The sequence below is a fragment of the Candidatus Dormiibacterota bacterium genome (assembly GCA_036495095.1).
Classification (GTDB): Bacteria; Chloroflexota; Dormibacteria; order Aeolococcales; family Aeolococcaceae; genus CF-96.
The window spans coordinates 1-42,176 of sequence record DASXNK010000129.1 but is presented as its reverse complement, the minus strand read 5'-3'; the positions used below and the strand labels follow the sequence as shown (position 1 = coordinate 42,176).

At 73.6% G+C, this 42,176-nt stretch carries 39 protein-coding genes; 9 read left to right on the top strand and 30 right to left on the bottom strand.

What is annotated here, in order from left to right; genetic code table 11:
- The 3 genes from VGL20_13625 to VGL20_13615 all read right to left on the bottom strand — a co-directional run.
- Positions 1 to 349 (bottom strand): biotin/lipoyl-containing protein (locus VGL20_13625; protein ID HEY2704718.1); only part of this gene is annotated, 349 nt, incomplete at its 3' end.
- Positions 349 to 1,332, bottom strand: coding sequence for an alpha-ketoacid dehydrogenase subunit beta (locus VGL20_13620; protein HEY2704717.1), 984 nt, complete (start codon positions 1,330 to 1,332; stop codon positions 349 to 351). The genes VGL20_13625 and VGL20_13620, both read right to left, overlap by 1 nt.
- Positions 1,333 to 1,334: 2 nt before the next feature.
- Positions 1,335 to 2,330, bottom strand: a complete 996-nt coding sequence (locus tag VGL20_13615) for a thiamine pyrophosphate-dependent dehydrogenase E1 component subunit alpha (protein ID HEY2704716.1) — start codon at positions 2,328 to 2,330, stop codon at positions 1,335 to 1,337.
- A gap of 286 nt (positions 2,331 to 2,616) precedes the next feature.
- Between VGL20_13615 and VGL20_13610 the strand changes: the two genes are divergently transcribed.
- On the top strand, positions 2,617 to 3,636 hold the full coding sequence (locus tag VGL20_13610; GenBank protein HEY2704715.1) for a sigma-70 family RNA polymerase sigma factor: 1,020 nt from the start codon (positions 2,617 to 2,619) through the stop codon (positions 3,634 to 3,636).
- Positions 3,637 to 3,655: 19 nt separating this feature from the next.
- The gene (locus tag VGL20_13605) at positions 3,656 to 4,807 is read left to right on the top strand and encodes a hypothetical protein (GenBank protein HEY2704714.1); all 1,152 of its coding nucleotides are present in this window, start codon (positions 3,656 to 3,658) and stop codon (positions 4,805 to 4,807) included.
- Positions 4,808 to 4,810: 3 nt separating this feature from the next.
- Here the strand turns inward: VGL20_13605 and VGL20_13600 are convergent, their stop codons facing one another.
- From VGL20_13600 to VGL20_13515, 18 genes are all read right to left on the bottom strand, one after another.
- Complete coding sequence (locus VGL20_13600) at positions 4,811 to 5,644, bottom strand: rhomboid family intramembrane serine protease (GenBank protein ID HEY2704713.1); 834 nt, start codon at positions 5,642 to 5,644, stop codon at positions 4,811 to 4,813.
- Positions 5,645 to 5,721: 77 nt separating this feature from the next.
- Entirely contained in the window at positions 5,722 to 7,122 is a 1,401-nt protein-coding gene (lpdA, locus tag VGL20_13595; protein ID HEY2704712.1) for a dihydrolipoyl dehydrogenase, read from the bottom strand.
- A gap of 1 nt (position 7,123) precedes the next feature.
- Positions 7,124 to 8,509: a S41 family peptidase gene (locus tag VGL20_13590; protein ID HEY2704711.1), complete on the bottom strand. Its 1,386-nt coding sequence runs from the start codon at positions 8,507 to 8,509 to the stop codon at positions 7,124 to 7,126.
- A gap of 71 nt (positions 8,510 to 8,580) precedes the next feature.
- The gene (locus VGL20_13585) at positions 8,581 to 9,765 is read right to left on the bottom strand and encodes a peptidoglycan DD-metalloendopeptidase family protein (protein ID HEY2704710.1); all 1,185 of its coding nucleotides are present in this window, start codon (positions 9,763 to 9,765) and stop codon (positions 8,581 to 8,583) included.
- A 61-nt stretch (positions 9,766 to 9,826) separates the two neighbouring features.
- Positions 9,827 to 10,729: a permease-like cell division protein FtsX gene (locus VGL20_13580; protein ID HEY2704709.1), complete on the bottom strand. Its 903-nt coding sequence runs from the start codon at positions 10,727 to 10,729 to the stop codon at positions 9,827 to 9,829.
- Positions 10,726 to 11,427 carry a cell division ATP-binding protein FtsE gene (gene ftsE, locus VGL20_13575; protein ID HEY2704708.1) on the bottom strand — a complete coding sequence of 234 codons (702 nt, stop codon included), beginning with the start codon at positions 11,425 to 11,427 and terminating at the stop codon, positions 10,726 to 10,728. Before ftsE ends, VGL20_13580 begins: the two co-directional genes overlap by 4 nt.
- 327 nt (positions 11,428 to 11,754) lie before the next feature.
- Positions 11,755 to 12,880, bottom strand: a protein-coding gene (gene prfB, locus VGL20_13570) for a peptide chain release factor 2 (protein HEY2704707.1) whose coding sequence is annotated in 2 segments (ribosomal slippage) — positions 11,755 to 12,813 and positions 12,815 to 12,880 — 1,125 coding nt in all. Because the reading frame shifts where the segments join, the coding sequence is not laid out codon by codon here.
- Between the two features lie 3 nt (positions 12,881 to 12,883).
- On the bottom strand, positions 12,884 to 13,366 hold the full coding sequence (locus VGL20_13565) for a hypothetical protein (protein HEY2704706.1): 483 nt from the start codon (positions 13,364 to 13,366) through the stop codon (positions 12,884 to 12,886).
- Positions 13,363 to 13,707, bottom strand: a complete 345-nt coding sequence (locus tag VGL20_13560; GenBank protein HEY2704705.1) for a VOC family protein — start codon at positions 13,705 to 13,707, stop codon at positions 13,363 to 13,365. Before VGL20_13560 ends, VGL20_13565 begins: the two co-directional genes overlap by 4 nt.
- Positions 13,708 to 13,723: 16 nt before the next feature.
- On the bottom strand, positions 13,724 to 16,678 hold the full coding sequence (locus tag VGL20_13555; protein HEY2704704.1) for a preprotein translocase subunit SecA: 2,955 nt from the start codon (positions 16,676 to 16,678) through the stop codon (positions 13,724 to 13,726).
- Positions 16,679 to 16,701: 23 nt separating this feature from the next.
- On the bottom strand, positions 16,702 to 19,194 hold the full coding sequence (locus tag VGL20_13550) for an FtsX-like permease family protein (protein ID HEY2704703.1): 2,493 nt from the start codon (positions 19,192 to 19,194) through the stop codon (positions 16,702 to 16,704).
- A complete protein-coding gene (locus VGL20_13545; protein HEY2704702.1) occupies positions 19,191 to 20,024 on the bottom strand; it encodes an ABC transporter ATP-binding protein in 834 nt (277 codons plus the stop codon). The genes VGL20_13550 and VGL20_13545 overlap by 4 nt, the downstream gene beginning before the upstream one ends.
- On the bottom strand, positions 20,017 to 21,066 hold the full coding sequence (locus VGL20_13540) for a CAP domain-containing protein (GenBank protein ID HEY2704701.1): 1,050 nt from the start codon (positions 21,064 to 21,066) through the stop codon (positions 20,017 to 20,019). Before VGL20_13540 ends, VGL20_13545 begins: the two co-directional genes overlap by 8 nt.
- Positions 21,063 to 22,193 carry a CpaF family protein gene (locus tag VGL20_13535; protein HEY2704700.1) on the bottom strand — a complete coding sequence of 377 codons (1,131 nt, stop codon included), beginning with the start codon at positions 22,191 to 22,193 and terminating at the stop codon, positions 21,063 to 21,065. The genes VGL20_13540 and VGL20_13535 overlap by 4 nt, the downstream gene beginning before the upstream one ends.
- Before the next feature lie 148 nt (positions 22,194 to 22,341).
- Positions 22,342 to 23,022 carry a ComF family protein gene (locus tag VGL20_13530; GenBank protein HEY2704699.1) on the bottom strand — a complete coding sequence of 227 codons (681 nt, stop codon included), beginning with the start codon at positions 23,020 to 23,022 and terminating at the stop codon, positions 22,342 to 22,344.
- Positions 23,023 to 23,058: 36 nt separating this feature from the next.
- Entirely contained in the window at positions 23,059 to 23,391 is a 333-nt protein-coding gene (locus VGL20_13525) for a DUF192 domain-containing protein (protein ID HEY2704698.1), read from the bottom strand.
- A gap of 26 nt (positions 23,392 to 23,417) precedes the next feature.
- Entirely contained in the window at positions 23,418 to 24,056 is a 639-nt protein-coding gene (locus VGL20_13520) for a DsbA family protein (protein HEY2704697.1), read from the bottom strand.
- Between the two features lie 9 nt (positions 24,057 to 24,065).
- Positions 24,066 to 25,667 carry a S53 family peptidase gene (locus VGL20_13515; protein HEY2704696.1) on the bottom strand — a complete coding sequence of 534 codons (1,602 nt, stop codon included), beginning with the start codon at positions 25,665 to 25,667 and terminating at the stop codon, positions 24,066 to 24,068.
- Positions 25,668 to 25,771: 104 nt separating this feature from the next.
- Here VGL20_13515 and VGL20_13510 point away from each other — a divergent pair, with 104 nt between their 5' ends.
- A complete protein-coding gene (locus tag VGL20_13510) occupies positions 25,772 to 26,245 on the top strand; it encodes a pyridoxamine 5'-phosphate oxidase family protein (protein ID HEY2704695.1) in 474 nt (157 codons plus the stop codon).
- Between the two features lie 52 nt (positions 26,246 to 26,297).
- Here the strand turns inward: VGL20_13510 and VGL20_13505 are convergent, their stop codons facing one another.
- Positions 26,298 to 27,458, bottom strand: coding sequence for a hypothetical protein (locus tag VGL20_13505; protein HEY2704694.1), 1,161 nt, complete (start codon positions 27,456 to 27,458; stop codon positions 26,298 to 26,300).
- Between the two features lie 124 nt (positions 27,459 to 27,582).
- Between VGL20_13505 and VGL20_13500 the strand changes: the two genes are divergently transcribed.
- A complete protein-coding gene (locus VGL20_13500; GenBank protein HEY2704693.1) occupies positions 27,583 to 28,203 on the top strand; it encodes a class I SAM-dependent methyltransferase in 621 nt (206 codons plus the stop codon).
- 78 nt (positions 28,204 to 28,281) lie between these two features.
- Positions 28,282 to 28,701, top strand: a complete 420-nt coding sequence (locus tag VGL20_13495; protein ID HEY2704692.1) for a hypothetical protein — start codon at positions 28,282 to 28,284, stop codon at positions 28,699 to 28,701.
- Here VGL20_13495 and VGL20_13490 read toward each other — a convergent pair.
- The 6 genes from VGL20_13490 to VGL20_13465 all read right to left on the bottom strand — a co-directional run bounded on the left by VGL20_13490 (position 28,698) and on the right by VGL20_13465 (position 34,766).
- Entirely contained in the window at positions 28,698 to 29,630 is a 933-nt protein-coding gene (locus VGL20_13490) for a type II secretion system F family protein (GenBank protein HEY2704691.1), read from the bottom strand. The genes VGL20_13495 and VGL20_13490 overlap by 4 nt on opposite strands.
- Positions 29,631 to 29,634: 4 nt before the next feature.
- On the bottom strand, positions 29,635 to 30,654 hold the full coding sequence (locus VGL20_13485) for a type II secretion system F family protein (protein ID HEY2704690.1): 1,020 nt from the start codon (positions 30,652 to 30,654) through the stop codon (positions 29,635 to 29,637).
- Positions 30,651 to 32,159, bottom strand: coding sequence for a CpaF family protein (locus VGL20_13480; GenBank protein HEY2704689.1), 1,509 nt, complete (start codon positions 32,157 to 32,159; stop codon positions 30,651 to 30,653). Before VGL20_13480 ends, VGL20_13485 begins: the two co-directional genes overlap by 4 nt.
- 5 nt (positions 32,160 to 32,164) lie before the next feature.
- On the bottom strand, positions 32,165 to 33,415 hold the full coding sequence (locus VGL20_13475) for a response regulator (protein ID HEY2704688.1): 1,251 nt from the start codon (positions 33,413 to 33,415) through the stop codon (positions 32,165 to 32,167).
- A gap of 90 nt (positions 33,416 to 33,505) precedes the next feature.
- Positions 33,506 to 34,348: an SAF domain-containing protein gene (locus VGL20_13470; GenBank protein HEY2704687.1), complete on the bottom strand. Its 843-nt coding sequence runs from the start codon at positions 34,346 to 34,348 to the stop codon at positions 33,506 to 33,508.
- A gap of 214 nt (positions 34,349 to 34,562) precedes the next feature.
- Positions 34,563 to 34,766: a Flp family type IVb pilin gene (locus tag VGL20_13465; protein HEY2704686.1), complete on the bottom strand. Its 204-nt coding sequence runs from the start codon at positions 34,764 to 34,766 to the stop codon at positions 34,563 to 34,565.
- Positions 34,767 to 34,961: 195 nt separating this feature from the next.
- Between VGL20_13465 and VGL20_13460 the strand changes: the two genes are divergently transcribed.
- Positions 34,962 to 35,918 carry a cation diffusion facilitator family transporter gene (locus VGL20_13460; GenBank protein ID HEY2704685.1) on the top strand — a complete coding sequence of 319 codons (957 nt, stop codon included), beginning with the start codon at positions 34,962 to 34,964 and terminating at the stop codon, positions 35,916 to 35,918.
- A 7-nt stretch (positions 35,919 to 35,925) separates the two neighbouring features.
- Here the strand turns inward: VGL20_13460 and VGL20_13455 are convergent, their stop codons facing one another.
- Entirely contained in the window at positions 35,926 to 37,008 is a 1,083-nt protein-coding gene (locus VGL20_13455; protein ID HEY2704684.1) for a sensor histidine kinase, read from the bottom strand.
- 73 nt (positions 37,009 to 37,081) lie between these two features.
- Here VGL20_13455 and VGL20_13450 point away from each other — a divergent pair, with 73 nt between their 5' ends.
- The 3 genes from VGL20_13450 to VGL20_13440 are packed head-to-tail and all read left to right on the top strand — an operon-like array spanning position 37,082 to position 41,020.
- Positions 37,082 to 37,813, top strand: coding sequence for an isoprenylcysteine carboxylmethyltransferase family protein (locus tag VGL20_13450; GenBank protein ID HEY2704683.1), 732 nt, complete (start codon positions 37,082 to 37,084; stop codon positions 37,811 to 37,813).
- On the top strand, positions 37,803 to 39,428 hold the full coding sequence (locus VGL20_13445) for a hypothetical protein (GenBank protein ID HEY2704682.1): 1,626 nt from the start codon (positions 37,803 to 37,805) through the stop codon (positions 39,426 to 39,428). The genes VGL20_13450 and VGL20_13445 overlap by 11 nt, the downstream gene beginning before the upstream one ends.
- Positions 39,428 to 41,020, top strand: a complete 1,593-nt coding sequence (locus tag VGL20_13440) for a hypothetical protein (GenBank protein ID HEY2704681.1) — start codon at positions 39,428 to 39,430, stop codon at positions 41,018 to 41,020. Before VGL20_13445 ends, VGL20_13440 begins: the two co-directional genes overlap by 1 nt.
- Before the next feature lie 55 nt (positions 41,021 to 41,075).
- On the opposite strand, the gene VGL20_13435 is transcribed toward VGL20_13440, so the two are convergent.
- Positions 41,076 to 41,921 carry a hypothetical protein gene (locus VGL20_13435; protein HEY2704680.1) on the bottom strand — a complete coding sequence of 282 codons (846 nt, stop codon included), beginning with the start codon at positions 41,919 to 41,921 and terminating at the stop codon, positions 41,076 to 41,078.
- Between the last annotated feature and the right edge of the window lie 255 nt (positions 41,922 to 42,176).

Sequence of the window (42,176 nt, the reverse complement as noted above, 5' to 3'; positions counted from 1 at the left end):
GCGCGGCGGCCGCCGGAGCGGGGGCAGGTGGGGCCGGCTGCGGAGCCGGGGCAGCCGGTGCGGCGGCGGCCTCCGGTGCGGGCGCGGCCGCGGCCGGAGCGGCGCCCTCGTCGAGCCCGCGGATGGTGCAGATGACCCCGCCGACGGGGACGGTGGCCCCCTCCGGCGCGATCAGCTCACCCATCACCCCGTCGGAGGGGGCGGGCACCTCGGCGTTCACCTTGTCGGTGATCACCTCGGCGATCGGCTCGTAGCGCTCGATCCGCTCACCTGGCTGCTTCAGCCACCTCCCGATGGTGCCCTCGGTGACGCTCTCACCGAGCTGCGGCATCGTGACCGTGACCGCCATCAGTACGCCGCCAGGTCGCGCAGTGCCGCCTCGATCTTCGCAGTGTTGACCATGTAGGCCTCCTCCAGCGGCGGCGAGAAGGGCACCCCCGGCACCTCCGGCCCGCCCAGCCGCCGCACCGGAGCATCAAGGTACTCGAAACAGTCCTCGGCGACGATCGCCGCCACCTCGGACATCACGCTGACCGCCAGGTTGGCCTCCTGCACGCAGAGCACCTTGCCGCACCTCCGTGCGCTCGCCACGATCGTCGCCCGGTCGAGCGGGCGCAGGCTGCGCAGGTCGACGACCTCGCAGTCGAAGCCGTCGGCGGCCAGCGACTCCGCGGCCTCGAGGCAGAAGTGGGTCATCAGGCCGTAGGTGAAGATGGCGATGTCCCGGCCCTGCCGGCGCACCTCGGCGCGCCCCAGCGGCACCGTGTACTCACCGTCGGGCACCTCGCCGCGGATCAGCCGGTAGCAGCGCTTGTGCTCGAAGAAGAGCACCGGGTCGGGGTCGCGGATGGCGGCGCGCAGCAGCCCCTTGGCGTCCTGCGGGGTGCTCGGCACCACCACCTTGAGCCCGGGGATGTGGCAGAACATCGCCTCCAGCGACTGGGAGTGGTACAGGGCGCCGTGGACGCCGCCGCCGAAGGGGGCGCGCACCACCATCGGCACGCTGAAGCCGTTGTTGCTCCGGTAGCGGATCTTCGCCGCCTCGCTGATGATCTGGTCGACGGCGGGCAGGATGAAGTCCTGGAACTGGATCTCGGCGATCGGCCGCAGGCCGTTGATGGCGGCGCCGATCGCCACCCCGACGATCGCCGACTCGGCGAGCGGGGTGTCGATGACCCGCATCTCGCCGAACTCGGCGTGGAGCCCCTCGGTGGCCTTGAAGACCCCGCCCTTCACCCCGACGTCCTCGCCCAGGAGGATCACCCGGGGGTCGCGGCGCATCTCGTCGCGCATCCCCTCGCGGATCGCCTCGATGTAGGTCTTGATGGCCATCGTCACTGGTCTCCGTAGACGTGGAGGTGGAGCGAGTCGGGGGACGGCAGCGGCGAGTTCTCGGCCTCCTCCTGGGCGCGGTCGACCTCGCGCATGCACTCGGCGCGGACCTCCTCGGCGTCGCCCGGGGAGAGCACGCCGCGCTCCTCGAGCACCCGGCGGAAGCGGAGCACGCAGTCCTGGGCCTTCTCCTCGGCGACCGCCTCGCGGGTCTTGTAGGGGCGGTCGTCGTCGTCGGAGCTGTGGGGGGTGAGCCGGGCCACCTTCGCCTCGATGAGGGTGGGACCCTCACCGCGCCGGGCCCGCGCCACCGCCTCGGTCATCACGTGGTACGAGGCCACCGGGTCGAGGCCGTCGACGATGACGCCGGGCATGCCGTAGCCCAGGGCGCGGTCGGCGACGTCCTTGGTGTGTCCCTGCTTCGACCAGGGGACGCTGATCGCGAAGCCGTTGTTCTCGACCACGGTGATCATCGGCAGCTGGTGGACCGCGGCGAAGTTCAGCGCCTCGTGGAAGTCGCCCTCGCTGGTGCTGCCCTCGCCGAGCGAGGTGTAGGCGACCGCGTCCTCGCCGCGCACCCGGCTGGCCAGCGCCGCCCCGGCGGCGTGGAGCATCTGGGTGGCCACCGGCGAACCGCCGGTGATGATGTTCAGGGGGCGGTAGCCGTAGTGGGCGGGCATCTGCCGGCCGCCGCTGTTGGGGTCGGCGGCGCGGGCGAGCAGGGCGAGAAGGTGGTCGCGCGGCGTCATCCCCAGCACCAGGGTGAGGGCGAGGTCGCGGTAGTAGGGCGCGATCCAGTCGTGGCCCGGCCTCAGCGCCATCGCCATCCCCACCTGGGCGGCCTCGTGGCCCTGGCAGGAGATCACGAACGGCGCCCGTCCCTGGCGGTTCAGCACCCACATGCGCTCGTCGAGGACGCGCGCCCGGACCATGTGCCGGTACATCGTCAGAAGCAGCTCGGCGTCGAGGTCCGACCCCGGGGAGGTCTCCGGTCTCATCACAGCCACGTCGTCGTCTCCCAAGGGCGTGGAGGGCTCTGGCCCATGCACCGATCCCACCGGGACAGCATCATCCTCGGAATCCCCCATTGTCACCACGGTGACAGGATCTTGACCCCAAGAACGCGGTCGCGGGCCAAAACAGGCGCCGACCGGCGCGGCTGGACGGTTTCGACCGCCGGTGGGGCGGTTTACCGCCCTCGCACGCGGGGTATCTCATCCGTGCGGGCCCGCTCCCGGGCGCGAGCGAACGGGAACTTTACACCGAGGCTTCACCCTTCTCGCCATGAGGACTCACCCCACCTTGATGCTCGACGACGACCAGGGCGGCACCGCAGCCGACCCGGCAGAGCTGCTGAGCCTCTCCGGCGTGCCCGCCGACCCCTGGGCCGTCGAGGGCCCGAAGCACGCCCCCGACGACGGCGACGCGCTGGTCCTCGACGCCGACGCCGACGACCTCCGCGAGGCACGCCTCACCGCCGGCCTCGACGACCCCGTCCGCGCCTACCTCAACGAGATCGGCAAGGTCCGCCTGCTCACCGCCGCCGAGGAGGTCGAGCTGGCCATCCAGATCGAGGCCGGCTCGCAGCAGGCACGGCGCCACCTGATCGAGGCCAACCTGCGCCTCGTGGTCTCGGTCGCCCGCCGCTACTCCAGCTCCGGCCTGCCCCTGCTCGACCTCATCCAGGAGGGCAACATCGGACTGATGCGGGCGGTCGAGAAGTTCGACTACCGGCGCGGCTTCAAGTTCTCGACCTACGCGACGTGGTGGATCCGCCAGGCGATCAGCCGGGCGGTCGCCGACAAGTCCCGCACCATCCGCCTCCCCGTGCACGTGGGCGAGCGCCACGGCCAGGTGCTGCGGATCACCCGCACCCTCACCCAGGAGCTCGGCCGCGAGCCCACCGAGGAGGAGGTCGCCACGGCGGCGGGGATGCGCGTCGACCAGGTGCGCGCGCTGCGGTCGGCGGCGCGCGAGCCGGTGTCGCTCGACGTCCCCATCGGCGAGGATGACGGTGGCCGGCTCGGCGACCTCATCGAGGACGCCGCTCCGGGCCCGGAGACGACCGTCGCCACCGGCGTGGTGCGCAGCGAGATCGAGTCCATCCTCACCGCGCTGACCCCGCGCGAGCGGCGGGTGATCCAGCTCCGCTTCGGCCTGGTCGACGACCACCAGCGCACCCTCGAGGAGGTGGGCCGCCGCCTCGGCGTCACCCGGGAGCGCGCCCGGCAGATCGAGACCACCGCGCTCCGCCGGCTGCGCCGCCCGTCGCTCGCCGCCATCCTGCGAGATCTTGCCGCGTAGCGCTCGAACCCTCGCGGCGGTGGCCGTCGCCACCGCCCTGACCGCGGCGGGGTGCAGCTCCGCCCCGAGCGCCCCGGCGGTGGCGGCCCCCGCCCCGGCGACCGCCGCAGCGTCGCCCACGGCGGTGCCCACGCCCGCCGACCCGCCCAGCCTCGAGGCCTTCGTGCCCGACGCCGAGCGCTTCGTCGAGACACACCGCGGGCTGCGCTTCACCACCCCGGTGCGGGTGCTCCTGCTCGACGACGCCGCCTTCCGGGCCCGCGCCGGCGGCGGCGGCATCGATCCCACCCTCGCCTCCGACATCCACGCGCTGCAGCTGGTGCCCCGCAGCGTCGACCTCGCCGCCGCCGCCCGCCGCTCCCAGGCGGAGGGCCTGGTCGGCCTCTACGAGCACGCCTCCCGGACCCTGTTGGTGCGCGGCAGCGCCGCCACCCCCTTCGTCCGCGAGGTGCTGGTCCACGAGCTGACCCACGCCCTCCAGGACCAGTGGTTCGGCGTCGACCGCCCCCAGCTCGACGGCGTCACCGACGAGCGCGCCCAGGCGTTCGCGGCGCTCGTCGAGGGCGACGCGGTGCGCATCGAGGACGAGTACCTCGCCTCGCTCCCCGCCTCCCAGCGGACCCGCGCCCTGCTCGAGCGGGACGCGGCCACCGGGGTGCGGGGTGAGACCCCGGCGCCGCTCGCCGCCATCCTCCGCTTCCCCTACGGCGCCGGCGCGACCTTCGTCCGCGCCCTCGCCGCGGTGCGCGGCCAGGCGGGGGTCGACGCCGCCTTCCGCACCCCGCCGACCACCAGCGCCGAGATCCTCGAGCCGCAGCGCTTCCTCGGCGGCACCGCGCCCGCCGTGCACCTCGCCACCCCAGCGCCGGCCGGTCCGGTGTTCGACCGTGGGGTGCTCGGCGAGCTCGGCCTGCGCCTGCTGCTCGACCATGCCGCCGCCACCGGCGCGATCACCACCGCCGACGCCGAGGTCGCCGCGGCGGCCTGGCACGGGGACGCCGATGTGGCCTGGACCAGCGGGGCGACCGCCTGCATGCGGGTCGCCCTCGCCGCCGCCCCCGGGGCCGATCACGCGCTGCTGCGGCGGGTGCTCGCCGCCCACGCCGCCCGGGCCTCGGGGGTGACCCTCTCCGAGACGCCGGACATCCTGACCCTGACCAGCTGCGGCTGAGACCTACCGGGGCTCCAGCAGGCGGCCGCCGAGGTGGACGCCGGCGATGACCAGCGCCAGCACCGCCACCGCCAGCACCACCACGAGCACCGCACGCTCGACGGGGCGGAGGCGGCGGCCGCCGTGGCCCGGCAACGGTGGCACCTGGGCACCGAGCAGCAGGCCGCAGGAGAGCCCCGCGGCGTGGGCCAGGTTGGTCACCCCGGGGAGCGCCGCGCCGCTGAGGAGCACCAGGCCGGTCGCCGCCAGCGCCCGGATCCGCGCGGCGGTGGGCTGGCTGCGGCCGCCCCCCGGGTGGGGGCGGCGCCCGTACATCACCAGCAGGCCGATGAGGCCGCAGAGCCCGCCGGAGGCGCCCACCGTGTAGGTGCCCAGCGGAATCAGCCCGGCACCGCCCGCGGCGACCCAGAGGGCTCCGGCGGCGACCGCGGTGAGGGTGAAGGTCGCCACCGTCACCAGGGGGCCGTAGAGGCGCTCGACCAGGGTGCCGACCACGAGCACGCCGGTGACGTTGCCGGCGAGGTGGAGCGGGCTCTGGTGGAGCAGGGCGCTGCTGACGTACCGCCACCAGTCGGTGCTGCCACCCCGGCCCACGACGCTGAAGTTCGGCAGCGCGCCCAGCGAGAGGAGCCCGATCGGCCGGCCGCCGTGCATCTGCCCCTCGACCGCCCGCTCCACGCCCCAGACCGCCAGCATCACGGCGACCAGCGACCAGGTGGCGGCGGCAGCGCGCACCGACATCAGCAGACGGGACGGGACGGTACGGGCCGCCGCGCCCAAATCCGCCACCCCCCGTGCCGCCATGCTGCGGCGGGGGACGCCGGAGAGACTGGACACGCTCACAACCTACCCAGTCGCCCGCCGCCCCGGGGTCACATCACCGTGCGGTATCGCACGGGGCCGTCACACCGCCGTCAGAGGTGGATCGCCTCGCCGCTCAGCGCGAGGGCCGCCTCGCCGAGCACCTCGCTCAGGGTGGGGTGGGGGGCGATCGCCCGGGACAGCTCGAGGGGGGTGACCTCGAGGAGGGCGCCGAGCGCCGGGCCGGCGATCAGCTCGGTGACCTCGTGGCCGATGAGGTGGACGCCGAGGACGTCGTTGGTGGCGGCGTCCGCGACCACCTTGCAGAAGCCGTCCGCCTCGCCCCAGATCAGGGCCCGGCCGTTGCCGCGGAAGGGGAAGACGCCGGTGCGGACGTCGTGGCCGGCGGCCCGGGCCTCGGCCTCGCCCAGCCCCAGCGACCCGATCTGCGGGGTGCAGTAGGTGGTGCGGGGGACCAGCCGCGGCTGCAGCGGGTGGGGGTCGCGGCCGGCGATCGCCTCGGCGGCGATCACCCCCTCGTGCATCGCCTTGTGGGCGAGCTGGAAGCCGCCGACCATGTCGCCGACGGCGTAGACCCCGGGCTCGGCGGTGGCCAGGGTGGGGCCGACCCGCACCACGCCCCGGTCGACGGCGATGGCGGTGCCCTCGATGCCCAGCTCCTCGAGGTTCGCCTGGCGGCCCACCGCCACCAGCAGCACCTCGGCCTCGAGGCGCTCCTCGCCGGCGGGGCCGCTCACGTTGACCGAGACCCCGCCGCCGTCGCGCCGCACCGACGCGGGGTCGAGGCGGGCGCCGGCCAGGCAGCGGATGCCGCGGCGCTCGAAGGCGCGCTGCAGCTCGGGGCCGATCGCCTCGTCCTCGAGCGGCACCAGCCGGTCGGCGACCTCGACGACGGTGACCTGGGCGTCCATGCTGCGGAACATCGATGCGAACTCGACCCCGACCGCGCCGGCGCCGAGCACGATCACCGACGCGGGCACGTGGTCGAGCACCAGGGCGTCGTCGCTGCTGATCACGGTGCGGCCGTCGAGGTCGAGCCCGGGCAGGCTGCGCACCCGCGAGCCGGTGGCGAGGATCACCGCCCCGGCCTCGACCTCGGTCTCCTCCCCGCCGGTCGCGGAGACCCCGACCCGGCCGGGGCCGAGCAGGCGCCCCCGGCCCGCCAGCACCGTCACCCTGTTCTTGCGCAGCAGCCCCTGCACCCCCTGGTGCAGCCGGCCGACCACCTGGTCGCGGTTGCGCGCCGCCGCCGGCCAGTCGAGCGCGACGTCGGCGATGCGGACCCCCAGCCGGGCCGAGGAGCGGGCGGAGTCGAGCAGTGCCGCGGTCTGGAGCAGCGCCTTGGTGGGGATGCAACCGCGGTGGAGGCAGGTGCCGCCCACCTTGTCGCTCTCCACCAGCACGGTGCGCAGCCCCAGCTGGCTGGCACGGATCGCGCCCACGTAGCCACCCGACCCACCCCCGATGATCGCGACGTCGTACCGCTCGGCCACCTCAGGCCGCCTTGGTGCCGGTCAGCGCGGCCAGCGCCGCCTGGAGCTGGGAGTCGGCGCTGGGCGGCGGCGACTGCGCCTCGAGGTGGAAGCGGTGGTCGTCGTCGGGGAGGGCGGCGCTGATGTCGGGGGTGATCCCGGTGCCGTCGATGGTCTCGCCGCCGGGTCCGAACCACTTCTCGACGGTGAGGTGGAGGTCGGCGCCGTCGGGGAGCCCGAAGTCCTGCTGCACCGAGCCCTTGCCGAACGACTTCTGGCCGACCAGGGTGCCCCGGTGGTAGTCGTGGAGGGCGGCGGCGACGATCTCCGCCGCACTGGCGCTGCTGCCGTCGATCAGCACGGCGAGCGGCTGGGTGGGCGCCAGTCCGCCGGACTCGATCCGGTCACGCTGCACGTTCTCGGCGCTCGTGGGGTTGCCGTCGGGGGCGAGGCGGCCGCGGCGGACCAGCACGTCCTCCTCCACCCCGGGCTTCGGGGTGAGGAACTCGCTGGCGCTGGACTGGGCCTCGGTCACCAGCCCACCGGGATTGTGCCGCAGGTCGAGCACGATGCCGCTGACCCCGCCCTTGAGGCCGCCCTGGAGCAGGGTGCGGAGCATCTCCCCGGTGTTCTCGTCGAAGGCGGTGATCTGCAGGTAGAGCACCGTCCCCAGCTTCTGGGCGTAGGCGGAGGCGATCTGCAGGTCGGCGCGGGTCACGGTGACGGTGATCTGCTGGGTGCCGCGCTGGACCACCATGGTGACCGGGGTGCCGGCGGGGCCGCGGATCAGCGGACCGACCTTCGCCAGCCGGGTGGTGGCGTCCGCGCCGAGGCCGGCGATCGGGGTGCCCGCCACCGCCACGATGATGTCGCCGTTGCGCAGTCCGGCGCGGTCGGCCGGCTGGTTCCTGAGCACGTCCTCGATGGCCACCACCGTCGGGGTGGCGCCGGGAGGGCAGAGGGTGGCGCCGTCACACCGCGCCTCCAGGGTGATGCCGATGCTGCCGTTGCGGCGGCCGCTCAGGTCGCGCTTCAGGGTGGCGTACTGGTCGGCGGTGTAGAAGGCCGAGAAGCGGTCGTTGTACCTGGCGCGCAGCCCCTCGATCAGCCCGCTCTCGGCGCCCTGGGTGCCCACCGTGGCGCCGACGTCGCGGATGACGTACTGCTGCTGGATGACGTCCCAGGCGCTGTTGATGCTGGCGGTGTTGACGCGGTTGTGGCCGACGTGGGGGAAGACCACGTCGAGCACCCCGGCGGCGCGGGTGCCGGAGAGGTTGTTCACCGCCAGCCCGGTCAGATAGCAGCCGACCAGCACGCTCAGCACCATCAGCACGGCGGGCAGCCGGCGCTGTGGCGGGGGTGGCGGGGCACCGCGTTGTGAGGACGGCGACACCGGTCCCCAGCTCATCGGCGGCTGGGGCAGGCTCGGGCCCGAGCCCGCAGAACCGGTCGGTGCGCCTCCCGGTGGGGGCGTCGGGATCACGGCAGGTACTGTAGGGGATTGCGGGGGACGTCGTTGAAGCGGATTTCAAAGTGAAGGTGGGGGCCGGTGGAGTTGCCGCTGCTGCCCTCGTAGCCGATCACCTGGCCGGCGTGGACGGCGTCGCCGTTGCCGACCGCGAAGCGGCTGAGATGCCCGTAGATCGAGACCCAGCCGTTGCCGTGGACGAGGATCACGTGGTTCCCGTAGCCGTACGAGCTGGGGAAGTCGTAGGCGACGCCGCTGTCGGTGGCGGCCACCGGGGTGCCGTAGACGGTGGCGATGTCGAGGCCGCTGTGGAAGTGGCGTCCCGGGCAGCTGGGGTCGTACGGCTCGAACGGGTAGGGGGTGCAGCCGAAGCCCTGGGTGATCTCGCCGGTGAGCGGCCAGAGGAAGCGCCCGCTGCCGCCGGCGCGGCGCTTGGCCTCCTCCTGGGCCCGCTTGAGGGCGCTGATCTGGGCCTCGAGCTCGCGGGCGCTCTGCTCGGCGAGGGCGAGCTGCCGCTGGTCGTCGGCCTCGACGACGGCGAGCGCCGCCTGCTCCGCGGTCCGCTGCGACCGGCCCGCCTCCAGCTGCCGCTCCTGGCTGCTGAGGTCGTTGGTGACCTGGGTCTGGGTGGCCTTGTCGGTGCTGATCCGGGTCACCAGCGCGTCGACCGCGTCGGCCTCCCGGTGCACCTTCGCGACCACGTCGTGCTGGCCGCCGGCCACCCGCCGCACGTTGATGTAGCGCTGCCAGAACTGGGCGAAGTTCTCGCTGCTCAGCAGGTTGTTGATCGCGGTGTTGGTGCCCATCTTGTAGATCGCCACCACCTCGCGGGCGAGGATCTCGCGATCGGCGGCGAGCCGGTCGCGGGCGTCCTGGAGCTTCTGCTGGGCGGCGACCAGGTCGGCGGCGAGCCGTGTCAGGGTGGCCTGGGCGGTGGCCACCGCCTGCTGCTGGGTGGCGATCTGGCCGTCGAGCCGGGCGATGACCGCGCGCAGCTGCCCCTCCCGGGTGCGGAGGACGGCGATGTTCCCCTGGAGCCTGCCGATGAGGCCTCCGACCTGGTCGCGCTGGTGCTGCTTGTCGCTGATCTGGTCGGCGTGGCTCGGGGTTGCGCCCAGCAGCAGGGAGGGCACGGCGACGAGCAGGCAGACGGTGGCGGCGCGGAGGCCGCGTCGCCGCGGAGTCGGCTGGGGCATGGCGGGGATCTCTCCTGGCGGAAGAGCCGTGGTGTGGTGGGACGTGGGCGGGGACGTTTGCTCAGGCGGTGAGGAAGCGGCGGACCCCCAGGTAGCTGCCGAAGGCGCCGAGACCGACGCCGGCGGCGAGCAGCAGGACGATGAGGACCCCCAGGTAGGGGCCGTCGTACGTCAGCGGGAAGATGAACAGGGTGGAGCGCAGGTTGGTCACCGCCGGCTTGTACAGGGCGCTGATCACCGCCCCGGCGACCAGGGCGGCGAGCACCCCGCCGAAGACCCCCTCGAGGATGAAGGGCACGCGCACGAACCAGTCGGTGGCGCCCACCAGCTTCATGATCTCGATCTCTCGTCGGCGGACGTACACCGCGGTGCGGATGGTGTTCATGATGATCACGACGCTGATCACCGCGAGCACGATGCCGATCACCAGGGCGATCAGCTGCAGCGCCACGATCAGGCCCTGCAGCTTGTGGATGACGTCGGGGTTGTAGTCGGTGGGGTGGGTGTCGTGGGCCACGACCGCGTTGAGCCGAACCATCCGGTCGATGGCGGGCAGGTCGCCGAGGCGGTGGAGGTCGAGGTTCAGCGAGGCCGGCAGCGGGTTGCTGCCGAGCACCTTGAGCGAGTCGCCGAGCTCCTTCTGCGAGGCCGCCTCCCGGGCGGCGTCGTCCTTGCTCTCGAAGTGGACGCCGGCCACCCGGGGGTCGGCGGCGAGGTGGCGGCGCAGGTTCTCGATCGACGCCAGCGACACCCCGTCCTCGAGGTAGACCTTGATGTTGCTCGCCCGCGCCTGCTCGGTGGTGAGCACCTGGTCGAGCATGTGGGTGCCGAGCTGGGTGATCCCGACCATGAGCAGGATCAGCGCCATGGTGAACACCGCCGCCAGCGACACCGCCAGGTTGCGATAGAAGTTCTGGCCGGCGCTGACCAGGGCGAAGCGCAGGCTGTTGACCAGGCCGATCATCCGATCGTCGCCTCGCCGTCCTTGAGGTACTGACCCTCCTGCTCGTCGCGCACCACCCGTCCGCCCTCGATGGCGATGACCCGGCGGCGCACCAGGTCGACGACCTCGCGGTTGTGGGTGGCCATCACCACGGTGGTGCCGCGGTGGTTGATCTGCAACAGCAGCTGCACGATGCCCCAGGAGGTGTCGGGGTCGAGGTTCCCGGTGGGCTCGTCGGCGAGGAAGATGCGCGGCTTGTGGACGAGGGCGCGGGCGATGGCCACGCGCTGCTGCTCGCCGCCGCTGAGCTCCTCGGGGAACTTGCTGATCTTGTCCTCGAGGCCGACGATCCAGAGCGCCTCCTCGACCTTCGCCTTGAGGTGGCGCTGGCCGGGGTGGGTGACCTGGAGGGCGAAGGCGACGTTCTGCGCCACCGTCTGCCGGGGCAGGAGCTTGTAGTCCTGGAAGACGATGCCGATGCCGCGGCGGAGCCGGGGCAGGCGGCGCCTGGGCAGGTTGGTGAGCTCGGTGCCGTTGACGAAGATGCGCCCGCTGCTCGCCGCCTCCTCGCGGATGAGCAGCCGTACCAGCGTCGACTTGCCGGCACCGCTCGCCCCCACCAGGAAGACGAAGTCGCGCTCGTTGATGCCGAGGTTGATGTCACGCAGCGCCACGGTCCCGTTGGGGTAGGTCTTGTTGACCCCGTGGAAGCTGATGATCGGGCGCAGGGCGGGGTCGGCGGCGAGCGCGACATGGCCACGGGCGACCCCGGGAACGCTGGCGTCCAGGTTCTCCGGCTGCCGGATGGCCCCCCAGGGGACCGGGTCACGGGACCGGTCCCCGTCGTCGCGGGACGGCGACACCGTCGTCGGTGCGTGCACTGGGTACGCTCCGATTCGGCTCCGGCAGGGCTCCCCCCGAGTGGCCGGCCGGCCACCCACCCGAGGTTCCCGGCGGGCTCGCACGGTGGCGTCGAGCGGATTTGGGCCCGGGACGGGAATCGGACGGAGTATAGCCGGGGTACCGGGGCCGCGGAGGGCCCGGTCTCAGGCGCCGTTCGGCGAGCCCCCGTTCTGCTCCTTCGCCGACCAGCGCAGGTACCCCTCGATGAACGGGTCGATCGCGCCGTCGAGCACCGCCTGGGCGTTGCCCACCTCGACCCCGGTGCGGTGGTCCTTGACCATCGTGTAGGGCTGCAGCACGTAGGACCGGATCTGGCTGCCCCACTCCGCGGGCAGCGAGTCGCCCTTGAGCTCGGCGAGGTGCTCGGCGTGGGCCGCCTGCTGAAGGGTGAGCAGCCGGGAGCGGAGGATCCGCCAGGCGACGTCGCGGTTCTGCTGCTGAGAGCGCTCGTTCTGGCAGGTGACCACGGTGTTGGTGGGGAGGTGGGTGAGCCGCACCGCCGACGACGTCTTGTTGACGTGCTGGCCGCCGGCGCCGCTGCTCCGGAAGACGTCGACGCGGACGTCCTCGGGGTCGATCTCCACGCTGACGTCGTCCTCGATCTCGGGGCTCACCTCGACCAGGGCGAAGGAGGTCTGGCGGCGGTGCGCCGAGTCGAACGGGCTCAGCCGCACCAGCCGGTGGACGCCGCGCTCGGCGCGCATCCGGCCGAAGGTGCGGTCGCCCGCGATCCGGATGGTCGCCGACCTGATCCCCGCCTCCTCCCCCACCGACTCCTCGATGAACTCGGCCGCGAACTTGTGCTCCTCGGCCCAGCGGAGGTACATGCGCACCAGCATCTCCGCCCAGTCCTGGGAGTCGACGCCCCCGGCCCCCGCGTGCACGCTGATCAGCGCCGCGTGGTCGCTGTACGGGTCGGTGAAGAGCATCGCCACCTCGCGGGTGGACAGCTCCTTCTCCATCGCGTCGAGCTCGCTCCGGAGGTCGGCCGCGACCGCATCGTCGGGCTCGGTGTCGAGCAGGCCGGCGAGGTCGCGGGCGTCGCGGGCGGTGCGGTCGAGACGCTCCCAGCCGCCGAGCTCGTCGCGGAGCCGCGAGGCCTCCTGGCTCAGCGTCCCGGCGCGGCGTGGATCGTCCCAGAGCGAGGGGTCGGCGAGCTCCGTGTCGAGCTCGGCGAGCCGTGTCCGCCTGCCCTCGAGGTCAAAGATGCTCCCGGAGCTGGGTCACCTTGAGGTACAGGTCTTCGGCTCGGGAGGTCAGCTCGCTCATCGATCAATCGTACGACGACGCCACCGTCCGGGCGAAGGCCGCCAGCCGGCGGACGTGGCGCCGGCTCAGGCCGGTGCGCGGGGCCACTCCCAGCAGCAGGGTCGGCGCCGGCCGCGCCCGCGCCCAGGCGCGGGTGGAGGCGTCGAAGGAGTCGTCGACCCAGGCGAGCGGCCGCCCGCCGGCGAACCGCTCCACGCCCGGCAGCTTCCACCGGTCGAGGCCGTGCTCCTCGTCCCAGAGCTCGATCACCGGCAGCGGCGGCATCCCCAGGCGGGGGCAGATGTCGAGGTTGGCGCGCTCTCCCCACATCGTGCACCAGGCCAGCTCGTAGCGCTGAGCCAGCTCGCCCAGCCAGACGCCGTGGTTGGCGTGGAAGCCGTGCGGAGCGCCCTCGAGGCCCACTCCGTCGAAGCCGGGGCGCCGGTCGGGGAAGGGCAGGAGCACGCCGTCGACGTCGAGGAGGAGGAGCGGCCGCGCATCCCTCACCGAAGCGGCCGCGCGATGCTCACCTCGTGCCCGTCGGGATCCAGCAGGTGGAAGTAGCGCTCGCCCCACTCGGCGTCGCGCGGCGGCGCCTCGGGATGGAGGCCGGCGGCGACCACCCGGCGGTGGACGGCGTCGACGTCGTCGACGTGGAGGATCAGGCGCCCCCACCACGACCATCGCCGCTCCGGGGGTTGGAGGATGAGGTTGAGAAACCGTCCGTCCGCGAGCCGCAGCGAGGTGAACCCCGCGGCCTCCCCGCCGTGGGCGACCTCGAGGCCGAGCAGGCGGTAGAAGCGGACCGCCGCGGCCATGTCGTGGGTGGCCACGGTGACCGCGCTGATCGAGGGGAGGGTGGGGCTACTCGTAGCGTCCGTGGCAGCGCTTGTACTTGAGGCCGCTGTTGCACGGGCAGGGGTCGTTGCGGCCCACCTTGCCGTGGGCGTCGGCACCGCCGCCGTTGCCCGGCGTCGCCGACCCCGAGACCTGCCGGCTGCCCTCCGACGAGCTCTCCACGACGTTGCGCACCCGCGGGGTGGGGGCGGCGATCACGGCGCCGCCGGCTGCGGCGGCCGCGGCCGGGGCGGCCCCCGGGGTGGCGCGGGCGCGGGCCGCGGCCCGGGCCAGTCCGGCGCTCGCCTGGGCGGCGGCGGGGCGGGCGGCGGGCGGGACGTCGTCGCCGGCGTCGGCCTCCGGTGACGGCTCCTCCGCGTCCGCGTCCTCGCTGCCGGCGGCGTCGGGGGGACCGTCGGTGGGCTGGTCCGGCGCCGGCACGGGAGGCGCCTGGAGCTGGATCTGCACGTGCATGAGGAGGCGCACGATGTCGCGCTGGATCTCCTCGGTGAGCTCGCCGAAGGCCTCGAAGGCCTGGCTCTTGTACTCCATCAGCGGGTCCTTCTGGCCGTAGCCGACCAGGCCCACGCCCTCGCGAAGATGATCCATCTGGGTGAGGTAGGCGCGCCACTTCTGGTCGATCACCTCGAGCATCACGCGCTGCTCGACGTAGCGCATCGTGTCCTCGCCGTACTGGGTCTCCTTCTCCTCATAGCCGGCGACCAGCTCGTTGGTGACCGCCTCGGCGATCGCCTCGACGCCGTCGCCGAGGCTGTCGAGGTCGACCTCGTCCACCGGCGGCAGCGGGGCGATCTGCCGGAACCGCTCCCACATCCCCTCGAGGTCCCAGCCGTCGCGGTTGCGGCCCTCGCAGAAGGTGGGCACCTCGGCGGCGACCAGCCGGTCGATCATGCTCATCAGGTTGGTGCGGGTGTCGGTGCCCTCGAGGATCTTCCGGCGCTCGCCGTAGATGACCTCGCGCTGCTTGTTCATGACGTCGTCGTACTCGACGACGTGGCGCCTGGAGTCGAAGTTCTGGCCCTCGACGCGCGACTGGGCGCCCTCGATCTGGCGGGTCACCATCCGCGACTCGATGGGCGTGTCCTCGTCGATGCGCAGCCGGTCCATCAGGCCCTGCATGCGGTCACCGCCGAAGACGCGCATCAGGTCGTCCTCGAACGAGAGGAAGAAGCGGGTCTCGCCAGGGTCGCCCTGGCGCCCGGAGCGGCCGCGCAGCTGGTTGTCGATGCGGCGCGACTCGTGCCGCTCGGTGCCGATGATGTAGAGCCCGCCGGCGTCGGCCACGCCCTCGCCGAGCACGATGTCGGTGCCGCGGCCGGCCATGTTGGTGGCGATGGTCACCGCCCCCGCCTTGCCCGCCTCGGCGACGATGCTCGCCTCCCGCTCGTGCTGCTTGGCGTTGAGCACGTTGTGGACGATGCCGCGCTTCTCCAGCAGGTGCGAGAGCCGCTCGCTCTTCTCGATCGAGGTGGTGCCCACCAGCACCGGCTGCCCCTTCTCGGCGCGCTCCGCGATCTCCTCCGCGACCGCCTTGAACTTGCCCTCCTCGGTCTTGTAGATGAGGTCGGACTCGTCCTTGCGGATCATCGGCCGGTTGGTGGGGATGGGGATCACGTCCAGCGAGTAGATCTTGTGGAACTCCTCGGCCTCGGTGAGCGCCGTGCCGGTCATCCCCGCCAGCTTGCGGTACAGCCGGAAGAAGTTCTGGAAGGTGATGGTCGCCAGGGTGATGTTCTCCTGCTGGACCTTCACCCCCTCCTTCGCCTCGATGGCCTGGTGGAGCCCGTCCGACCAGCGCCGTCCCGGCATGGTGCGGCCGGTGAACTCGTCGACGATGATCACCTCGCCGTCCTTGACGATGTACTCGCGGTCGCGCAGGTAGAGCGCGTGGGCGCGCAGCGCCTGGTTGATCTGGTGGGCGTCGGCGGCGTGCTCGAGGTCGTAGACGTTCTTGAGGCCCGTCCACCTCTCGATCTTGGAGATGCCCTCCTCGGTGAGCGCCGCCGACTTGGTCTTCTCGTCCTTGGTGAAGTCCTCCTCCGCCACCAGGCGGGGGATGAGGCGAGCGTAGGTGTAGTACTTCTCGGTGGGCTCGTCGGCCTCACCGCTGATGATCAGCGGGGTGCGCGCCTCGTCGACGAGGATGGAGTCGACCTCGTCGACGATCGCGTACCAGAGGCGGCGCTGCACGCACTGCTCGACGGTCACCGCCATGTTGTCGCGGAGGTAGTCGAAGCCGAGCTCGTTGTTGGTCGCGTAGGTGATGTCGGTGGCGTAGGCCTCGCGCCGCGAGCACGGCCGCAGGTTGCGCAGCCGCGGGTCGAAGTGGCTGTCGTCGTGGTACTCGGGGTCGTAGATCAGCGACATCTCGTGGGCGATGACGCCCACGGTCATGCCCAGCGCGTGGTACAGGGGACCGTTCCAGCCCGCGTCACGCCGTGCCAGGTAGTCGTTGACGGTCACCAGGTGCGCGCCCCTGCCCAGCAGCGCGTTGAGGTACAGCGGGAGGGTGGCGACCAGGGTCTTGCCCTCGCCGGTGCGCATCTCGGAGATCTTCCCCTGGTGGAGCACCATGCCACCGATCAGCTGGACGTCGAAGTGGCGCATCCCCAGGACCCGGCGGGACGCCTCGCGGACGCAGGCGAAGGCCTCGGGGAGGATCTCGTCGAGGATCCGGTCGCGCTCGCGCTCGGCCATCTCGATCTCGCGGCGGTCCTCCTCGGCGCCCTCGTCCTCCTCGTCCTCGTCGCCGGTGATGCCCACGGTGACCGGCTGGCCGAGGCTGAGGTCGGGGCCCTCGACCCCCAGGCGCTCGCGGAACTCCGCGGACTTGGCGCGCAGCTCCTCGTCGCTGAGGGCCTCGAACTGCTCCTCGAGCGCGTTGATCGTGTCGACCGTCGAGCCCGCGCGACGGACGTCCTTCTTGATGGGATCGCCGAGGATCCGGGTGAGACGGCTCATAGGGGCACCATGATCTCAGACTATCAGTCGTGTCGGATGGCGGCGACGATCGCCGCCCGTGAGGCGTGCCGTGCCGGCAGCGCGGCGGCGAGCAGCGAGCCCACCACCACCGCGACCAGGGCCGCGAGCGCCGACCCCACCGGGAGCACGAACTGCGGCCGGAAGCCCGGCGACGACCCGGCACGGAGCAGCGGCAGCGCCAGCCCGCAGCCGGCGGCGACCCCGAGGACGGTGCCGGTGGTGGCGAGCAGGCCGGCCTCGGTGAGCACCAGCCGCACCGCCCTCCGGCGGCTGAGCCCGGCGGCGCGCAGCAGGGCGAGCTCGCGGGTGCCCTGGCGGGCGTTGACCAGCAGCGTGTTCACCACCGCGAGCATCGCGATCCCGACCGCCACCCAGCTGAGCACCCCGAGCAGCGCGAGGGTGTGGCCGAGCGCCTGACGGGCGTCGTCGCGGATGGTGGTGACCGGCACGGCGTTCATCCCGTAGAGCGCCGCCACCCGGGAGATGGCCGGCAGCGCGGCGCTGTCGCTGGTCACCACCTGGAGGACGTCGAAGCCGCCGGCGGCGTCGCCGTAGAGGCGGCGGGCGATGCCGTCGCCGATCAGCAGCGCCTCGCGCCCGTCGCCCGCGGGCAGCGAGTGCGCGACCACGCCGGCGACGGTGACCTGGAGCTGGTTGCCGCCCGCGCTCAGGGCGATGGTGCTGCCCCGGTGCCAGCCGTTCGCGGTCGCCAGGTCCTGGGGGACCAGGACCGACGGGCTGACGTCGAGGGCGGTGAGCGCCGCCCCGCGGCCGCCCTCGACCACGTCGAGAGCGCTGCTCGCCTGGTAGGCGATGGGGTCGATCGCGGCGAGGCCGATCGAGCTGCCCTGGGCCGCGGCGGGGAGGAAGCGCACCGGGGTCACCTCGCGCACCCCGGGGGTGGCGGCCACCAGCTGGGCGATCGAACCGGGCTGGGTCGCCGGGCTGTGGACGACGACGTCGCCGACGAACATCTGGGTGACCCAGCGGTCGCCGGCGGTGAGCGCGCCGGAGCTCAGCGCGCTGAGCGCCGTCGCCGTGGCCACGCTGACCACCAGGCCGGCGAGGGTGAGCGCGGTGCGGCGGCGGCGGCGGGCGAGCGCGGCGGCGGCCACCGGGGCGGTGCGCGCCACCGGGCTCAGCGCGGCGCCGACGCCGCGGAGCAGCGGGCCGGCGACCAGCGGCAGGCAGAGGGCGGCGCCCACCAGCAGGGCGGCGCAGCCGCCGACCACGGCGGTGACGTTGGTGCTGCTCGCCGCCGCCAGCCCGGCGGTGGCGAGGGCCACCCCGGCGGCGGCGAGCGGCCAGGAGGGACGCTGGCGCGACGGCTCGGCGGCCGACCGCAGCGCGCTCAGCGGCGCCACCCGGGTGGCGGCGAGCGCGGGCAGCAGGGCGCCGAGCACGGAGGCGGCGAGGCCGGCGGCGGCGGCGTCGACCAGCCGCCAGGGCTCCAGCGCCAGGGGGGGCGCGGGCAGGCCTGCGGCGCCGAGGCGGGCGACCGCCACCGCGCCGAGCAGCGCCCCCGCCACCAGCCCCAGGGCCGCGCCGGCGGCGCCGAGCACGGCGGCCTCGGCGAGCAGCAGGCGGAGCACCTGCCGGGGACCGGCGCCGGCGGCGCGGAGCAGGCCGATCTCCCGGCGGCGCTCGCTCACCGCCAGCGCGGTGGTGTTGGCGCTCACCCCGGCGCAGATCAGGCCGGCGAGCGCGACCACGAGCAGCAGCAGCGGGCGGATCTGGTCGAGCGGGCCGGCGGCGCCGGCGCGCGGGTCGATGGCGAGGGCGGCGCCGCCCAGCCGCGCATCGACGGCGGTGGCCACCGCCGTCGCGCTGGCGCCCGGGGCGAGCCGAATGGCCGCGAGCGGGGTGCGCAGGCCGAGCCCGAAGGGCCCCTCGGCGGCGGCGCGGCTGACGAACACGGCGGGGCCGGAGAAGGCCGGCCCCCCGGCGCCGGCGGCGGTGAGGCCGACCACGGTGAAGACCCGGTCGCCGTCCCTGGTCACCAACCGGACGGTCTCGCCCACGCGCACGGCGTGGGCCGCCCCGGTGGAGCGCAGCGCGGCGGCCACCCCCTGGTCGAGCACCGCCTCGGTGAGGGCGCCGTCGGCGGGCAGCCGGCCGCCGACGAGGTGGAGCGGACGCAGCGCGGCGCGGCCGCCGTCGAGTCCCACCACCGACACGTCGAGCCCCTCGACGGCGCTCGCCGCCACCCGGGCGACGGTGCTCTTCTGGAGCAGCGGGCTCACCCCGGCGACGCCGTGGATGCCCCGCAGGGTGGCGAGGTCGCCGGCGTCGAGGCCGGGGCCGGCGACGGTGCGGACGTCGACCCCGGAGGCGCCGGCGCGGAGACGCTGGGCGCTGCTCGCCTGGCCGTCCAGCCCGGCGAGGGTGAGCTGGACGGCGAGCAGGGCGGCGACGCCGAGGGCGACCGCGAGGGCGGCGAGGAGGCCGCGCAGCGGTCGGGTCCGCAACCAGCCCCGCAGGATCGACGGGATCACAGCCCCAGCTCGACGAGCCGCGCCACCAGCGGTGCCGGGTCGGGAGCGACGGTCGCGTCGCGGCGGCCGAGGTCGACCTCGTCGACGACGGCGCCGTCGCGCATCACCAGCACCCGGTCGGCCCAGGCGGCGGTGCGGGCGTCGTGGGTGACCACCACGGTGGTCTGACCCTCGCTGCGGCAGAGCTGCGCGAGCAGGGCCATCACCTCGTGGGCGGTGGCCCAGTCGAGGTTGCCGGTGGGCTCGTCGGCGAGCAGCACCGTGGGGGCCACCGCGAGCGCGCGGGCCAGGGCCACGCGCTGCTGCTCCCCGCCGGAGATCTCCTCCGGCCCGTGGCCCTGGAGGCCGTGGAGGTCGAGCTGGTCCATCAGCGCGTGCACCCGGCGGCGGATCACCCGGCGGCGGTTGGGCCCGCCCCAGCGGGCGGTGCCGCGGGCGCGCCCGCGCAGCCGCAGCGGCAGGGCGACGTTCTCGGCGGCGGTCAGGCTGGGGATGAGGTTGAAGAACTGGAAGACCAGGCCGATGTGGTCGCGGCGGAAGGCGGCGAGGCGCTCGTCGTCGAGGGAGTAGAGGTCGCGGCCGTCGATGATCACCCGACCCGCGTCGGGCGGCTCGAGGCCGCCGAGGACGTGGAGCAGGGTGCTCTTGCCGCAGCCGCTCGGACCCATGATGGCGACGAACTCGCCGCGGGTGACCTGGAGCGACACCCCGGCGAGCACGTCGCGGGGCTCGCGGCTGATCCGGTAGGCCTTGCGCACGCCCTCGACGGCGACGACGGTGCCGGCTCCGAGGGAGGCGGCGGGAGCGGCGACGACGGCGTGGTCAGTCAAGGAGATGGCCCTCGAGGACGCCCTCGACGGAGTCGGAGAGGAGGCCTTGGGGGGTGTAGAGGAGCGGCGCCGCCGCCGGCGATGCGGTGCCGGCCCCGGCCGCGGTGCCGTCGGCCGGCGCCAGGCTGGTGGGGACGAACGGCGGAGGTGTGGGCGACGGGGTGGGGGTGGGGGTCGGAGCCGGGGTGGGGGCCGCGGTGGGCGCGGGGTCGGATGCGGGGGCGGGGGCCTGGACCAGCGGGTGCGGCACCGGGACCGGCACCCTCACCGGGGGGATCGGGCGGGGGGTGCGCACCGGCACGGGCACCGGCGCCGGAGCACCGCCGCCGCCACCGGTGGACCGGGCGAACTCCTCGGCGACCATCCACACACCGTCGTAGGGTCCCGAGCCGGTGAGCTGGTCGGACCAGCCGTTGCCGAGCTCGGAGCCGATCCCCATCTGGGTGTAGTTGCCGTTGAGGATGTTGGCCCGGTGGGGCGGGCTGTTCATGAAGCCGGTGTTCAGCGCCGCGGCGGCCGAGGCGGGGTCGCCGCCCCCGGACTGCCACTCGATGTTCTCGCCCCACGCGGTCCAGGACACGCCCGCGGCGGTGACCATGCGATCGGCCATCTGGCCGCAGCCGAGGATGGGATGGTCGAAGTAGTTGCGCTGGATCATGTCCAGGGCACGCCCGTTGACGATCACCCCGTTGCAGTTGTACGGGCGGTTGTCGGCGATCGACCCCAGGGTGGAGTTCCACTGCAGCGCGCCGACGCCGTTGCTGGTGCGGTCCTGGTTGGTCAGCGCGAGCAGGTTCGAGTCCAGGGTCGCGCTCGACGCCTGCACCGGCAGCGGCGCCCCGGAGGCGACGCCGAGCGCGGCGCTGCCCAGCCCGGTCGCGGCCGCGAGTGACGCGGCGACGACCCGATGGTGAGGCGCGGCCTCGCCGGCGTCGGTGTCGGGATCGTCGCCCGCGGGCAGCGCGCGCACCGCCCGGCCGGACCTGCTCAGCTCCGCCCAGTGCCGCGCGCGCTCGGCCGCATCCCGCCCCCGGATGGTCATGGCTTGCGGCGGTCGGCGAACGCGGTGGCCTGCTGGGAGGTGCGGCGGTCCGGGAAGAGACGCGCCAGCTCCGGGGGCATGGGGACGCCCATGTCGAACAGCCGGTTGATGATCTGGGGGCGGATGCCGGTGGGAACGAAGTCGCCCATGATCCGACCGTTCTCGTCGGCGCCGAGCGACTTGAAGACGAAGATGTCCTGCATCGTGATCGTCTCGCCCTCCATGCCGACGACCTCGGTGACGGAGGTGACCCGGCGCGAGCCGTCCTTCAGCCGGCTCAGCTGCACGATGAGGTTGATCGCCGACGCCACCTGCTGGCGGATGGCGCGCACCGGCAGGTCCATGCCCGCCATCAGCACCAGCGTCTCCATGCGGGCGAGGCAGTCGCGCGCATTGTTGGAGTGGATGGTGGTGAGCGAGCCGTCGTGGCCGGTGTTCATCGCCTGGAGCATGTCCAGCGCCTCGCCGCCGCGGCACTCGCCGACGACGATGCGGTCGGGCCGCATCCGCAGGCTGTTCATCACCAGCTCGCGGATCCCGACCCGGCCCTCGCCGTTGACGTCCGGGGGCCGCGCCTCCATCCGGCACACGTGCTCCTGGTTCAGCTGCAGCTCGGCCGCGTCCTCGATGGTGACGATGCGCTCGTCGATCGGGATGAAGCTCGAGCAGACGTTGAGCAGGGTGGTCTTTCCGGTGCCGGTGCCGCCGCTGATGACCATGTTGGCGCGGGCCAGCACGCAGGCCTTGAGGAATGCCGCCGAGGCCTCGGTCAGGGTGCCGAACCGGATCAGGTCGGAGGCCTGATAGGGATCCTTGGAGAACTTCCGGATGGTGAGCATCGGCCCGTCGACCGCGATCGGCGGCACCACCGCGTTGACGCGCGAGCCGTCGAGCAGGCGCGCGTCGCAGAGGGGCTGGCGGAAGTCGATGCGCCGGCCCACCGCGGAGACGATGAGGTCGATGACGCGCAGCAGGTGGTTCTCGTCGTCGAAGTGCACGTCGGTGAGAAGGATCTTCCCGCCACGCTCCACGTAGACCATGTCGGTGCCGTTGACCATGATCTCGGTGAGGCTGTCGTCCTCGACGAGCGGCCGGAGCGGCCCCAGGGCCTCGAGGTAACGCGCCATCTCCTCGGTGGTGCGAGCGTTGGTGGCAGTGCTGATCACGGGTGTTGGCACGCTCCTGCAGTCGACCGGTGAGGGCGCGTGCGGGACACCTCGGCGCAGAGGGAGCGCCATGCGGTTGATTCCCCAGCACCCTCGTTGGTGCGGATTCTCAGCCGCCGCGCCGGTCGCAGGAGGCCACCGCGACGGCTTCGATACGACCCGCACCGGCCTGTTGCAGTGCGTACGCAGCCGCCGCAAGGGTGCTTCCGGTCGTGACCACGTCGTCGATCAGCCACACCGTGCCGCCGTCGAGCCGTGGCCCCTCCCAGCCGAAGGCGGCGCCCAGGTTGCGCCGCCGCTCGTCCACCCCCAGCCCCACCTGCGGCAAGGTCTCGCGCACCCGCCGCAGCCCCCGGCGGGGCGGCGGCAGCCGGCAGGCGGCGCACAGCGCGGCGGCCGCGACCTCGGCCTGGTTGTAGCCGCGCAGCCTCCGCCGGCGCGACCCGAGCGGCACCGCCACCACCGCCTCCGGAGCGGGCCCTCCGAGCAGTGCGGGCGCCAGCTTCTCGGCGGCGACAGCGGCGAGGACGTGCATCGCCCGCCCGCAGCCGCGGTACTTGGCCGCGTGCACCGCGCCCCGCGCCGGCGGCCGCCACGGCAGCGCCGCCCGGCACACCCCGTACGGTGTGGGCCGCGGCGCCGGTGGAGGGAGTGCCAGTGCCACCTCGACGCAGACCTCGCAGAGGATCTCGGCCGATCGGATGTCGCACCCCGCGCACCGCCGCGGCGCGACCGTGTCGACGAGCCGGGCGAGAAGCGACGCCGCGGAGCGGAGGGGCGTGTTCGTCATGCCTGTTATTTTGTGGTGACGATACCACAGAGCGCCTCAGACCAGCCGCAGCACCGTGCCCTTCTCCACGCCGGCGGCGCTCAGAGTCCCGGCGGGGAGCTCGACGGCGGTGCGCGCGCCGCGGACCAGCCGGCTCATCCGCCAGGGACGGATGCCGTGGTAGGCCCGCACCACCCGGCCGTCGCGGTCGAGGAACGCGACGTCGAGGGAGAAGCGCATGAAGAACATGTGGATCGAGTTGCAGGGGGTGATGGCGAGGCCGTGGCCGGCGGGGAGGTCGCGGCGGAACATCAGCCCGAGACCGCGGCTCAGGAAGCTCGCGGCCTCGTCGACGTGCGCCGCGACCTCGCGGCCGTCGTCGGTGACCAGCCGCCGGGCGGCGGCGACCCGTCCGCCTACGACGCGCTGGTGGCGGCGGCGTAGCGCCCCACCCTCGCCTTGCCCGCCCGCTCCCGCTTCAGCTCGAAGAAGTTGCCGTGCCGGACCATCCAGGCGGTGTGGTCCCAGAGCTCGCCGGCGAGCTCGCCGGTGACCCGCACGTCGACCACCGGTCCGAAGATCGGGGCGGCGCCCTCGAGGGTCAGGGTCGGCGCGCCGAAGGCGCCCTGCTCGGCCGCGGCGCGGTGCTCGGCGAGGAGCTCGTCCAGGGTCCCGGGGTCGTCGAGGGCGCGGTCGACCAGTCCTGGGTCGAGACCGGCGGCGCTGGCGCAGGCGCGCAGGACGGCAGGGTCGGCGAGCGGCTCGGCGCGCTCCTGATAGGCCTCGCCGATCTCGGTGTAGAGGCGGGCGACGGCCTGGTCGCCGCCCTCGCGGCGGGCCTGGACCAGCACCCGGGAGGCGCGCTCGCCGGCCTCGTGGGAGTCGCGCTGGCGGCCCTCCTCCCTGCCGCGGTTGGCCTCGGCGAGGTCGATGAGGCGGGTGACGACCCGGACCGGGCGGACGCGCTCGACCTCGGCCAGCCAGCGCGAGGTGAGCCACGCCCAGGGGCAGCAGGGGTCGACGTGGAGGGTGACGGTGGTGATCTGCTCGGACATGCGACAACCCTACCCGAGTGCGGCGATGAGCACGGCGATGTCCGGGGTGCCGCGGCCGGTGGTGTAGTCCCAGCCGGGGGTCGCGGGCCACAGCCCCTGGAAGCCGGCGACGACGTCGTGGAAGGCGCCCGCGGGCAGGCGGTAGAGCAGCGGCGCGGCGAAGCCCAGCCTGCCGCCGTGGGCCGCCTGGGCGCGTGCCCAGATCCCCAGCCAGGCCGGGGCCCCCGCGCTGGTGCCGCCGACGATCACCGTTCTGCCGTGCTCGATGACCGAGTACCCGGTGTCGGGGTCGGCGTCGAGGCTGACGTCGGGGGTGCCGCGATGGCCCGACACCAGGCTGCCGCCGGCGCCGGCCTGGTGGGGAGGCTGGTCCTCGGTGCTGGCGATGCCGCCGCCGCCGTCGCGCCAGGCGGTCTCCCGGAGCGCGCCGGGGCCCTCCGCCAGGGTGGTCCCGCCCACGCTCACCGCGTACGGGCTCGAGCCGGGGTAGGTCGCCTGCGGCCGGGTCGCCTGGCCGATGTCGCGCAGATCGACGAGCTTGGGGCAGAAGGAGCCGGTGTCGCCGCTGGGGGCGAAGAGGGTCTTGCCCTCGGCGGCGGCGCGCAGCAGCACGCTGTCGGTGGCCCGCTGGAAGCCGGTGCGCACCGCCACGTCCTCGCACTCGCCCGCCGAGAAGCTGGCCTGGCGGGCGCGATCGTCGGTGAGCCACCGGGTCAGGGCGGCGACGGTGTCGGCGTCGCTCAGGCTGGGGGCGTCGTAGACCAGCAGCGAGGCCACCGCCGGTGCGAAGGCGGTGGCGTACTGGGTGTCCAGGTCCCACTCGACGTCGTTGAGGGTGTCGCCGCCGGCGGCCGCGCCGGTCGTCACCGTGGTCCAGGGCACCCGGGGCAGGCCGTAGGTCCGCTCGAAGGCGACGAGGTCACGCTCGGGGGTGGCGAGGTCGCCGGCTGCGATCACCGCGATGGTCTGCCCCTCGCCGCGGTCGCCCGCCGGGGCGTGGTAGAAGGACCAGAAGTCGGCGGGCCCCCGGGCCGGCTGGGTCGGGCTGACGCCGGCCGCCGGACGGGCCGGGGCCATGCCCTTGTGGCTGCCCAGGTCGGAGAGGCCGAGCACCGCCTCGACCCGCCCGGCGAGGGCTTCGGGCAGCCGCACCGGCCCGTCGGCGGAGCGGTACACGAGGTCGCCCGCGCGGTACCGGTGCAGCCCCACCCCGAGGGCGCCGCCCACCCGTGAGGCCGCGCCGCGGATCCCCACCAGGGTCCGGTCCGCCGACACCGACGTCACCTCCAGGCCCGCGCTCCGGGCCCAGACCGCCACCGTGGCGACCGCTGCCGGGTCGGGGGCGTGGGCGGCGGCGACCTGCTCCGGGGTCAGCTCGGCGGCCCCCGGGCGGCCGGCCATGAGCGCGCCCGCCCGGGCCTCGAGGGCGGCGCGGTCGCGGAGCGGCAGCGCCAGGGTGAGCTCCACCGGGGCACCGGCGGCCACCGCCCCCAGGTCGACGGCGCCGGCCACCCGCGCCGGCAGGCTGCCGGGGACGGGCACGGCGGGCGCCGCGGCCGTGGGCGTGGCCGCGGGCACGGCGAGGCTCAGGGCGGCGACCGTCGCCGCCACTGCCAGCGCCGTGAGCCGGCGTCGAGCTGCGGAGGGAGGGAGGTGGGGGCGCAGGCCCCATATCGTCGGGCATCGGCGGCCCCCAGGCAATCATCATTCGCGACATGGGCACCGTCCCCCAGCGCCGCGGCCGGCGCATCGCCATGACCCCGGAGGAGCGCGACGCCTTCCTCGCCGCCGAGCGGACCTGCCGCCTCGCCACCGTCGGCGCCTCCGGCCTCCCCCACGTCAGCCCGCTGTGGTTCGTGTGGGACGGCCACGCGATCTGGATCTCCTCGCTGACCCGCAGCCGCCGCTACGCCGATCTGCGCGCCAACCCCGCCGCCGCGGTGGTGGTCGACGCCGGGGTCGACTACGCCGAGCTCCGCGGCGTCGAGCTGGGCGGCCGCGTGGAGGTGGTCGGCGAGGTGCCGCGCACCGGCCTCCCCCTCCCCGAGCTCGAGGAGCCCGAGCGGCTGATGGCGGCCAAGTACCACGGCGGCGGCGACGGCATCCCCCACGACGGGAGGCACGCGTGGCTGCGGCTGGTCCCCGACCGTGAGGTGAGCTGGGACTTCCGCAAGATCTCGTCAGGATGACCATTGACGCCGGTCCCGAGCGTCCGGGTGCACGCGCTGGAGGACTGACCGGTCAGCGCAGCCAGGGGAAGGCGGCGAGCTCGGCCCACTCCTCCGCGCCCATGCTCTGCCACACCCAGAACGACGCGCCCACCGCGCCCGCGCTGCGCCCCACCGCCATGAACCGCTCCAGCTCGGCGGCGCTGGGCAGGTCGACCCGCCCGGCGACGTCACCGAAGCTGAAGGCCTGGCCGATGAGGTGCACGGGGCGCAGCCGGGCGAGGCGGCTGATCGCCTCGGCGGCGGCGGCGCCGGGGTCGCGGCACTCCCAGTAGATCATCGGCGCGAAGGCATCGATGTACGGCGCCATCGCCGAGAACGGGTAGGCGCTCATCCAGTGGTCGGTGGGCGGGTACACGGTGGCGACCAGGGGACGGCCGGCCCGGGCCTGCCGCACCAGGCTGAGGTAGACGGCGGCGCGCCGGGCCGAGAGCGCGACCCCCTCGGAGGCGGTCTCGATATCCGCGGAGAAGCCGTCGACACGGTCGCCCGCCGGCCCCCGCCAGTCGAGGATCGCCTTCGACCAGGCGGCGTCGGCGACCGGGTCGTAGAGGTGGGGGAAGCCCCATGCGATCACCGACAGCCCTCGCACGTGGGCCCGCGGCACCAGCTGGGCGAGCTCGTCGGCGCCGTAGAAGCCGTCCTGCGAGTCGGCGACCCGCACCCAGATCTGGCGCAGCCCCGCCGCCGCGGCACGGTCGACGATCGCCTGGGGTGCGCCCCCCTCGGTGCGCCGGTACTGCCACACCCACATTCCCTTGCCGCTCAGCGCGGCGAGCAGTGCCGCGGGGGTGTCGGCAGGCGCCGGGGCGGGCAGGGCGGCGTCGGGCACCAGCACCGCGGGGTGCCAGGGCGGCACGTACGGCGGCGGCGGCGCCGGGGGCGGCGGGCAGCCGGCCATGGTGAGCCGCCCGGCCGCCGGCCGCGAGGTGGGAGGCGGCGGTGCCGGCGGGGGCGCGGCCGCGGAGGCGACCGGCGCGGCGGTGGCGGGCGGCGGCGCCTGGGCGAGCGCCGGCGACGGCGCCGGCGGCAGCGGGGCCAGGGCGGCGGTGCGCACCGCGGCGGCATCGCGATGGTGCACGGCCGTGACCACCGCGGGGGTCACCGCGGCGAGCACGGCGAGGACGGCCACGGTGAGGGTCTGCGCGCGCGTGGGACGGCGGAGGTGGGGCACGGGTGGTTCTGCTGTGGTGGAGCTGCGCGGCGACACGGGGGTCGGCCACCGAACCCTACACGACAACCACCGTCAGCGCACACCCGAGACCGGGTCGGCCGCTCGTTGCTGTCACAATCCGCCGGTGACCGACGGGATGGAGCTCGAGCCGCGGCTGGGGACCCAGGGCTTCGACGCGGCGTACACCGGCACCCCGCCCTGGGAGATCGGCCGCCCCCAGCCGGCGCTGGCCGAGCTGGTCGACGGTGGGCGGGTCACCGGCCGGGTGCTCGACGCCGGCTGCGGCACCGGCGAGCTCACCCTGCTCGCCGCCTCCCGCGGGCTCGAGGCCACCGGCGTCGACGCCTCGCCGCGGGCGATCGCCATCGCCCGGCGGAAGGCGGCCGAGCGCGGCCTCGCCGGGGTGCGCTTCGAGGTCGGCGACGCCCTCGACCTGGGGTTCCTCGGCTCCGGGTTCGACACCGTGGTCGACAGCGGCGTCTTCCACGTCTTCGACGACGCCGAGCGAGCCCGGTTCGTCGAGTCGATCCGCCGGGTTCTGGTCCTCGGTGGCCGCTACCACCTGCTCGTGTTCAGTGACGCCGAGCCCGGGGTGTGGGGCCCGCGGCGGGTGCGCCGTGACGAGCTCGAGGCATCGCTCTCCGGAGGCTGGGAGCTGGAGAGCGTGGAACCGGCCACCCTCGTGGTCAACATCCTCGACGGCACCGTGCACGCCTGGCGGGCGACCGCGGTCCGGCTGAGGTGATTCCGCCCCGCGCGCCGGGTCCGACGACGACCTCCGTGAGCGCGCGCGGCCGACGACGCACCGGTACGCTGTGTGTCGATGCGTCCCCACGCCGCGACTCTCGACTCCGCGGTGCGCGGCGCATCGTCGCCGGCGCAGCTGCTCGACACCCTGGAGCAGCCGGACCTCGCGGTGCGGATCCCCCCGTCGCTGAGCGTCGACGACCTGCTCGCCCTCGCCGACCACGAGGCGGCGCTGCGCCGTCATCCCCACCTGGGACGGGAGCACGTGGTGCTCGCCGCCGCCCGGATCTGCGGTGACACCGCCGCCTACCAGGAGCTCTCGGGGCGCGTGCCCGAGGGGCTGCCGCACCGCGGGCTGCTCGGCTGGCGGCCGCGTGGCCCCCGCTCGCTGGGCCGCCCGCGGTCGCGCCGGCGCCTCGAGGCGGAGCAGCTCGAGGCGCGGCGGCGCGACGCCGGCCACCCCGACCCCGGGGGCGGCGAATCCGGGAACCCCTAGTGACCCGTCGTCGAGAACTGCAGGTAGACCTGGATCACGGCGGGACCGAGGAGCACGATGAACAGGGCGGGAAAGATGCAGCCCACCATCGGGAAGAGCATCTTGAGGGGTGCCTTCGCGCCCATCTCCTCGGCGCGCTGACGGCGGCGGCGCCGCATCTCCTCGGACTGGATGCGCAGCACCTGGGCGATGCCCACGCCGAGCTGGTCGGACTGGACCACCGCCTGGATGAAGTTGCTGAGCTCGTCGACGCGGTTGCGGCGCGCCATCTCCTCGAGCGCCTCCATCCGGGGACGGCCGAGCCGGGCCTCGTTGAGCACCTGGGTGAACTCGAGGGCGAGGGCGTTGTGGTACTTCTCGGTGACCCGGCTGATGGCGGCGTCGAAGCCGAGGCCGGCCTCCACGCTGATGGTGAGCAGATCGAGCGCGTTCGGCAGCGCCACCCGGATCTCCTTCTGGCGCGCCTTGACCTTGCGGTCGAGCCAGATCGAGGGCACCAGGTAGCCGAGCACGCCGCCGCCGGCGGGGCCGAGGATCATCAGCGAGCCCTCGAGCCCCATCAGGCTGACGACCCCGAACCCGGCCGCGGTCATCACCAGCAGCGAGAGCAGCTGCATGGTGAGCAGGCTGCCCGGGCTGAGGTTGAGCGGCCGCCCGGCGAGGTTGATCTTGTCCTGCAGGGCCTGGGTGCGGTTGGCCGGTGTGCGCGAGGTGATGAACCCCCCCATCCGGTCGAGGATGGGGCGGAGGAAGCGCTCGCCGAAGGGAAGCGACAGCTCCATCTCCGCGAGGCTGAGGTCGTGGTCGCCGAACTGCGCGAGGCGGGTCTCGAGCAGGTCGGTCTGGGGCCGGCTGAGCCCCTGGAAGATCAGGAAGACGCCGAAGGCGACGGCCAGGGCGAGGGCGATGCTGAGGATGCTGCTCGACATTGGATCAGACCTCGATCTTCACGATCTTCTGGATCAGCGCGAAGCCGACCGCCATGGAGAAGCCGCCGATGGCGAGCATCACGATCCCCAGTGTCTGGTGGAACATCGGGTTGAAGTAGTCGGGCGAGATGACACAGAGCATCCCCGCCAGCGCGAGCGGGAGGACGGTGATGATCCATCCCGAGGCGCGGGCCTGAGCGGTGAGGCTGCTGATCTCACCCTTGATGCGGACCCGCTCGCGGATGGTGTGGGCGATGGTGTCGAGGATCTCGGCGAGGTTGCCGCCGACCACGCGGTGGATCTGCACCGCGGTGACCATGAGGTCGAAGTCCTCGGACACGTTGCGCTTGACCATGTGGTTGAGGGCGTCGTCGACGCTGATACCGAGCGCCATCTCGCGGGTGGCGCGGCTGAACTCGTCGGCGATCGGCGGCCTCGCCGACTTGGTCACCGTCGACACCGCCTGGGCGAACGAGAAGCCCGCCTTGAGCGCGTTGCTGAGCAGGATGATGGTGTCGCCGAGCTGCTTGTCGAACTGCTTCCGGCGGCGCGCCTGGAGGAAGCGCAGCACGAAGCCGCTGATGAACCACACCACCACCGGGCAGGGCAGGAAGGCGACCGGGGTGCCGAAGCGGAGCGTCGCCAGCAGCCCGACGAGGACGCCGGCGCCGATGACGCCGAGCACCCACTCGGACGACTTCAGCTTGAGGTCGGCACGGGCCAGGTCCTCGGTGAGCTTGCCGGTGCGGGCGGAGCGCGCCATCACCGTGTTGAGGGAGTCGGTGAAGCGGTCGAGGAGCTCACGGGGGCTCACCGGCTTGCGCTCGCGCGCCTCCACCGGGTCACCGATCTCGGCGTAGCGCTCCAGGCGGCGAGTGATGTCGTCGACGTCGCCGCCCTTGGCGGAGGAGAGTCCGAACACCACCAGCATCACCGCCATCCCGGCGATCACCGCCAGCAGGAGGGAGCCGATGTTGAAGCCGGCAACCGTGGGCAGGTCCGCCGGCAGCGTGAGGGCGGTCATGCAGAACCTCCCACCACCGCCGGGCGGAGCGGGGTGAAGATGGATGGGTCGATGTTCTCGCCGGCCGCGGCCAGCTGCTCGAGGCAGCGCGGCAGCACGCCGGTGGGGGTGAGGTAGCCGAGGACGCGCCCATCCTCGTCGACCCCGGTCTGGCGGAAGACGAAGATGTCCTGGACCTCGACACGATCGCCGTCGAAGTCCAGCACCTCCGTGATGTTCACGATCCTGCGGCTGCCGTCGCGGAGCCGCATCTGGTGGACGATCAGGTTGACCGCCGACGCGATCTGCTCGCGGATCGCCCGCGAGGGCAGCTCGGCGCCGGCCATCAGCACCATGGTCTCGAGGCGGGAGAGCACGTCGGACGGGGTGTTGGCGTGCACGGTGGTCAGCGAGCCGTCGTGACCGGTGTTCATCGCCTGGAGCATGTCCAGGGCCTCGCCGCCGCGACACTCGCCGACGACGATGCGGTCGGGGCGCATCCGGAGGCTGTTGATGACCAGCTCGCGGATGCCCACCGAGCCGCGACCCTCGACGTTGGCGGGGCGGGTCTCGAGGGTGACCACGTGCTCCTGGCGGAGCTGCAGCTCGGCGGCGTCCTCGATGGTGACGATGCGCTCGTCGTCGGGGATGAAGGAGCTGAGGATGTTCAGGGTGGTCGTCTTTCCGGAGCCGGTGCCCCCGCTCACCACGACGTTGAGCCGCGCCGAGACGCAGGCGCGGGTGAACTCCATCATGGCCTCGGTGGCGGTGCCGAAGCGCACCAGGTCGGCGACCTGGAGCGGGTCCTTGGAGAACTTCCGGATGGTGAGGGTCGGGCCCTTGAGCGCCAGCGGCGGGATGATGACGTTGACGCGCGAGCCGTCCTTGAGCCGGGCGTCGACCATCGGCGACGACTCGTCGACGCGGCGCCCGATGCTGCTGACGATGCGGTCGATGACCTGCATCAGCTGCTCGTTGCTCTCGAAGGTCACCGAGCTTCGGGTGATCCTGCCGCGCTGCTCGACGAAGACATGCTTGGGCCCGTTGACCATCACCTCGGTGACGTCCGGGTCGGCGAGCAGGCTCTCGAGCGGACCGAGGCCGAGCACGTCGTTGGTGAGCGCCTCGACCAGCCGCTGCCGGTCCTGGCGGGTGAGCGAGAGCGACTGCTCCGCGGCCACCTCGCTGACCAGCTCGCCGAGCTTGGCGACCACCGCCTCGTGCGACGAGTTGTCGGCGTCGATCATCTCCTCGACGAGGCGCGAATGGATGAGCCCGCGCAGCATCTGGTACTGCTGCTGGATCGCGGATGGACGTCCCAGCACGGCGCGCTGCATCCCGGTGCGGGCGAGCAGGGGCGAGCCGGGACGGGCGCCGCCGGGGTCGGGGACGGGCGGCGCGGCCGGGGCCGCGGGGCGGGCCGGCGGGGCGGCGGGTGCGGGCCGGTTGGCGGCCGGGCCGGGGGCGGGCAGGGTGGGCGTGGCCGCCTCCTGCTGCTGACGCTGGACGCGATCGAGGAGCGACATCCGGGTCAGCTCTTCGAGAAGCCGAAGAGGCGGGAGCGCTTGCGCTCGCCGGCTCCGGCGGCGACGACCGAGCTGGCCTGCGGCTCGAGCGGCACCAGCTGGCTCACCAGCTCGCGGATGCTGCGGCTGATCTCCGCCTCGGGGTTGGCGGAGACGAACGGCGCACCGCGGTTCACCGAGGTGCTCACCGCCTTGGGATCGTGGGGGATCTGCAGGGCGATGGGGAAGCGGAGGTTGTTCTCGACCGCCTCCTTGTTGAACTCGGAGTGGGCGTCGGAGCGGTTGAGCGCGAGCAGGATCCGGTCGGGCTCGACGTTCAGCGACTCCAGCACCTTGAGGGTGAGCTTGGTGTCCTTGATCGCCGGGATGTTCAGCGCGGTGACCACGATGATCCGCGTGGCCAGCTCGATGGCCTCGAGGTTGAGCTCGGCGAGGTGCGACGCGGTGTCGACGACGATGAAGTCGTAGGTGCGCTGCAGCTCCTGCATGATCGTGCGCAGGTGATCGGCGGTGACCAGGTCGGCGAGCTCGGGGCTGATCGGGGCGAGCAGGACCTGCACGCCCTCGGGCCCGTTCGCGAGCACGTCCTGGATGAACTCGGCGTCGGTGCTGGCGGCGGCGTCGGCGAGGTCGGTGATGCTCCGCGAGTGGTCGAGGTTGAGGAGCACGCCGATGTCGCCGAACTGCAGGTCGAGGTCGACGAGCGCGACCCGCGCTCCCGTCTCCATGCCGAGGGCGATGGCCAGGTTGGAGGCGATGATCGACTTGCCCACGCCGCCCTTGCCCGAGAAGACCAGGAAGACCTCGCCGCGGCGCACCTCCTGGGTGACGGTGCCCCCGGCCGGCGTGCTCGTCGCCGCGGCCTTGGCGAGGTAGTTGCCCTTCTTCTGCTCCAGCAGGTGGACGCGGCGGATCGAAGCGATCAGCTCGTCACCGCTGAAGGGCTTGATGAGGAACTCGCGAGCGCCGGCCTGCATGGCGCGGCGGATGTAGTCGCGCTCGCCCTGGACGGACATGATGATGACCGGCGAGCCGGGCACCTCCTGGGCGAGCAGCTCGGTGGCCTGGATGCCGTCGAGCTGCGGCATGTTGACGTCCATGAGGACGATGTCCGGCTGCAGCCGGCGCGCCTCCTCGATGGCGCGGCGGCCGTCACACGCGGTGCCGCAGACCTCGATGTCGTCCTCGAAGCTCAGCAGCTTCTGGAGGTTGTCGAGCGTCGTCGGGATGTCGTCGACGATGAGGATGCGGATCATTTTTTCAGCTCACCCCTGGGAGCGATGGGAAGCCCGCGGTCGGCGTGGTCGTGGACTGGTGACCGCGGGCTCCCATGCTACCCCTGGCTCCTACTTGCCCGGAAAGAGGGCGTTGAAGGTCTGCACCGTGACCGGCGCGTCCTTCTTGGCGGGCACGTTGGGATCGGCGATGTCCAGGTATCCGGCACCCTTGTCCTTGGTGCCACGGAGCACGAAGGAGAGGATGTGCTGGCCGCCGGCCGCGCCGTTGAGATCGGTCTTCTTGGCAATGAGGAATGCCATCTCCTCGGCCTGGGCGCGGGGCAGCTCGACCACGAACACGGTCGCCGCGCCGGCTGCGCCCCCGGCGCCGCCGGACGCCGCCTGGGTGCCGACCTTGAGCACGCGCACGTCCTGGAACGCGTACCGGACCGAGCCCTGGCCGCTGTCGATGACGATGTCGAGGTGATCCTCGGGCTGCACCCATCCGCCCACGCTCACGATCTCGGGCGAGGCCTTGTCGGCGGTGCCGCCGCCACCGTCGGTGGGAATGGCGATGGCGACGAAGCCGGGGTGGATGTCGAGGGGCTGCACGGTGAGGGCCGCGGCCTTGGCGGAGTTGGCGTCGGCGACCAGCAGGTTGGCGGTCAGCGGGGTGTTCTTGGTGATCCCCACGGAGAGGAACTTGTTGACCAGCGAGGCCCCGTCGGGGCTGGCACCGACCGGCACCTGGGCCGCCGAGTACTGGACGATGCTGATCGAGTCCTGGCTGATCTGCGACCCCTGGAGCAGGTCCGTCTTGGCGACGGCGACGGGGATGGTCTGCCCACTGCTGGCGGCGTTTCCGCTGCCGCTGTGGGAGACATAGAGGGAGAGACCGAACGCGACCAGCGCGATGACCACGCCGACGAGCACGATGACCTTGTTGTTTCGCTGCTTGACCTCGGTGGCCACGCTAGATTCCTCCTTCCCGGAGACGGCCAGGACCCTCGGTCCAGGCCATGACGCCGGCACTCGTTATGACATCGGCCCTGCCCCGGGGACGGGCGCCGGCGCCGAACATCGCGATGGAGCCCGTCGCCACGGGCATCGTCGGTGGGTTTCGCTGACGAGAGGAAAGGGGAGCCGCGAATCCGCGGCCCCCCTTTCGGCTACGACCTGCGCCTGTTTACTGGGCGAGACCGTTGCTGATGTTCGAGAAGACGTTGTTGACCTGCTTCCCGACAACCTGGAGGATGACGATGACGACGACGGCGATGAGGACGAGGATGAGGGCGTACTCAACCATGCCCTGACCCTCCTCGCGCTCGGTGACCTTGGTCTTTGCGCTCGCGACGAGCTCCTGGAGACGAAGGTAAAGGCTGCTCAGCACGTGGGTAGGCCTCCTGTGAAGGGTTCACGGTCCCTGTTGGGGGGACCACCGGATCGACCCGCTGGGGTCGATTGGAGTATCTGGGGCCTTGCCTGCCACAGCGGTGGTCGTCCCGAATCGCTGCGGTAACACGCGGTGACAGGTCCCTTCACCGTTCTGCATGCGGGGATCGGCGGCCCCGCCGATAATTCGGGCATGGACCACCGTCACGGATCCCACGGCGCCGCCGGCCACGCCCACGGGGCGGCCGCCCCGGCATCGGGCCGGCTGCGCGTCGCGGTCGCGGTCGTCGTCCTCCTCTTCGCCGCGGAGGCGGTCGCCGGCCTGCTCACCGGCTCGCTGGCGCTGCTCGGCGACGCCGTCCACCTCGCCACCGACGCCGGCAGCCTCGGGCTGGCCTGGTACGCGACCGCGCAGGCGCGGCGGCGGCCGACCCCGCGGCGCAGCTTCGGCTTCCACCGCACCGGCATCCTCGTGGCCACCCTCAACGGGCTCGCCCTCGCCGCCGTCGCCGCCCTGCTCGCCGGGGCCGCGATCGGCCGCCTCCAGCACCCCACCGCGATCTCCGGCCTGCCCGTGGTCGCGGTCGGCGCCCTGGCCCTGCTCGCCAACGGGGCGCTCGGCGCCTACCTGCTCGGCGCCGGCAACGAGCTGAGCGTCCGCAGCGCCGCGCTCCACGTGGCCGGCGACGCCCTCGCCTCGGCGGGGGTGGTGGCGGCCGGCGTCCTCCTCCTCACCACCGGCTGGCGGCTCGCCGACCCGGCGGTGTCACTGGGCATCGCCGCGCTGATCGCCGTGGCCGCGGTCTCGGTGCTCCACGAGGCCGTCCACATCCTCTCCGAGGGCACCCCGCGCGACCTCGACATCGCCGAGGTGCGCCGGGTGATGCTCGCCGCCCCCGGGGTGGAGGGCATCCACGACCTCCACATCTGGTCGCTCGACCGGCATCACCGCATGCTCAGCGCCCACGTCAGCGTCGGCGACCGGCCGCTCACCGAGGTGACCGGCATCCTGCAGGTGGTCGAGAAGGCGCTCTGCAGCGAGTTCGCCATCGAGCACGCCACCCTCCAGCCCGAGTGCCCGACCTGCGAGGCCCACCCCACGATCTGCGACCCGGAGGAGCGCCACGCCCGGATGCACCGGGTGGGCTGAGCCCCCGCTACAGGGGGAAGGTGACCTTCGCCTCGGTGCCCCGGCCCAGCTGGGAGCGGATCTCCATGTGCCCCTTCTCCAGGTCGGCGCGCTCGCGCATGGAGATGAGGCCGAGGTTCCGGGTGCGGCCCAGGCGGGCCTCGGTGGCGGCGACGTCGAAGCCCTCGCCGTCGTCCTTGACGATGGCGACCACCCGGCGCGGCTGCAGGGTGAGGGTGACCTCGACGGTGCGCGCGCGGGCGTGCTTGCGCACGTTGGTGAGCGCCTCCTGGATGATCCGGAAGAGCACCCCCTCGTAGTTGGAGGGCAGGCGGCGCTCCTCGCCGACCACGTGGAACCGGGCGGTGATCGCCGTCTTCTCGCCGAACTCGCGGACGAACTTGCGCAGGGTCGGCACCAGACCGAGGTCGTCGAGGGTCATCGGCCGCAGGTCGAAGATCAGGCGCCGGGTCTCCTCGAGGGCGTCGCGGACCCCGTTCTTGAAGTCGGCGAGCTCGCGGACCACCAGGCCGGGGTCGCGCACCAGCAGCCGCTCGAGCACCTCCGCCTGGAGGACCAGGTTGGCGAGCATCTGCGCGGGACCGTCGTGCATGTCCCGGGCGATGCGCATCCGCTCCTCCTCGATGATCTGGAAGACCTGGCGGGAGGCGCTGCGGAACCGGGCGGCCCCGTCGTCGGCGGGGGTGCTCACCTCGACGTCGGCGAGCTGGTCGAGGGTGCCGAGCACGCCGCGCAGCTCCTCGAGCCGGTGATTGACGCTGGTCAGCCGGGAGCCGAGCTGGGCGAGCCGCTCCTCGACGACGGCGAGCTCGGCGCGCTGGTCGGCGGCGAAGCGGAAGGCGCTCTCGATGTCGTCGATCTCGAGGCGGGTGATGTTGTTGAGCACGTGGCGGCGGATCACCGCGGCCTCCTCGAGGCGCTCGCGCAGCTGGACGCGGTGCTGCTGAGCCTCCGCAAGGCCACGCTCGCAGTGGGCGGCCACCGCACCCAGATCGGCGATCAGCTGTCCGATGAGGTAGCGGGCGTTGCCCAGCGGCGAGGGGCCGACCGGCTCGTCGGCATGCGCGGCGATCGCAGGGGAGACCTTCATGCTCGTCGAAGCAGGGTCACAAGGGCATGACGCGCCGAGGGGCGCGAGCGACGCTGCTCATACACTCTAGCGCATGGCTGTCGCCGCGACTCAGATTGCCCCGGTCACGGTGGACACCGTGCTCCGCCTCCCCCTCCACGTGCGGGTGCGGCATCCGCTCTACTGGAAGTGGATTCGCTTCCTCACCTTCGGCCGGGCCGTGCCCGCCGTCCTCTTCGCGGAGATGGGCTGGTTGCAGGTCGGGCGCCTCTCGCAGGCGAGCGGTGTCCTCCAGGTCCTGCCCCGCCTCCTCTACCTGCTCTTCTGCTGCATCCCGGTCGCGCTGTACCTCACCCGGCCGATGCCGGTCAGGACCGACGGGCGCGCGGTGGCGCGCGCGGCGGCCTTCGGCGGAACCTGCATGCAGCTGGTGATCGGCGCGGTCGTCCCCCTGCACAGTCTGCTCTTCACCCCCCCGGACGCGCTGATCCTCTTCGCGAGCCTGCTCTCCATCGCCGCCTTCGCGTTCGCGTGCCTGGGCCTCGGCTATCTGCGCCGGAACCTGAGCATCATCCCCGAGGCGCGAAAGGTGGTGACCGGCGGACCGTACCGGATCGTACGTCACCCCCTCTACCTCTCGGAGATCGCCGCCGCCCTCTCGCTGGTCCTCGCCGCCCCCTACGTGACCCCGGTGGTCGCCCTGGTCTTCTTCGTCATCCTCCAGGGAACCCGGGCCCGGTTCGAGGAGCGGCTGCTGCTCGAGACCCTCCCGGAGTACACCGCATACCAGAAGCGCACCCACGCGCTGATCCCGTTTGTCTGGTAGCGACACCGGGCGGGCGCCGAGCCGGCGGGCGAGGGCGCTGGGCACACCCGGTGGGCTCCTGCTCGCCGCCGTCCTGCTGATCGCGACCCTGCCGGTGATCGGCCCGGTCCGCGACCCGGACTTCTGGTGGCACCTGCGCACCGGCCAGCTCATCCTCGACCGCCATGCGCTGCTCGGCACCGACCCGTTCACCTACACCGCCACCGGGCACGCCTGGGTGATGCACGAGTGGCTCACCGAGGTGCTCTTCGCCGTCCTCCACGCCGCCGGCGGCCTCGCCCTGATCGTGCTGGTGCTCAGCGCGGTCACCTGGCTGGGGCTGCTCTGCGTGGTGCAGCGCGCCCGGCTGGCCCGGCCCCACAGCGCCACCGTGGCCCTCGGCCTCCTCCTCGCCGTGGTCGCCGGCTACCCGATCTGGGGGCCGCGGGCGCAGATGATCACCTTCGCCCTGACCTGCTTCGTCCTGTTCCTCGTCGAGCGCCACCTCCACCGCGGGGGACGCGCGATCTGGATGCTGGTGCCACTCTTCCTGGTGTGGAGCAACCTCCACTCCGGCTTCATCATCGGCGCCGCGTTCATCGTGCTGATCATCGTCGCCGAGGGCGTGGCCGGCCGCCTGGGTGTGCCCGGGGCGGCCCCCGGGGCCCGGGTGAAGGAGCTTGCCTGGGTGACCGCCGCCTGCCTGGCGGTGGTGGTGATCAACCCCAACGGCCCGGGCATCTATCTCTACCCCTTCCAGACCCAGGGCTCCGCCGCCCAGCAGGCCCTGATCCTGGAGTGGCAGTCCCCCGACTTCCACATGACCGAGCTGCTGCCCTTCGGCCTGATGCTCCTCAGCCTCGCCGCGATGGTGGCGGTGAACCGCCGCCTCACCCCCCGCGACGCGGTGCTCGTCCTCGCCACCGTGGCGCTGTCGATGCAGTCGGTGCGGCACATCGCCCTCTTCATCGCCGCCGCCACCCCGCTGTGGATCCAGCAGGTGGAGATGACCCGCACCCGGCTGCTGGGATGGTGGAGCGGGCGCGGCCGCAGCGGGCGGCGCTGGACCTCGCCCCCGCCGCGGCTGATGCTGCTCACCTCGCTGCCGGTACTGATGCTGCTCGGCCTGCTCGGCGCCACCCGGCTGGCCGCCGCCGCCACCACCCGTGAGGACTCCGGCTACTACGCGAAGATGTTCCCGGTCTGCGCGGTGCGCTGGCTGGACACCGCCCCCGCCGGCCTGCGGATCTTCAACCAGTACGGCGAGGGCGGCTACCTCGCCTCGCGGCTCAGCCAGCGCGGCGACCGGGTGTTCATCTTCGGTGACGCCGCGCTGATGGGCGACAGCCTGGTGCTCGCCGCCGGCAGCGTCGAGTCGGTGGCGCCGGGGTGGGAGCAGACCCTCCGCGACTCGGGCACCGACCTGGTGCTCTTCGACCGCGGCACCGCCCTCGACCACGCGCTGCTCGCCAGCCCGCGCTGGATGCTCGTCTACCGCGATTCGCTGAGCGACGCCTTCGTGGCCGCGACCGCCGCCGGCCGCGATCTCGCCGGCCGCCTGCCCGCGCAGCCTGCGGTCGCATCCTCGAGCGTCTGCTCGCCCGACCACCCGAGCGCGGAGGCGAAGGCCGGCTGATGGCACCCGCGATGCTGACCCGTCCCCGCAGCGCGGCGCCCACCGCCGCCCCGGGCGATCTCCGGCCGGGCCGCGCCTGGGCCACCGGCGGCTGGTGGCTGGCGGCGGCGATCCTGCTCAGCCTGGTGCTCACCGTCCGCAGCCTCGCCGACGCCGACGCCTACTGGCGGCTCGCCCTCGGCCGGCTGATCACCGCCCACGGCCTCCCCGCCACCGAGCCCTTCAGCTACCACGCCGCCGCCCATCCCTGGGTGGCGCAGGGCTGGCTCTCCGACGTGCTGCTCTCGCGCCTGTGGGCGCTGGGCGGAGCGGGGACGGCGATGCTCGTGATCGGCCTGGTGGGCTCGGGCGCCCTGCTGGTGGCGGCGCTCGCCGTGCCCCGCCGGGCCCACGCCCCCGGGATCGCGCTCGCCGGCGCCGCGCTGCTCGGCGCGGTGGTGGCCGCACCCCTGCTGGGGGTGCGCACCCAGACCATCGGCGTCCTCGGCCTCGCCCTGTGCCTGCTGCTGCTGACCCGCTGGCGCGACGGCTCGACCCGCGCGATCTGGCTGCTGCCGCCGCTGATGCTGCTCTGGGCCAACCTCGACGCCGGCTTCGTCGCCGGGCTCGGCCTGGTCACCCTCGGCGGCCTCACCGTGGCGGTGCACCGCCGCCTCGTCCCCGGCTCGGAGACCTCGGCGCGGCTCGGGCCCCTGGCGGCGGCACTGCTGCTCGGCCTGGCCGCGACCCTCGCGACCCCCGCGGGCGTCCACCTCTACGGGTCGCTCTCCGAGAACCTCGCCGGCGCCGGCCTGGGGATCGCCGGCTGGCAGTCGCCCGGGTTCCACACCTGGCCGATGCGGCTGTTCGAGCTCGAGGCGGTCGGGATGGTCGTGCTCTGGGCGGTGGCGGGCAGGCTCGACCCGGTCGACGCCGTGCTCGGCCTCGCCGCCCTCGGCGCCACCCTCCTCGCCCAGGGCACCGCCGCCGGTTTCGCGGTCGTGGTCCTGCCCCAGGTGGCCGCCTCCGCCACCCTCGCCGCCGCCCGGTACGGGCCCATCCTCCGCCGCACCCTGGGCCATGGCGGGGTGGTGACCCGACAGCTCCCGCCGCGTCCCCGCCTGCTGCCCGCGGCCGCGCTGCTGCTCGCCGGCGCCGCCGCCGCGATCACGGTCGCGCCCCGGCTCACTGCGGCGCGGACCACCGCGGTCGAGGCCGCCGCCCAGCCGGTCGCCGCCGCCGGCTACATCGCCGGCCACCTTCCCGGCGCCCGGCTGTACAGCAGCGTCGAGTGGGGCGGATACCTCGCCGGCCGCCTTCCCGCCGGGCGCGTGGTCGGCGTCTACGGCCCGCCCGCGGCGATCGGGGCCGCCGCCCAGCAGCGCTATCTCGACGTGCACCAGCTGAGGGCGGACTGGCTGCGGGTGCTGGCCGAGGACGGCGTGACCCACGCGGTGCTGCCCCAGGGCTCGCGGGAGGTCGCCGCCCTCGGGGAGGTGGGCTGGCGCAGCCTCTGCCACGACGCCGCCGCCGGGGCGGTGGTGATGGAGGCGGGGCCGCGCCCGGCTGCCGACGCCCCGGTGCCGGACGCCACCGCGGCCCCACCCTGCTAGCACACAAAAAAAGGCGCCCACCGGCGAACCGGCGGGCGCCTCTGGTCCGGTGAGCTCAGCCGCCCCCCCAGGAGGTCCACCACGGGGACCCGGCGGCGGCGGCGCCCCACCGGCCACCGGCCCCCCATCCGTTTCCGTTGGGCGATGAGGTGGTCATCCGGCTCGCGGTGGTTCCACCCCGACCGGTCCAGCCGGCTCCCTGCTGGCCGGTCTGTGAGCCCCACTGGCCGGTCTGCTGCTGGTTCGGCTGCGCGGCGGCCCGCTGCCACCCGGGCTGCTGCCAGGACGCCTGCTGCTGCTGCCGCGCGGCACTCTGCGCCAGAGCCTGCTGCCACCACTGGCGCCAGGCCGCCTGCTGCGCGGTCGCGGGCTGCTGGGCCGCCGGCTGCGGGGCCGCGGGTGGCGGCGCGGTGGTCGCCGGCGGCGGCTTCGGCTTGGACTTCTTCTCCGCCGCGGGCGGCGGAGCGGGCTTGGGCGCGGCCGGAGCGGGCGGGGGCGCGGCGGCCACGGGGGGCGGAGCCGGCACCACCACCGGCGGTGCGGCGGGCACGGCGGCGGCGGCGACCGCCGGTGCCGGTGGGCCGGCGGGCTGGGCCGGCTGCCCGGACTGCCGGGACTGCAGGCTCTGGGCCGCCAGCGGCGGCGGCAGTGCCGGCGCCGGGGCGAGGGGCACCACCGGGACCGCCTGGACGGTCTGCCCGGTACCCGGCAGGCTCGGCACCGCGGGCACCACGGCGCTGTAGTGCACCGCCTGGAGCTCGGGCCCCCGGGTGGAGAGCACGATGCCCCCGGTCACGCCTCCGGCGATGATGGCCGCGCCCCCCGCGGCGGCGAGGCGTCGCCGGCGAACGCCGGGAGCCAGCCGCCCAGGATCGGTGGGCGTGCGCTGTTCAGAGGTCATGGGCGATGCCCCTCCCTGTACCCGGCCGCGGGCTGACCCGCGGCCGTCATCAAGCCGGCCTCCCGCCGGGGCCGGTGTCCTTCCGTCAGCGGATGCTACCTCCGGGGCCCCACCGTTTCAACTCCGGCTTCATCCAGGAGCCGCGGTGCAGGGATCAGAGGCGGCGGATGCGGAGGAGAACCAGGTCGAGGAGCATCCGCGAGGCGTCGCGAAGGGGGTGCACCCGCGAGGCCTCGACGTGGCTCCAGCGCACCG

Coding starts and splice junctions, on each gene's coding strand:
- VGL20_13450 (HEY2704683.1), top strand. CDS start 37,082: ATGGCTGTCGCCGCGACTCAGATTGCCCCGGTCACGGTGGACACCGTG.
- VGL20_13435 (HEY2704680.1), bottom strand. CDS start 41,921: ATGACCTCTGAACAGCGCACGCCCACCGATCCTGGGCGGCTGGCTCCC.
- VGL20_13615 (HEY2704716.1), bottom strand. CDS start 2,330: ATGAGACCGGAGACCTCCCCGGGGTCGGACCTCGACGCCGAGCTGCTT.
- VGL20_13620 (HEY2704717.1), bottom strand. CDS start 1,332: ATGGCCATCAAGACCTACATCGAGGCGATCCGCGAGGGGATGCGCGAC.
- VGL20_13460 (HEY2704685.1), top strand. CDS start 34,962: ATGGACCACCGTCACGGATCCCACGGCGCCGCCGGCCACGCCCACGGG.
- VGL20_13540 (HEY2704701.1), bottom strand. CDS start 21,066: ATGACCATCCGGGGGCGGGATGCGGCCGAGCGCGCGCGGCACTGGGCG.
- VGL20_13510 (HEY2704695.1), top strand. CDS start 25,772: ATGGGCACCGTCCCCCAGCGCCGCGGCCGGCGCATCGCCATGACCCCG.
- VGL20_13490 (HEY2704691.1), bottom strand. CDS start 29,630: ATGTCGAGCAGCATCCTCAGCATCGCCCTCGCCCTGGCCGTCGCCTTC.
- VGL20_13475 (HEY2704688.1), bottom strand. CDS start 33,415: ATGATCCGCATCCTCATCGTCGACGACATCCCGACGACGCTCGACAAC.
- VGL20_13520 (HEY2704697.1), bottom strand. CDS start 24,056: ATGTCCGAGCAGATCACCACCGTCACCCTCCACGTCGACCCCTGCTGC.
- VGL20_13485 (HEY2704690.1), bottom strand. CDS start 30,654: ATGACCGCCCTCACGCTGCCGGCGGACCTGCCCACGGTTGCCGGCTTC.
- VGL20_13495 (HEY2704692.1), top strand. CDS start 28,282: ATGCGTCCCCACGCCGCGACTCTCGACTCCGCGGTGCGCGGCGCATCG.
- VGL20_13555 (HEY2704704.1), bottom strand. CDS start 16,678: ATGAGCCGTCTCACCCGGATCCTCGGCGATCCCATCAAGAAGGACGTC.
- VGL20_13530 (HEY2704699.1), bottom strand. CDS start 23,022: ATGACGAACACGCCCCTCCGCTCCGCGGCGTCGCTTCTCGCCCGGCTC.
- VGL20_13535 (HEY2704700.1), bottom strand. CDS start 22,193: ATGGCGCGTTACCTCGAGGCCCTGGGGCCGCTCCGGCCGCTCGTCGAG.
- VGL20_13610 (HEY2704715.1), top strand. CDS start 2,617: ATGAGGACTCACCCCACCTTGATGCTCGACGACGACCAGGGCGGCACC.
- VGL20_13590 (HEY2704711.1), bottom strand. CDS start 8,509: ATGAGCTGGGGACCGGTGTCGCCGTCCTCACAACGCGGTGCCCCGCCA.
- VGL20_13455 (HEY2704684.1), bottom strand. CDS start 37,008: ATGAAGGTCTCCCCTGCGATCGCCGCGCATGCCGACGAGCCGGTCGGC.
- VGL20_13480 (HEY2704689.1), bottom strand. CDS start 32,159: ATGTCGCTCCTCGATCGCGTCCAGCGTCAGCAGCAGGAGGCGGCCACG.
- VGL20_13440 (HEY2704681.1), top strand. CDS start 39,428: ATGGCACCCGCGATGCTGACCCGTCCCCGCAGCGCGGCGCCCACCGCC.
- VGL20_13585 (HEY2704710.1), bottom strand. CDS start 9,765: ATGCCCCAGCCGACTCCGCGGCGACGCGGCCTCCGCGCCGCCACCGTC.
- VGL20_13580 (HEY2704709.1), bottom strand. CDS start 10,729: ATGATCGGCCTGGTCAACAGCCTGCGCTTCGCCCTGGTCAGCGCCGGC.